Annotated in this window: 52 protein-coding genes, 1 tRNA gene and 2 rRNA genes (1 of these 55 running past the window's edge); 14 read left to right on the top strand and 41 right to left on the bottom strand. The window is 72.6% G+C overall.

The window, feature by feature from the left end:
- A protein-coding gene (locus AOM07_RS13865; protein WP_062314837.1) for a site-specific integrase crosses the window boundary here: on the top strand, window positions 1–749 show its 3' portion. The gene continues 454 nt to the left of window position 1, outside the view; only the last 749 of its 1,203 coding nucleotides appear in the window; its start codon lies off the left edge, out of view; its stop codon occupies window positions 747–749.
- Entirely contained in the window at window positions 746–2,737 is a 1,992-nt protein-coding gene (locus tag AOM07_RS13860; protein ID WP_156171951.1) for a hypothetical protein, read from the top strand. Before AOM07_RS13865 ends, AOM07_RS13860 begins: the two co-directional genes overlap by 4 nt.
- A 246-nt stretch (window positions 2,738–2,983) precedes the next feature.
- On the opposite strand, the gene AOM07_RS13855 is transcribed toward AOM07_RS13860, so the two are convergent.
- Together AOM07_RS13855 and AOM07_RS15005 are read right to left on the bottom strand one after the other, a co-directional pair.
- Window positions 2,984–3,072 (bottom strand) — tRNA-Leu (locus tag AOM07_RS13855).
- Window positions 3,073–3,186: 114 nt separating this feature from the next.
- The gene (locus tag AOM07_RS15005; RefSeq protein WP_169746579.1) at window positions 3,187–3,333 is read right to left on the bottom strand and encodes a GPGG-motif small membrane protein; all 147 of its coding nucleotides are present in this window, start codon (window positions 3,331–3,333) and stop codon (window positions 3,187–3,189) included.
- Between the two features lie 201 nt (window positions 3,334–3,534).
- Between AOM07_RS15005 and AOM07_RS13850 the strand changes: the two genes are divergently transcribed.
- Complete coding sequence (locus AOM07_RS13850; RefSeq protein ID WP_062314833.1) at window positions 3,535–3,915, top strand: hypothetical protein; 381 nt, start codon at window positions 3,535–3,537, stop codon at window positions 3,913–3,915.
- 69 nt (window positions 3,916–3,984) lie between these two features.
- Here AOM07_RS13850 and AOM07_RS13845 read toward each other — a convergent pair whose 3' ends face one another.
- From AOM07_RS13845 to imuA', 3 genes are read right to left on the bottom strand one after another with little or no spacing between them, the layout of a single operon-like run.
- A complete protein-coding gene (locus AOM07_RS13845) occupies window positions 3,985–7,395 on the bottom strand; it encodes an error-prone DNA polymerase (protein WP_062314831.1) in 3,411 nt (1,136 codons plus the stop codon).
- Window positions 7,388–9,115 carry a Y-family DNA polymerase gene (locus AOM07_RS13840; RefSeq protein WP_062314829.1) on the bottom strand — a complete coding sequence of 576 codons (1,728 nt, stop codon included), beginning with the start codon at window positions 9,113–9,115 and terminating at the stop codon, window positions 7,388–7,390. The genes AOM07_RS13845 and AOM07_RS13840 overlap by 8 nt, the downstream gene beginning before the upstream one ends.
- Window positions 9,112–9,867, bottom strand: coding sequence for a DnaE2-dependent mutagenesis accessory factor ImuA' (gene imuA', locus AOM07_RS13835; protein WP_156171950.1), 756 nt, complete (start codon window positions 9,865–9,867; stop codon window positions 9,112–9,114). Before imuA' ends, AOM07_RS13840 begins: the two co-directional genes overlap by 4 nt.
- Before the next feature lie 210 nt (window positions 9,868–10,077).
- Here imuA' and AOM07_RS13830 point away from each other — a divergent pair, with 210 nt between their 5' ends.
- Window positions 10,078–12,807, top strand: a complete 2,730-nt coding sequence (locus AOM07_RS13830) for an alpha-amylase family glycosyl hydrolase (RefSeq protein ID WP_084830324.1) — start codon at window positions 10,078–10,080, stop codon at window positions 12,805–12,807.
- On the opposite strand, the gene AOM07_RS13825 is transcribed toward AOM07_RS13830, so the two are convergent.
- The gene (locus AOM07_RS13825; RefSeq protein WP_062314822.1) at window positions 12,804–13,604 is read right to left on the bottom strand and encodes a TrmH family RNA methyltransferase; all 801 of its coding nucleotides are present in this window, start codon (window positions 13,602–13,604) and stop codon (window positions 12,804–12,806) included. The genes AOM07_RS13830 and AOM07_RS13825 overlap by 4 nt on opposite strands.
- A gap of 97 nt (window positions 13,605–13,701) precedes the next feature.
- Here AOM07_RS13825 and AOM07_RS13820 point away from each other — a divergent pair, with 97 nt between their 5' ends.
- Window positions 13,702–14,724 (top strand): DUF2157 domain-containing protein, encoded by a 1,023-nt coding sequence (locus AOM07_RS13820; RefSeq protein WP_062314819.1) that lies wholly within the window; start codon window positions 13,702–13,704, stop codon window positions 14,722–14,724.
- An 85-nt stretch (window positions 14,725–14,809) separates the two neighbouring features.
- Here AOM07_RS13820 and AOM07_RS13815 read toward each other — a convergent pair whose 3' ends face one another.
- From AOM07_RS13815 to glgA, 6 genes are all read right to left on the bottom strand, one after another.
- Complete coding sequence (locus tag AOM07_RS13815) at window positions 14,810–15,886, bottom strand: SPFH domain-containing protein (RefSeq protein WP_062314817.1); 1,077 nt, start codon at window positions 15,884–15,886, stop codon at window positions 14,810–14,812.
- A gap of 1 nt (window position 15,887) precedes the next feature.
- The gene (locus tag AOM07_RS13810) at window positions 15,888–16,331 is read right to left on the bottom strand and encodes an NfeD family protein (RefSeq protein ID WP_228374465.1); all 444 of its coding nucleotides are present in this window, start codon (window positions 16,329–16,331) and stop codon (window positions 15,888–15,890) included.
- A gap of 106 nt (window positions 16,332–16,437) precedes the next feature.
- The gene (locus AOM07_RS13805) at window positions 16,438–17,343 is read right to left on the bottom strand and encodes a sulfite exporter TauE/SafE family protein (protein WP_062314814.1); all 906 of its coding nucleotides are present in this window, start codon (window positions 17,341–17,343) and stop codon (window positions 16,438–16,440) included.
- A gap of 88 nt (window positions 17,344–17,431) precedes the next feature.
- Entirely contained in the window at window positions 17,432–17,905 is a 474-nt protein-coding gene (locus AOM07_RS13800; RefSeq protein WP_062314812.1) for an RrF2 family transcriptional regulator, read from the bottom strand.
- Window positions 17,906–17,913: 8 nt separating this feature from the next.
- A complete protein-coding gene (locus AOM07_RS13795) occupies window positions 17,914–18,696 on the bottom strand; it encodes an ABC transporter ATP-binding protein (RefSeq protein WP_062314810.1) in 783 nt (260 codons plus the stop codon).
- A gap of 11 nt (window positions 18,697–18,707) precedes the next feature.
- Window positions 18,708–19,910: a glycogen synthase gene (gene glgA / locus AOM07_RS13790; RefSeq protein WP_062314807.1), complete on the bottom strand. Its 1,203-nt coding sequence runs from the start codon at window positions 19,908–19,910 to the stop codon at window positions 18,708–18,710.
- A gap of 69 nt (window positions 19,911–19,979) precedes the next feature.
- Here glgA and glgC point away from each other — a divergent pair, with 69 nt between their 5' ends.
- On the top strand, window positions 19,980–21,221 hold the full coding sequence (glgC, locus tag AOM07_RS13785) for a glucose-1-phosphate adenylyltransferase (protein ID WP_062314805.1): 1,242 nt from the start codon (window positions 19,980–19,982) through the stop codon (window positions 21,219–21,221).
- The gene (gene serB, locus AOM07_RS13780) at window positions 21,218–21,844 is read left to right on the top strand and encodes a phosphoserine phosphatase SerB (protein WP_062314802.1); all 627 of its coding nucleotides are present in this window, start codon (window positions 21,218–21,220) and stop codon (window positions 21,842–21,844) included. Before glgC ends, serB begins: the two co-directional genes overlap by 4 nt.
- Before the next feature lie 201 nt (window positions 21,845–22,045).
- Here the strand turns inward: serB and AOM07_RS13775 are convergent, their stop codons facing one another.
- The 4 genes from AOM07_RS13775 to fabG are packed head-to-tail and all read right to left on the bottom strand — an operon-like array spanning window position 22,046 to window position 25,017.
- Entirely contained in the window at window positions 22,046–22,978 is a 933-nt protein-coding gene (locus tag AOM07_RS13775) for a glycoside hydrolase family 88 protein (protein WP_156171949.1), read from the bottom strand.
- A 20-nt stretch (window positions 22,979–22,998) separates the two neighbouring features.
- Window positions 22,999–23,511: a SixA phosphatase family protein gene (locus AOM07_RS13770; RefSeq protein ID WP_062314798.1), complete on the bottom strand. Its 513-nt coding sequence runs from the start codon at window positions 23,509–23,511 to the stop codon at window positions 22,999–23,001.
- 4 nt (window positions 23,512–23,515) lie between these two features.
- On the bottom strand, window positions 23,516–24,283 hold the full coding sequence (gene fabI, locus AOM07_RS13765; protein ID WP_062314796.1) for an enoyl-ACP reductase FabI: 768 nt from the start codon (window positions 24,281–24,283) through the stop codon (window positions 23,516–23,518).
- A 29-nt stretch (window positions 24,284–24,312) separates the two neighbouring features.
- On the bottom strand, window positions 24,313–25,017 hold the full coding sequence (fabG, locus tag AOM07_RS13760; protein WP_062314793.1) for a 3-oxoacyl-ACP reductase FabG: 705 nt from the start codon (window positions 25,015–25,017) through the stop codon (window positions 24,313–24,315).
- Between the two features lie 61 nt (window positions 25,018–25,078).
- Here fabG and AOM07_RS13755 point away from each other — a divergent pair, with 61 nt between their 5' ends.
- Complete coding sequence (locus AOM07_RS13755) at window positions 25,079–25,903, top strand: SURF1 family protein (RefSeq protein WP_062314791.1); 825 nt, start codon at window positions 25,079–25,081, stop codon at window positions 25,901–25,903.
- Between the two features lie 11 nt (window positions 25,904–25,914).
- Here AOM07_RS13755 and AOM07_RS13750 read toward each other — a convergent pair whose 3' ends face one another.
- Window positions 25,915–27,513, bottom strand: a complete 1,599-nt coding sequence (locus AOM07_RS13750) for an ABC-F family ATP-binding cassette domain-containing protein (protein ID WP_062314789.1) — start codon at window positions 27,511–27,513, stop codon at window positions 25,915–25,917.
- A 131-nt stretch (window positions 27,514–27,644) separates the two neighbouring features.
- Here AOM07_RS13750 and AOM07_RS13745 point away from each other — a divergent pair, with 131 nt between their 5' ends.
- Window positions 27,645–28,316: a biotin transporter BioY gene (locus AOM07_RS13745; protein WP_062314787.1), complete on the top strand. Its 672-nt coding sequence runs from the start codon at window positions 27,645–27,647 to the stop codon at window positions 28,314–28,316.
- 6 nt (window positions 28,317–28,322) lie between these two features.
- Here AOM07_RS13745 and AOM07_RS13740 read toward each other — a convergent pair whose 3' ends face one another.
- Window positions 28,323–29,135: an alpha/beta fold hydrolase gene (locus AOM07_RS13740; protein ID WP_062314785.1), complete on the bottom strand. Its 813-nt coding sequence runs from the start codon at window positions 29,133–29,135 to the stop codon at window positions 28,323–28,325.
- Window positions 29,136–29,227: 92 nt separating this feature from the next.
- On the opposite strand from AOM07_RS13740, the gene AOM07_RS13735 reads away from it, so the two are divergent.
- Both AOM07_RS13735 and AOM07_RS13730 read left to right on the top strand, forming a co-directional pair.
- Window positions 29,228–29,935 (top strand): energy-coupling factor ABC transporter ATP-binding protein, encoded by a 708-nt coding sequence (locus AOM07_RS13735; RefSeq protein WP_062314783.1) that lies wholly within the window; start codon window positions 29,228–29,230, stop codon window positions 29,933–29,935.
- Window positions 29,932–30,681, top strand: a complete 750-nt coding sequence (locus AOM07_RS13730; protein ID WP_062314781.1) for an energy-coupling factor transporter transmembrane component T family protein — start codon at window positions 29,932–29,934, stop codon at window positions 30,679–30,681. The genes AOM07_RS13735 and AOM07_RS13730 overlap by 4 nt, the downstream gene beginning before the upstream one ends.
- On the opposite strand, the gene AOM07_RS13725 is transcribed toward AOM07_RS13730, so the two are convergent.
- From AOM07_RS13725 to AOM07_RS13685, 9 genes are read right to left on the bottom strand one after another with little or no spacing between them, the layout of a single operon-like run.
- Window positions 30,678–31,226 carry a DUF1697 domain-containing protein gene (locus tag AOM07_RS13725; RefSeq protein WP_062314778.1) on the bottom strand — a complete coding sequence of 183 codons (549 nt, stop codon included), beginning with the start codon at window positions 31,224–31,226 and terminating at the stop codon, window positions 30,678–30,680. The two genes, AOM07_RS13730 and AOM07_RS13725, sit on opposite strands and share 4 nt — an antisense overlap.
- A gap of 1 nt (window position 31,227) precedes the next feature.
- Complete coding sequence (locus tag AOM07_RS13720; protein WP_062314776.1) at window positions 31,228–31,557, bottom strand: metal-sulfur cluster assembly factor; 330 nt, start codon at window positions 31,555–31,557, stop codon at window positions 31,228–31,230.
- Complete coding sequence (gene sufU / locus AOM07_RS13715) at window positions 31,554–32,039, bottom strand: Fe-S cluster assembly sulfur transfer protein SufU (RefSeq protein ID WP_082101525.1); 486 nt, start codon at window positions 32,037–32,039, stop codon at window positions 31,554–31,556. Before sufU ends, AOM07_RS13720 begins: the two co-directional genes overlap by 4 nt.
- On the bottom strand, window positions 32,036–33,307 hold the full coding sequence (locus AOM07_RS13710; protein WP_062314772.1) for an aminotransferase class V-fold PLP-dependent enzyme: 1,272 nt from the start codon (window positions 33,305–33,307) through the stop codon (window positions 32,036–32,038). Before AOM07_RS13710 ends, sufU begins: the two co-directional genes overlap by 4 nt.
- A gap of 2 nt (window positions 33,308–33,309) precedes the next feature.
- Window positions 33,310–34,065 carry a Fe-S cluster assembly ATPase SufC gene (gene sufC / locus AOM07_RS13705; protein WP_062314770.1) on the bottom strand — a complete coding sequence of 252 codons (756 nt, stop codon included), beginning with the start codon at window positions 34,063–34,065 and terminating at the stop codon, window positions 33,310–33,312.
- Window positions 34,062–34,418: a non-heme iron oxygenase ferredoxin subunit gene (locus AOM07_RS13700; RefSeq protein ID WP_062314768.1), complete on the bottom strand. Its 357-nt coding sequence runs from the start codon at window positions 34,416–34,418 to the stop codon at window positions 34,062–34,064. The genes sufC and AOM07_RS13700 overlap by 4 nt, the downstream gene beginning before the upstream one ends.
- The gene (gene sufD, locus AOM07_RS13695) at window positions 34,411–35,598 is read right to left on the bottom strand and encodes a Fe-S cluster assembly protein SufD (protein WP_062314766.1); all 1,188 of its coding nucleotides are present in this window, start codon (window positions 35,596–35,598) and stop codon (window positions 34,411–34,413) included. Before sufD ends, AOM07_RS13700 begins: the two co-directional genes overlap by 8 nt.
- Complete coding sequence (sufB, locus tag AOM07_RS13690) at window positions 35,595–37,022, bottom strand: Fe-S cluster assembly protein SufB (RefSeq protein ID WP_062314764.1); 1,428 nt, start codon at window positions 37,020–37,022, stop codon at window positions 35,595–35,597. The genes sufD and sufB overlap by 4 nt, the downstream gene beginning before the upstream one ends.
- A 2-nt stretch (window positions 37,023–37,024) precedes the next feature.
- Window positions 37,025–37,675, bottom strand: coding sequence for a helix-turn-helix transcriptional regulator (locus AOM07_RS13685; protein ID WP_062314761.1), 651 nt, complete (start codon window positions 37,673–37,675; stop codon window positions 37,025–37,027).
- A gap of 242 nt (window positions 37,676–37,917) precedes the next feature.
- Here AOM07_RS13685 and AOM07_RS13680 point away from each other — a divergent pair, with 242 nt between their 5' ends.
- On the top strand, window positions 37,918–38,844 hold the full coding sequence (locus AOM07_RS13680; protein ID WP_062314759.1) for a COX15/CtaA family protein: 927 nt from the start codon (window positions 37,918–37,920) through the stop codon (window positions 38,842–38,844).
- Window position 38,845: 1 nt separating this feature from the next.
- Window positions 38,846–40,069: a threonine ammonia-lyase gene (ilvA, locus tag AOM07_RS13675; protein ID WP_062314757.1), complete on the top strand. Its 1,224-nt coding sequence runs from the start codon at window positions 38,846–38,848 to the stop codon at window positions 40,067–40,069.
- Between the two features lie 9 nt (window positions 40,070–40,078).
- Here ilvA and AOM07_RS13670 read toward each other — a convergent pair whose 3' ends face one another.
- Genes AOM07_RS13670 through AOM07_RS14815 form a run of 10 tightly spaced genes read right to left on the bottom strand, consistent with a single transcriptional unit; the run spans window position 40,079 to window position 51,210 of the window.
- Entirely contained in the window at window positions 40,079–40,705 is a 627-nt protein-coding gene (locus AOM07_RS13670; protein WP_062314754.1) for an NUDIX domain-containing protein, read from the bottom strand.
- Window positions 40,705–42,393, bottom strand: coding sequence for a CTP synthase (gene pyrG / locus AOM07_RS13665; RefSeq protein ID WP_062314752.1), 1,689 nt, complete (start codon window positions 42,391–42,393; stop codon window positions 40,705–40,707). The genes AOM07_RS13670 and pyrG overlap by 1 nt, the downstream gene beginning before the upstream one ends.
- A gap of 38 nt (window positions 42,394–42,431) precedes the next feature.
- A complete protein-coding gene (locus AOM07_RS13660; protein WP_062314750.1) occupies window positions 42,432–43,310 on the bottom strand; it encodes a copper transporter in 879 nt (292 codons plus the stop codon).
- Window positions 43,307–44,437: a putative cytokinetic ring protein SteA gene (steA, locus tag AOM07_RS13655; RefSeq protein ID WP_062314747.1), complete on the bottom strand. Its 1,131-nt coding sequence runs from the start codon at window positions 44,435–44,437 to the stop codon at window positions 43,307–43,309. Before steA ends, AOM07_RS13660 begins: the two co-directional genes overlap by 4 nt.
- A gap of 5 nt (window positions 44,438–44,442) precedes the next feature.
- Window positions 44,443–46,125 carry a DNA repair protein RecN gene (gene recN, locus AOM07_RS13650; RefSeq protein WP_062314745.1) on the bottom strand — a complete coding sequence of 561 codons (1,683 nt, stop codon included), beginning with the start codon at window positions 46,123–46,125 and terminating at the stop codon, window positions 44,443–44,445.
- A 1-nt stretch (window position 46,126) separates the two neighbouring features.
- Window positions 46,127–46,990, bottom strand: coding sequence for an NAD kinase (locus AOM07_RS13645; RefSeq protein WP_062314743.1), 864 nt, complete (start codon window positions 46,988–46,990; stop codon window positions 46,127–46,129).
- Window positions 46,987–47,796, bottom strand: coding sequence for a TlyA family RNA methyltransferase (locus AOM07_RS13640; RefSeq protein WP_062314741.1), 810 nt, complete (start codon window positions 47,794–47,796; stop codon window positions 46,987–46,989). Before AOM07_RS13640 ends, AOM07_RS13645 begins: the two co-directional genes overlap by 4 nt.
- A 2-nt stretch (window positions 47,797–47,798) precedes the next feature.
- Entirely contained in the window at window positions 47,799–47,972 is a 174-nt protein-coding gene (locus AOM07_RS14820) for a hypothetical protein (RefSeq protein ID WP_156155910.1), read from the bottom strand.
- Window positions 47,973–47,983: 11 nt separating this feature from the next.
- Window positions 47,984–48,985, bottom strand: a complete 1,002-nt coding sequence (locus tag AOM07_RS13635; RefSeq protein ID WP_062314739.1) for an HAD-IIA family hydrolase — start codon at window positions 48,983–48,985, stop codon at window positions 47,984–47,986.
- Complete coding sequence (locus AOM07_RS14815; RefSeq protein ID WP_062314736.1) at window positions 48,982–51,210, bottom strand: hypothetical protein; 2,229 nt, start codon at window positions 51,208–51,210, stop codon at window positions 48,982–48,984. Before AOM07_RS14815 ends, AOM07_RS13635 begins: the two co-directional genes overlap by 4 nt.
- A 143-nt stretch (window positions 51,211–51,353) precedes the next feature.
- On the opposite strand from AOM07_RS14815, the gene AOM07_RS13625 reads away from it, so the two are divergent.
- The gene (locus AOM07_RS13625) at window positions 51,354–54,041 is read left to right on the top strand and encodes a DEAD/DEAH box helicase (RefSeq protein WP_062314842.1); all 2,688 of its coding nucleotides are present in this window, start codon (window positions 51,354–51,356) and stop codon (window positions 54,039–54,041) included.
- Here AOM07_RS13625 and AOM07_RS13620 read toward each other — a convergent pair.
- The 4 genes from AOM07_RS13620 to AOM07_RS13605 all read right to left on the bottom strand — a co-directional run.
- A complete protein-coding gene (locus AOM07_RS13620; RefSeq protein ID WP_062314734.1) occupies window positions 54,038–54,409 on the bottom strand; it encodes a YccF domain-containing protein in 372 nt (123 codons plus the stop codon). The genes AOM07_RS13625 and AOM07_RS13620 overlap by 4 nt on opposite strands.
- Window positions 54,410–54,440: 31 nt before the next feature.
- Window positions 54,441–55,328, bottom strand: coding sequence for an NHL repeat-containing protein (locus AOM07_RS13615; protein WP_062314732.1), 888 nt, complete (start codon window positions 55,326–55,328; stop codon window positions 54,441–54,443).
- Between the two features lie 336 nt (window positions 55,329–55,664).
- Window positions 55,665–55,781: ribosomal RNA gene (gene rrf / locus AOM07_RS13610) — 5S ribosomal RNA — on the bottom strand.
- An 81-nt stretch (window positions 55,782–55,862) separates the two neighbouring features.
- Window positions 55,863–56,375: ribosomal RNA gene (locus tag AOM07_RS13605) — 23S ribosomal RNA — on the bottom strand; the annotation flags it as partial.

Below are 56,375 nucleotides of genomic sequence, written 5' to 3'. Positions count from 1 at the left end.
GGGTCTGCGGTGAGGACCTAGATCGGGAGGTGATCTTCCAGCCGTCGCTCATCGCAGAGTGGGCCGACCTTGGCATCGAGGGCGTCACGAAGTCGACCGCCGGCAACTACCGCTCGCGGCTGCTGCGCGTCATGGAGGTCCTCAACCCGGGCGCGGCCCGCCCCCGGATGGTCGCCCTGCCGCCGTCGGCCGGCGTCGCTCCCTACAGCGACGACGAGCTCCACCAGATCTGGGTCTGGGCCTACGGGATGGCCAATGCCCGCAACTCCCGCGACGCCGTGATTCTCGTCGGTGGATGCGTCGGCGCTGGCCTCACCGCCCGGGAGGTCGCCGACCTGCGCGTGCGCGACGTCGAGATCGGCGACAAGGGTGTCGTGCTCCACGTCAGCGGCGCCCGACCCCGCCTCACGACTTTGCTCCGCAGCGTCGAGGAGATCTTTGTCGACGCCGCCACCGGGCTCGACCCTGACGCGTTCGTGTTCCGCACCGGCCGCACGCGAACCACCAAGAACACCACCTCGTTGTTCATCCACAAGTACGTCCCAAACGGGCTGACCGTGTCCACCCAGCGCCTCAGGGCGACCTGGATCGTCAACAGGGCGAGCGCCGACTTGCCTATCAAGGGCCTCATGGAAGCGATGGGCGTGCAGGACTTCTCCGCCATCGCCCGCTTCCTCAAGCATGTCCCGGACCTTGACCCCGCGGATCTCCGGGCCCGCCTGCGCGCCGAAAGCAAGCCGATCAAGTGAGCGCCAGTCAGGCACGTGAGGCCCGCAAGGACGCCGAGCGGGCGAAGGATCGCGAGCGGGTGTCGCGCAAGTTCAAGCGGGTTCAGCCCGACGATCGGGGCGACCTCAAGATCACCCATGTCCAGCGCATCCGCCAGGGGCTCGAACACGAGGGCGTCTTCGATCAGGTGCGCGCCTGGCAGCGCGGCCACGACCGAACTTCTGTCAAGCGCGGCGCACCCGAGAAGGTCAGCCTCGAGTCGTTCCTGATCCTGCTGAGCGCCGTCGTCGAGGACGGTTCAGCCTCGCTGATCATGGACGTCGCGCAGACGGCGCGCTTCCGCTTGACCAGGGATGCCGCCGACCTGCTCGGCATCCGCGACGACGTCTACGCCCTCAAAGACGACCCCGCGGGTCGGACCTTCTGGGACGTGAAGCACACCGAGGAGGAGGGCACCGTCACCTTCGCCCTCTCACCGGCGGCCCTGTACGACCGAATGCAGTCCGCGATGGACCGCCTCAGCGACCTCGTCGAACCCTTCCCTGGCATCGCGACGCGCGCGCCGCGTCCCATCAACGAGGTCGAAGCCGCCATCGCAGCGCTCGACCCGGACGAGATCGCCGCGAAGCGCGAGCGCCTGCTGTGGTTGATGAACGCCATCGTGCACGGCTCGCTGTACCGCTACAACCGTGAGGTTCGTCGCGCGATCAAAAGGACCTGGCGCGGATCGCTCGCGATCGACGGCACGAAGCTCGCCATCTCCTCCACGAAGTTCGGCGGCGGCGTGCGCAAGGAATACCGCAACTGCAACTCCACCCGCCTGCACCACTCAGAGGCGATGGGCGGCTGGTACGTCCGCCTCGGTGACCACGGCGGCTTCCACGAAGATGGCGTCACCCCCCTGAGCCGCAAGGAAGTCCGGGACGCGACGTGGGCCCTCGAGGTCCACTTCGGCGTCATGATCGACGACGAGCATGCAACCAAGTCGAACCGTACGCTGAACCTCGCCGTCGCGGTCTCGATCGACACACCGGGTGCGCGGATCGGTGAGAACTCCCTCACCGTCCTCGAGGCCGCCCACAAGTTCGCGACAGAGAACGGCATCGGCCCCGGAACCGTAGTGGGCGACCGCGCCGTGATGCCCAACGCGCAGTACAAGAAGTTCAAGAAGCCGGCCCGCGAACTCGGCTACAAGACGTGCCACGACTACACCAGCACCCAGTTAGGCAAGATCGACGGCCCGATCGGCTCTGTGCAAGTCGAGGGCCAGTTCTGCTGCCCGGCGATCTCTGCCGCGATGACGAACGCAACCAAGAACGCCCGCAAGCGCCTGGACACGGTCGATGACGACGCCGACACTGCCGAGCCCGACCGCACCTATGCACAGCAGCTCGAGCGCCGAACGCTACTCAACCTGCCCATCAAGGAGATACCCAACGCCGACGGTGAGCTCCGCATCTCATGCCCTGCATCGGACCCGCGCGGTGGGGTCTCGTGCCCGCTGCGAGAGCGGGTCGTCGCACAGATCGAGGACGCCGAGCTACGCAACAAGCTCACCGATCGCATGAACGACGGCAAGACCCGCCTCCGCATCACCAACCCTCCCGTCATGCCCGGTCCGATCTGCACCAGCACGCAGCTGACGCACAAGGTCAAGCTCGACGACAAGACCGGCAAGTACTACCAGGACTACGCCTACAAGTCGCCCAGCTGGTACAAGATGTACGGCCAGCGCCAGCAGGTCGAGACGTTCAACAAGGACGTCAAGGCCAACGGCATGAGCGACACCAAGCGCCGCCGCGTACGCGGCTTCGCCAAGCAGGGCATCCTCGCCGCCATGTTCGCCGCCGCGACTAACGTCAAGCGCATCAACGCGTTCAACGCAGTTCGCAACGCCAACGAGCAGAACAGCCCCACGGACCCCGGCCCCTCCGGCCACCCCGACCCCGGCCACAGCATCGCCGTCCGCGACGAGGACCTCTCGCCACCCGATGAGATCGCCGCGTAAGCGGCGGCCACCGGAACAGAACAGCTCAGATCGCCTCCGGACCCGCAAGGGCCGGAGGCGCAAGCATGCCCGGAAACAGCCGAAACAGGCCCTAGACACCTATACATAGCCGCACAAAGCAGAAGGCCGCCCCCGACATCAGTCGGAGGCGGCCTTCTCGCCTTGCTGGGGGCCCCAGGCGACCCTTGCGGGTCCACCCTGAGGGACTTTCCCCAACAGAACTGGCCCGATTACCGAACCAGCCCTTGGTGTCCGAGGGGGGACTTGAACCCCCACGCCCTAATACGGGCACTAGCACCTCAAGCTAGCGCGTCTGCCAATTCCGCCACCCGGACAGGTGGTCCGAGGAGCTCTTCCGAGCGCCTCAGCGCGAGAAGAACTTTAGCACGGTCTGGAGGCCGCAAAATCCACTCGAGGCTCGAACCACCGAAAAACAAAGTGATGGCGCGTCAGGTGAGCAGGCTCACGCCTCCCGGCCCGACGAGCAGCCCGATGACGATGAGCACCACTCCCCACAGGATCTGCTTCTGGAAGATGCGGATCACGCCGAACACGACGAGGATCACCGCGGCGATCCAGAGGATGAAGTCCCACATGGTTGTTCCTTCCTTCGGTTGAGTGCGCTTTCCCGGGTTGCGCCTCTGACAACCTCGCGCGATGCCCCAGGTATTCCCGCCCCTGTCGCGAGCCGTTCGCCGGACCCCGTGCCGGAGGGACCTTGGACCCTCGCGCCCGGACGCCCGCTGCGTAGCGTGGAAGGTGGTTCCCGGGGCACGCATCTGGCAAGGGGGTCGGCCGTGATCGCATCGGGCAGGGACATCGTCGGGACCGCGCTGGCGGGCGGCGCCGTGACGCTCGCATGGGCGCACGCCGCGGGCCTCGACTGGCCGCTGATCGAGTCCGCGCGCACGACCGCCGGGCTCGTCTACGTGCTGGGCGTCGCGGCCTGCGCGGGCGGGTCCGCGGACTCCTTCGAGTCGGACCCGCAGGCCAAGCACTGGTACCACCGCGTGGGCGGGCTGCTCAGCATCGTCGCGACGGTCGCGCTCGTGTGGGCGCTCGTCACCGGCACGACCGGCCCGGTGATCGTGCTGGCGTCCGTCGTGGCCGTGAAGTGGCTCTTCGCGACGCTGCGGCACCTGGTCACCCCCGCCCCGGCCGCGGCGGCGGCCGCCTGACGCCGCGCGCCGGTCGACGAAGCCCGGCGCCGCGGTGCTGAGGGTCGTGCCCGCGTGGGCGCGGCCGCCTCAGCGGAAGTCGCGGCTGCGCGACGGCACCTTGAGGGACATCGGCGAGAGGTGCTCGGCGACGAGGTTCGTCGCGCCGTCCGCCCGCTCGATGCGGCCGCGGATGATGAGCGCCGGGGAGCGCCGCGCCACCGCCTGGAACCTCTTCCACACCCCCACCGAGCAGATGACGTTGAGGAAGCCCGTCTCGTCCTCGAGCGAGATGAACGTGACGCCGCGGGCCGTGCCGGGCCGCTGCCGGTGCGTGACGACGCCCGCGACCGTGACGCGCCGCTCCGCCTCGTGCGCGAGCACCTCGGCGACCCGCAGCACGCCGGCCCTGTCGAGCCCCTCACGGACGAAGGCGGTCGGGTACCCCTCGACGGACACGCCGGACGCCCACACGTCCGCGACCGCCTCCTCGACGACGCTCATGCCCGGCAGCATGGGCGCCTGCGCGCCCGGCACCGTGCCGGGCAGCGTGTCGGGCCCCTCGCGGGACAGCACGCCGGAGGCCCACAGCCCCTCGCGCCGCGTCACGCCGAGGCTCTCGAGCGCCCCCGCCGTCGCGAGCGCCTCCCACTGCGCGGTGGTGAGCCCCTTCTCCGGCGCCAGCCCGGACTCCCCCGACACGCCCTTGGGACGGATGCGGACGCGGCGGGCCATGTCGTGGAGGTCCGCGAAGGGCCGCTCGGCACGCGCCGCGACGATGGCGGCCGCGGCCTCGTCCCCGAGCCCGCGCACGGCACCGAGCCCCATCCGCACCGCGAGCGTGGGGTCGACGCGCACGAGCCGCGCCATCTCCTCGCGCCGCTCCCCCGGCGCCTCGAACGGCGCGTCGAGCTCCTCGACCCGGGCGAGCACCGCGGAGCGGACGACGCACGGGCGCAGCAGCACCTGGCCGTGGCGGCGCGCGTCCGCGGCCAGCGACTGCGGCGAGTAGAAGCCCATGGGCTGCGCGGCGAGCAGCCCCGCGTAGAACGCGGCGGGCCGGTGCACCTTGAGCCAGCTCGACGCGTAGACGAGGTAGGCGAACGAGAACGAGTGCGACTCCGGGAAGCCGAAGTCGGCGAAGGCCTTGAGCTTGTCGAAGATCTGGTGCGCGACCTCCGCGGTGATGCCCCGCTCGTTCGCGCCCACCATGAAGCGGGCGCGCAGCGCCTCCATCCGCTCGGGGCTGCGCTTCGAGCCCATCGCGCGGCGCAGCTGGTCCGCGAGGGCGCCGTCGAAGCCGGCGGCGTCCATCGCCATCTGCATGAGCTGCTCCTGGAACAGCGGCACCCCTAGGGTCTTGCCCAGCGACCTCTCGAGCAGCGGGTGGAGGTAGGTGACCTCCTCGCGGCCGCGCGCCCGGTTGATGTACGGGTGCACGGAGCCGCCCTGGATGGGGCCGGGCCGGATGAGCGCGACCTCGATGACGATGTCGTAGAAGCGGCGGGGCCTGAGCCGCGGCAGGGTCGCCATCTGCGCGCGCGACTCGACCTGGAAGACGCCCACGGTGTCCGCGGCGCACAGCAGGTCGTACACCGCCGGGTCCTCCTGCGGCAGCGAGTGCAGGCCGAGGTCCTCGCCCCGCACCTCCTGGAGGAACCGGAACGCGTACTTGAGGGCGGACAGCATGCCGAGGCCGAGCAGGTCGAACTTCACGAGGCCCGCGTCGGCGCAGTCGTCCTTGTCCCACTGGAGGACGGTGCGGCCGGGCATGCGCGCCCATTCGACGGGGCACACGTCGATGACGGGCCGGTCGCACAGCACCATGCCGCCGGGGTGGATGCCCAGGTGGCGCGGCAGCCGCAGGAAGCGGTCGGCGAGCTCGAGCACGTTGTCGGGGATGTGGTCGAGCTCCTGCGCGGGCGGCGGCTCGGGCCTCATCGCGTCGCGCTGCTTCGCGGCCCACTCCTCCTCCTGCTGCGGGGACATCCGCAGCGTGCTCCACCGGTCGATCGACTTCGACCACGCGTCCTGCTGGCCCACGTCGAAGCCGAGCGCCCGCGCGGCGTCCCGGACCGCGGAGCGCGGCCGGTACTGGATGACGTTCGCGACCATCGCGGCGTTGATGCGCCCGAAGCGCGAGAACACGTACTGGATGACCTCCTCGCGGCGGTCCGACTCGATGTCGACGTCGATGTCCGGCGGCCCGTCGCGCTCGGGCGCGAGGAAGCGCTCGAACAGCAGCCCGTGGGTGACGGCGTCCACCGCGGTGACGCCGAGCGCGAAGCACACCGCGCTGTTGGCCGCCGACCCGCGCCCCTGGCACAGGATGTCCGCGCGACGGCAGAACGCCACGATGTCGTGGACGATGAGGAAGTAGCCCGGGAAGTCGAGCGCCTCGATGACGGCGAGCTCGTGCTCGATCTGCCGCCAGGCGCCCTCGACCCGCTCCGCGTCCGGCGGCCCGTAGCGCTCGCGCGCGCCCCGGTACGTGAGCTCGCGCAGCCATGTCGCCTCCGTGTGGCCGGGCGGCACGGGGTACGGCGGCAGGTTCGGGGCGACGAGGTCGAGGTCGAAGGCGCACTCGGCGGCGAGGCGCGCCGCGGTGGCGACGGCCTGCGGGTGGCGGCGGTGGCGGAACAGCATCTCCCCCGCGCTGCGCAGGTGCTGGCCGGGCGAGCCGGGCAGCCAGCCGTCCATGTCGTCGAGCGAGGACCGCGCGCGCACCGCGGCGAGCGCGCCCGCGAGATCCGCGTCGCGCGGGGTCGCGTAGTGGGCGTTGGTGGTGGCGACGAGCGGCAGCCCCGCGTCGAACGCGAGATCCGCCAGCGCGGCGTTGACCTCGGAGTCGAAGGGCGAGCCCGTGTCCGTGATCTCCACGGCCACGCCCTCGCGGCCGAACAGCGCGACGAGCCGGTCGAGCTCGGCCCGCGCGGCCACGTGGCCCTCCCGGGAGACGCCGCCTGCCAGCGCATCGTGCCCCGCCCGGCGGGACGTGCCGCCCAACCCGGGGCCGCCGAGGCCCGTGAGGGCGGCGCGCACCGGGCCCTTGCGGCAACCGGTGAGGACGAGCAGGTCCCCGCCGCCCGCGTCCGCGAGCGTCTCGAGCGTGTAGCGGGCGAGGCCCTTCTCCCCGGTCGCGAGGTGCGCCATGCCGATCGCGTGGCTGAGCCGCGAGTAGCCGCTCGCGCCGCGCGCGAGCACGACGAGGTGGGACGCGCGCGGGTCCGGCACACCGGTGGGCGGGTCGAGCACGGGACGCCCGCCCGGGCCGTCCGCGGCGAGGCTGAGCTCCGCCCCGAACACCGTGGGCAGGCCGACCTCCCGCGCGGCGCCCGCGAAGCGCACCGCGCCGTAGAGGCCGTCGTGGTCGGTGATCGCGAGCGCGCTGAGGCCCAGGCGCCCCGCCTCGGCCGCCATCTCCTCCGGCTGGCTCGCGCCGTCGAGGAAGCTGAAGGCGCTGTGGGAGTGGAGCTCGGCGTACTCGGGGACGTCAGTCATAGACGGCCTCCAGCTCCCACTCCCCGCCGCCGTACGCGAGCAGCACCGCGGTCACCGTGTCCTCGCCGTCGCGCAGCGCGACCTGGACGTAGGCGCGCCGCGACGCGTCCTCGGACCACCAGCGCTCGGACACGGGCCAGGGCCCGGCCCACGACTCGACCGGGCGCGCGCGGTCCCACACCGGCCCCGCGACGCGGCCGACGTGGCCCGAGGAGGGGTGGCGGTTGGCGGCCTGCGCCCGCTCGTCGGCCGGGTCCGCCTCGAGCCGCACCCACGTGGGCGGGGCGCTCACCGCGAGCCGCCGGCTGATGGTGACGGGGGCGCCGCCCGCGTCGAGCACGAGCGCGGGCCGCGCGACGGGCGGCACGGTGGCCGGCGGCGGGTCGGGGATGCGCCCCGGCCACGGGTGCGCGATCGCGCGGGCGGGGGGCGCCTCCTGGCCCCAGGGCGCAAGGTGCGCCCTGTCGCGGGGAGAGCGTCCGCCCTGCTCGGCGACCGCAAGCACGCCCTCGAGACCGAGCAGCCCCTGGACGCGCTCGAGGGCACGATGCGCGCGCGAGTCCGCGCCCGACACCCCGCCCCACAGGTAGGCCTGCTCGGAGCCGAGCGGCACCACGTCCTCGGCGACCAGGCCGAGCGACACGAGCGGCGACGGCTCCGGCACCTGGCCGGCGGCTCCGGCACCCGGCCCGCGTGCCGCCCCGGACGCGCCCACGGTGCCCGACAGCCAGCCCTCGAGCTGCCAGCGCACGCGGTCCGTCATGTGCCGCGCGAACGCGCCGGCGCGGGTGCCGACGTCCGTGCGCCACACGCGCTCGAGCTCCTGGCCCTTCTCCGTGCGGGCGGTGATGCGCACGCGCCCGCAGCGCACGCCGGCGTCGAGCAGCGCCCGGTCGAGGGCCGCGGCCGCCTCCTTGGCGACGTGGACGAGCTGCTCGATCCGCTCGGCCGGGTCCTCGAACACGTGCTCGACGGCGATGTCCTCCTCGGTGCGGCGCAGCACCGGCGGGGCGAGGTCCTCCCCCGACGCGAGCCGGTGCGCCCACACCCCCACGGGCCCGAAGCGGGCGAGCACGTCCGCGAACGGCAGCGCCGCGAGGTCCCCCAGCGTGACGATCCCCAAGCGCGTGAGCACGCTCGCGAGCCGCTCGGCCTCCTGACGCTGCGCGCGCTCCATGGCCGCGAGCGCGAGCGAGTCGACGGGCGCGGGCGCGAGGTAGCCCCGCGACGCCCCGGCGGGCACCACCTCGGAGGAGCGGGCCGCGAGCACGGCCGCGAGCAGCCCGTCCGCGGCGCCGACCGCGCACTCGATCCCGGCGTGCTCGGCGACCGCGGTGACGAGCGCCTCCGCGAGCGCCTCCTCCGAGCCATGGAAGCGGGCCGCGCCGTCCGCGGGGATGATCATGAGCCCGGGGCGGGAGATCTCGACGCCGGAGACGGCCTGCTCGGCGGCGGCCGCGACGGCCTCGAACAGGCGCGAGTCGCGGCCCTCGTCGTGGGGCAGGATCGCGAGCTCGGGGCACGCGCGCTGCGCGAGGCGGCGGGTGCTGCCGCGCCGCACCCCGGCCGCGCGCGCGGCGGCGGAGACCGCGATGAGCCCGCGCCCGTGCAGGACGGCCGCGGGCACGTGCGCGCCGAGCCCCGCCTCCGTCATCGCGGCGACCACGGGCCAGTCCGGCACCCACAGGACGGCGCGGCGGACCACGGTGACGACGCTCATGCCGCGCCCCCGAGCGCGCGCAGCGACACCGACGGGGCGGTGGCGCCGCCGCGCGCCGGGACACCGGCGCCGGCGGTCGTGGCGCCGAGGGCCGACCCCTCGATCGGCAGCGTGACGAGCCGCGCGGTGCCGCCGCGACGCTCCTCGACCCGCACCGTGAGCTCGCGGCCCCGCAGGCGGCCGTCGCCCGCGCCGAGCCCGTGCCAGCGCGACCCCACCGCGGTGAGCGTGGTGTGGGCGCCCGCCCAGGCCCCCTCGGCGACGATGACCGTGCCGCGCTCCCGGGCGCGGGAGGCGAGCCGGCGCCGGTCCGCGTCGGACAGCGCGAGGCGCGGCCCCAGCAGCACCACGTCCATCCCGTCGACGCACGCGCCGGCCGTCGCGGCCGCCTGCGCGCCCGGGTGGGGCACGAGCGCGAGCCGCGCGAGGTCGAGGCCGCGCCGGGCCGCCGCGACCACGCCGAGCGCGGGCATCCCCACGGCCGCGGTCCACGAGCCGGCCTCCGAGGCGGCGGCCGCGAGCGCGAGCATGAGGGACGTCGAGCCGGCCACCGCGACCACCTGGCCGCGCCGCAGCCCCTGCGGCAGCACCTGGTCGAGCAGCGGCGTCAGCGGCAGGGCGGGCGCCTCCCAGCGGTCGCGCGTGGTGCCCACCCGCCGCTGGACCCCCGCGAGCGCCTCGCGCGCCCGGGCGATCCTCGCCTCGGCCGTCTCCATCGCGTCACCCGCCTCCCGCATCGTCCGTTCGAACACCTGTTCGAACGTATGTTCGATTATGACCCCGCCCTCCGACAGTCGGCAAGACGCCTGCGTGACGAGGCGCGACACATGCGCGGACGCGCCCGGAAAGGCCCTACGATGGCTGTCCATGGCGACGATGCAAGCGTTTGCACCCGTGCACCGCGACGGCGTCGTCACGCTCATCACGGAGGGCCCGCAGGCCCAGGCACGGAGGCTGCATCGATGACGATGCTCGGCTCGACCCGCTCCCGCATCGTCGCGGGCGCCGCGGGCGCGGTCCTGATCGGGGGCGGCATCGCCGCCGCGCTGCTGCTCGGCGGGGAGGAGGGTCCGCACGCGGTCCCGCCCGCCAGGGAGGCGCCCGCCGACGAGGTGCTCTACTTCCTCATGGCGGACCGGTTCGCGAACGGCGATCCGACCAACGACGACGGCGGGCTGGGCGCCGATCCCCTCGTGTCGGGCCTCGACCCCACCGATGCTGGCTTCTACCAGGGCGGCGACCTCGCGGGCGTCGAGGAGCGGCTCGACTACCTCGAGGGGCTCGGCGTCACGGGCATCTGGGTGTCGCCGCCGTTCACGAACAAGCCGGTGCAGCTCGAGGACTCCTCGGCCGGCTACCACGGTTACTGGATCACGGACTTCACGAGCATCGACCCGCACCTGGGCGGCACCGAGGCGCTCGAGAGCCTGGTCGAGGCGGCGCACGCGCGCGGCATCAAGGTCTTCCTCGACATCATCACCAACCACACCGCGGACGTCATCGGCTACGCCGAGGGCGACCGCATGCCGTACATCGGCACGGACGCGGTCCCCTACGTCGACGCGGACGGGAACGCGTTCGACGACCGCGCCGCCGCGGCGGACGGCACCTTCCCGGCCGTCGGCGCCTCGTCCTTCCCCTACGACCCCGTGCTCGCCGCGGGCGAGGAGGACGCCAAGAGCCCGGGCTGGCTGAACGACGTGACGATGTACCACAACCGGGGCAACACCACCTTCACGGGCGAGGACTCGCAGTACGGCGACTTCTTCGGCCTCGACGACCTGTGGACCGAGAACCCGGCCGTGGTCGAGGGCATGACCGCGCTCTACTCCGACTGGATCGACGCCGGCATCGACGGCTACCGGGTCGACACGGTCCGCCACGTCGACGACGGCTTCTGGGAGGAGTTCCTGCCGGGCGTGCTCGGCGCCGCGGCGGACAAGGGCGCCGAGGACTTCTTCGTGTTCGGCGAGGTCTACGACGGCTCGCGCGCCGCCACCTCCCGCTACACCACCGAGGTGGGCTTCCAGGCGGTGCTCGACTTCCCGTTCCAGGGCGCGGCGCGGGCCTTCGCCTCGGGCAAGGGCAACGCGTCCGACCTCGCCGCCTTCTACGCGGCCGACGACTGGTTCACCGACGCGGACTCGAGCGCCGCCCAGCTGCCCACGTTCCTCGGCAACCACGACATGGGCCGCTTCGGCGGGATGCTGCTCGAGGACAACCCCGGCGCGGACGACGACGAGCTGCTCGCCCGCGACCTCCTCGCGCACTCGCTGCTGCTGCTCGGGCGCGGCAACCCCATCGTCTACTACGGCGACGAGCAGGGCCTCACCGGCGACGGCGGCGACAAGGCCGCGCGCCAGCCCATGTTCGGCACGTCGATCCCCGAGTACGTGGACGATGAGCTGATCGGGTCCGACGCGACGCTCGCCGACCCCGTCTACGACACCGCGCAGCCCCTCTACGCGTGGATCGCGGAGCTCGCCGCCGTCACCGAGGCGACGCCGGCGCTGCGGTCGGGCGCGCAGGTGACGCGCCTCGCTGAGGACGGCCGCGGCGTGTACGCGTTCTCGCGCCTCGACCGCGACGAGCGGGTCGAGACGGTCGTCGCGCTCAACAGCGACGACGAGCCGCGCACCGTCGCCGTCCCCACGTGGTCGCGGGGCACGCTCACGCTGCTGGCGGGCGACGGCGACGCGACCGTCGAGACGGACGATGCGGGGGTGGCCACCGTGACCGTGCCGGCCTACGGGACGGTCGTCTACCAGGCCGGCTCCGGCATCGTCGAGCGGGACGAGGCTCCCGCCGTGACGCTCGAGGCCGGGTGGGACGGCGACGCCGGCGACGAGGTCGACCCCGGCCGCCTGCCCGTGCGCGCGAGCGTCGAGGGCGACGGCTACGCCGAGGTGTCGTTCTGGGCGCGCGCCGAGGGCGGCGCGTGGGAGCACCTGGGCACCGACGACGCCGCGCCGTTCCAGGTCTACGACGTCGTCACGGGCCTCGCGCCCGGCGCCGCGGTCGAGTACCAGGCGGTGGTCTCCGACGGCGTCGGCCACGAGTCGACCAGCGAGCCGGTCACGGCGGCCGTGCCCGAGCCGACCGTCGCGATCGCCGATCCGCTCGCGGGCGGCACGGTGGGCGTCGAGGCGACCGTCGTGGCGGCCGTGGCGCCGGCACGCGCGGACACGTCGGTGACGATCTCGCGGCGCGTGGCGGGCGGCGACTGGACGGAGGTCGGGACGGACACCACCGCGCCCGCGTACGTGGCGACCGACGACCTGGCGGACGTCGAGGTCGGCGCCGAGGTCCAGTACAAGGCCACGGTCACGCAGGGCGGGGTCTCGGTCGAGTCCGTCATCGTGGCCGCGCGCGCCGGCGGCGCGAAGGGCGCCGGCCAGCCGTCCGTGCCGGGCAGCTTCAACGAGCTGGTCGGCTGCGCCGAGTGGTGGCAGCCCGACTGCGAGGAGGTCGCGATGACGTTCGACGACGCCGCGGCGGCGTGGACGCTCACGGTCGACCTGCCCGCGGGCAGCCACGAGTACAAGATCGCGATCGACGGCTCGTGGGACGAGAACTACGGCGCCGGCGGCGTGGGCGACGGCCCCAACATGGTGCTCGAGCTCGATGCGCCCGCCACCGTGACGTTCCTCTACGACCCGCTCACGCACGAGGCGACGGCGGAGGCGTCCTAGCGGGCGCGGAGCTCCCACATCGCGACCGCCGAGGCCGCGGCCACGTTGAGCGAGTCGACCCCGCCGTGCATGGGGATCACCACGGCCGCGTCGACGTGCGCGAGCGCCTGGCGGGTGAGCCCGTCGCCCTCGGTCCCCATGACGAGGGCGACCCGCTCCCCCGCCCCGGCCGCGAAGTCGTCCAGGGTCACCGCATCGTCCGTGAGCGCGAGGCCCGCGACGGTGAAGCCGAGCGCGCGCAGCTCGCCGAGCGCGCCGGGCCATGACTCCGCGCGCGTCCACGGCACCTGGAAGACCGTGCCCATCGAGACCTTGACCGAGCGCCGGTAGAGCGGGTCCGCGCACGTGGGCGACACCACCACGGCGTCGGCGCCGATGCCCGCTGCCGAGCGGAAGATCGCGCCCACGTTGGTGTGGTCCACGATGCCCTCGAGCACCACGATGCGGCGCGCGTCGCGCGCGAGGTCCGCGAGCGCGGGCAGCGCCGGCCGCTCCATCGACGCGAGCGCGCCGCGATGGACCTGGTAGCCGGTGACGTCCTCGAGCAGCGCGGCGGGCGCGAGGTACACGGGCGTCGCGTCGTCCACGAGCGGCGCGACCGACTCGAGCCAGCGCTCGCTCACGAGGACGGAGCGGGGACGATGCGCGGCCCGGATCGCGCGCGCGATCACCTTGGCGCCCTCGGCCATGTAGAGGCCCCGCTCGGGCTCGAGGACGCGCCGCAGCGCGACGTCGGTGAGGCCGCGGTAGTCGGCCAGGCGGGGGTCGCTGGGATCGTCGATCGGGATGACGGGCATGGGTGCCATCATCCCAGGATCCGGTGGCCGCGCGCCCGGCCCGGGCGTAGCCTGGAGGTGTCGACGACGACGTCGGTGTCGCTGGAGGGAAGCGGCCATGAACGGGCTCGAGGCACGTATCGACCGATGGGTCGAGGCGGGGCTCATCACCCCCGCCGTGGGGGACGACCTGCGCCGGTACGAGCACGAGCACCAGGACATCGCGCCACCTGCATCCGCACCCGACGCCGTCGCCACAGGCCCCGAGGCCGTCGCACCACCCCCACCGCCATCGCAGCCGCGCACGCTCGCGCTCGTGGGCGAGGTGGTCGGCTACCTCGGGGCGGCGCTCGTCATCTCCGCCGTGTCGTTCCTCCTGGGACGGACGTGGGCCGACCTGCCGACGGCCGGTCGGGTCGCGATCGTCGCGGGCCTGCTCGCCGTCGTGGCGGTGGGCGGCACGCTCGCGGCCCGGGTCGCGACGGACCCCGCGCAGCGCCTCGCGTCGGTGCTGCTCCTCGCGACGGTGGGCCTGACCGCATGGCTCGCGTGGGTGATCACGGACGCCGCGGGCGTCACGGACGAGGCCATGGGGGTCGCGGTGACGGCGCCGACGCTCGTGGTCGCGGCGGTGATCTACGCGGCGCGCCGGCGAGGTCTCGCGCAGCTGGCGACGCTCGCGGCGCTGGCGGGGCTCGCGTCCTCGACGGTGTCGCTGGTCGCCGCCGACGACCGCGACATGGCGCTCGCGCTCGGCCTCACGCTCGCGGCCGTGGGGGCCGCGTGGGTGGCCGGCGCGGCGATGGGGTGGCTGAGGCCGGCCACCGCGGGGCTCGTCGCGGGCGGCATGCTGACGGTGCTCGCCCTGCAGACGACGGCGTACGACGTCACGCGCACGCCGATGCTCATCGCGGCGGTGGCCGTCTCGGTCGCCCTCCTGGCGGTCGCGATCACCGTGTCGCGGCTCGCCGTGCTCATCGTGCCCGGCGGGATCGGCCTGCTGATCTCCACCCCGCAGCTCATCGACCACCTCGTGGGCGACGCGGTCGCGACCTGGGTGGGCGTGCTGCTCACCGGCGTGGCCCTCGTGGTGGTGGCGGTGTGGATGGTCCGCGAGCGCCGGCAGGCGCCGGGCGGATGAGCGCGTCCCCGGGGCAGCCCGTCACGCGCCCCGAGGACGGCGAGGGCCCCGAGGGATCGCTCCCCCGGGGCCCGTCGCATCGTCCCTACTGACCCTTCTCGGCATCCGGGTCGAACGGCTTGCCGGAGCCGCTGCCCGCCTGCTCCGCCTCGGCGGAGAAGCCCTCGGCCTGACGGCGGGCCTCCTCGAGCGCGGCGCGCGGGTCGGCGAGCGCGGAGGTGATCCGCGAGCCGGCGCGCCTCGCGCGCTCGGGGTCGCGCTCGAGCGGCTCGGGCTCCTCGGTGCCGCCGAAGCCCGCGGCGATCGCGTTGAGCGCGCCCGTGAACTCGGTGGGCACGAACCACATCTGGTTGTTGGTGCCCTTCGCGATCTCGGGGAGCATCTGGAGGTACTGGTACGACAGCAGCTTGGAGTCCGCGTCGCCCTCGTGGATCGCGTCGAACACCTGGAGGATCGCGCGGGCCTCGCCCTCCGCCTCGAGGATGCGGGACTGCGCCGAGCCCTCGGCCCGCAGGATCGCGGACTGCTTCTCGCCCTCCGCGGTGAGGATCGCCGACTGCTTGACGCCCTCCGCGGTGAGGATCGCGGCGCGGCGGTCACGCTCGGCGCGCATCTGCTTCTCCATCGAGTCCTTGATGGACAGCGGCGGCTCGATCGACTTGAGCTCCACGCGGTTGACGCGGATGCCCCACTTGCCCGTCGCCTCGTCGAGGACGCCGCGCAGCTGGCCGTTGATCTGGTCGCGGCTGGTGAGCGTCTGCTCGAGGTCCATCGTGCCGACGATGTTACGGAGCGTCGTGGTCGTCAACTGCTCGACACCGGTGATGTAGTTGGCGATCTCGTAGACGGCCGCCTTGGGGTTGGTCACCTGGAAGTAGATGACCGTGTCGATGTCCACCACGAGGTTGTCCGACGTGATGACGGACTGCGGCGGGAACGAGTAGACCATCTCGCGCAGGTCGACCTTGGCCCGCACCTTGTCGATGAACGGCACGAGCAGGTGCAGGCCCGCGTCCATGGTGCTGTGGTAGCGGCCGAGCCGCTCCACCAGGTACGCCTGCGTCTGCTGCACGACGATGATCGCGCGAGCGATCGCGGTGATGACGAAGATCGCGAGGACCGCGATCGCGACCCACACGATGATCGTTCCGACGTTGTCCATCTCAGCTCTCCTTCTCGGGCGCGACCACGGCGGTCGCCCCATCGATCCTCAGGACGCGTACCTCGGAACCCTCCGGGATGGCCGGCGCATCGTCCTCGGTGCGCGCGGACCACACCTCCCCGTTGAGCTTGACGCGGCCCCGGGTCTCGGTCACCTCGTCGAGCGTGCGCGCCTCGCGGCCCACGAGGGCCGCGGTGTTGGTCTCCGCCGCCCCCTCGCCCTTCGCCCGCAGCGAGCGCAGCAGGAACGGCCTCAGCAGACCGATGAGCGCCGACGACACCGCGAGCGCGATGATCATGCTCAACCACCACGGCGCGCCCAGCAGGGCCGCCAGGCCTCCGGCGAGCGCACCGCCCGCGAGCATCGCGAACAGCAGGTCGAGCGTGAAGATCTCCACCGCCCCCAGCACCATCGCCGCGATGAACCACCACAGGAACTGTTCCACAGCATCCTCCTTCTCCCTGGGACGCTAGCAGGGGTGACGGGACGCGCGCATCGTCCCCGGGGACGATGCGCGCGTCCGGCAGGATGAGCCGGCGGCGGGGCCTCGATCAGGCGACCGCGGCCTCGGTCTCGTCGGCGGCGCGGACGGCCCGGTCCGCGCGGTGGCCGCGCCACGCGCGGGCGATCGCCCAGGCCCAGACCGCGACGATCGCGGCGTAGACCGCCCACGCGTACGGGGCGACCGAGGCGAGCGCGTCGGTGTGCAGGAGCGTGCGCGCGTTGGTGAGCAGGATCATGCCGCCGACCGCCGCGCCGAGCATGCGCGGCGGCACGTGGCGGACCAGGTAGGCGGCGAGCGGGGCGGCGACGAGGCCGCCCGCGAGCAGCGCGAGGACCCAGCCGAAGTCGATGCCGGACGTGCCGAGCCCCACGAGGAAGCCGACGGATGCGGCGGCGGCCACGAGGAACTCGGAGGTGTCGATCGAGCCGATGACCTTGCGCGGCTCGAGGCGGCCCGAGGCGAGCAGCGTCGGGGTGCCGATCGGCCCCCATCCGCCGCCGCCGGTCGCGTCGACGAAGCCGGCGACGAGGCCGAGCGGGCTGAGGAAGCGTGCGCGGAGGGGTCGGGCGGCCTTGTCCGCGCTCACCTTGGTGCCGGTGAAGCGCGTGAGGACGTAGATGCCGAGGCCGAAGAGCACCATCGCCATGATGGGGCCGGCCGCCTCGGTGGACATGCTCGACAGGAACGTGGCGCCGGCGAACGCGCCGATCGCGCCCGGGACGCCGACCCGCCACACGACGCGCCAGTCGACGTTGCCGAACCGCGCGTGCGCGATGCCGGAGGCGAACGTGGTGCCCACCTCCGCGAGGTGGACGGTGGCCGACGCGAGCGCCGGCGACAGGCCCACGGCCAGCATGAGCGTGGACGACGTGACGCCGTACGCCATGCCGAGGCTGCCGTCGACGAGCTGGGCGCCGAAGCCGACGATCGCCACCAGGACGAGAGTGCGCATGAGGGTTCTCCGCCCCGAGCCGGCCGCGGGCGCGGCCATGGGTCGAGGTGAGCCAAACCATACCCACCTAGTAGGTAGGAATCAATACCTACTCGCCAAGTAGGTTGGTCTGCGCGTCCTCCCACGCCGCCTGGTCCTCGACGAGCTCGCGGATCTCCCCGGGCAGCTCGCCGGAGGCGAGGTCCGCGACGGTGACGCGCTCGAGCACCGCGCGGATGCTCGCGCGCACCGCGACCCAGATGGTGAGGAGCTCCGATGCGGCGCCGTCGTACTCGAGGCCCGAGGGGCGCTCGCCGCGCACGAAGACGAGCGGGCCGTCGACCGCGCGCACGACGTCCGCGAGCGTGATGTCCGCGGCCTCGCGCGCGAGGCGGTAGCCGCCGCCGATGCCGCGCTGGCCGATGACGAGGCCGTCGTCGCGCAGGGACGTGAGGATGCCCTCGAGGAACTTCCGCGGGATGCCCTGGCTCGAGGCGATCTCCCCCGCGGTGCGCGGCGCATCGGCGCGCGCGAGCTCGGCCGTCGCCCTCAGGGCGTAGTCGGCGCGGGCCGAGACCTTCACGACGGCCCCTAGGCGCGACGCGCCGCGTAGCGGCCGCCGGATCCGCTCAGCTCGACGGGCATGCCGTACGTCTCGGACAGCGCCTCGGAGGTGAGCGTCTCCGCGAGCGGTCCGGCGGCGACGACGCGGCCCTCGCGGAGGAGCATGACGTGGGTGAAGCCCACGGGGATCTCCTCGACGTGGTGCGTCACCATGACGATCGCCGGCGACCGGTGGTCGCCCGCGAGCTCGCGCAGCGCCTCGAGCAGCTCCTCGCGTCCGCCGAGGTCGAGGCCCGCGGCGGGCTCGTCGAGCAGCAGCAGCTCGGGGTCGGGCATGAGCGCCCTCGCGACCTGGACGCGCTTGCGCTCGCCCTCGCTCAGCGTGCCGAACTCGCGGTCCGCGAAGTCCGCCATGCCGAAGGCCCACAGCAGGGCGTCGGCGCGGTCCTCGTCGAAGTCGTCGTACTGCTCCTGCCAGCGCCCGGTCACGCCGTAGGCCGCCGTCATGACGACGTTGCGCACGGTCTCGTGCGGCGGGATGCGCTCGGCGAGCGCGGCGCTCGACAGCCCGACGCGCACCCGCAGCTCGCGCGTGTCGGTGTCGCCGAGGTGCTCGCCGAGGATCGTGGCCGAGCCGTCGGTCGGGAACATCCGCGCCGAGGCGATCTGCATGAGCGTGGTCTTGCCGGCGCCGTTGGGACCGAGGATCACCCACCGGTCGCTGTCCTCGACGGTCCAGGACACGCCCTGGAGGATCTCGTTGTCGCCACGGCGCACCCGCACGCCCTCGAAGCCCAGCACCTCAGTCATGGCACGTGAGCCTATCCAAGAATCGTGCGGTAGACGCCCAGCGTCCTCTCCCCGATCGCGTCCCACGAGAAGCGCTCCGCGGCCCGCAGCCGGCCGGCCTCGCCCATCGCCTTCGCGCGCGCCTCGTCGGACACCATCGCGGTGAGCGCGTCGGCGAGGTCCGCGGCGAAGCCCTCGGGGTCGAGCGGGGTGCCGGTGCCGTCCTGCTCCTGAGCGATCGACACGAGCGTGCCGGTCTCGCCGGGCACGACGACCTCGGGGATGCCGCCGGTCGCGGTCGCGACGACGGGCAGGCCCACGGCCATCGCCTCGAGGTTGACGATGCCGAGCGGCTCGTAGACGGACGGGCACACGAACGCGGTGCACGCGTCGAGCACGGCGACGAGCTCGTCGCGCGGCAGCATCTTCTCGATCCACACGACGCCGTCGCGCTCCTCCTGGAGCTTCGCGACCGCGCCGGAGACCTCCGCGGCGATCTCCTTGGTGTCGGGCGCGCCGGCGCACAGCACCACCTGGATCTCCTTCGGGAGGCGCTCGACCGCCTTGAGGAAGTACGGCAGGCCCTTCTGGCGGGTGATGCGGCCCACGAACACGATGGCCGGGCGGGACGGGTCGATGCCGTGCTCGGCGACCACCGCATCGGCCTTGGCGCGCGCCTCGTCCGTCGTGGGCGCCGCCCAGGCGGCGACGTCGATGCCGTTGTGGACGACGTGCACCTTGCCCGGATCGACGTCCGGGTAGCAGCGCAGCACGTCCTTCCGCATGCCGTCGGACACCGCGATGATGCCGTCGGCCGCCTCGTACGCGGTCTTCTCGATCCAGCTCGAGACGCGGTAGCCGCCGCCGAGCTGCTCCGCCTTCCACGGGCGCAGCGGCTCGAGCGAGTGCGCGGACAGCACGTGCGGGATGCCGTGCAGCTTCGCTGCGAGGTGGCCCGCCATGTTCGCGTACCAGGTGTGCGAGTGCACGAGGTCCGCGCCGCCGCAGTCCTTCGCCATCGGCAGGTTGTGGGCGAGCACGTCGAGCGACGCGTCGCCGACGCCTCCGCCGAGCGCGTCGTAGCCGGTCACGCCCGGCTCGTCGCGGGGTCCGTCGAACGCGCGGACGCGCACGTCGAGGTGCTGGCGCAGCACGGCGGCCAGCTCGGTGACGTGGACTCCGGCGCCTCCGTAGATGTGGGGCGGGTACTCACGGGTGAGGATGTCGACGCGCATGACCCCACGCTAGCGGCTCGCCCGGCGCACAGCCTGACTCCGCCCCGCTTTGCCCCCTATGCTGGCTGTATGCCAGCGCAGAAGGTTCTCGCCATCGTCCTTGCAGGAGGTGAGGGCAAGCGTCTGATGCCCCTCACCGCAGCCCGCGCGAAGCCGGCGGTCCCGTTCGGAGGGACGTACCGCCTCATCGACTTCGCCCTGAGCAACCTCGTGAACTCGCGATATCTCCACGTCGTGGTGCTCACGCAGTACAAGTCGCACTCCCTCGACCGCCACATCGCCCGCACCTGGCGCATGTCGCCGCTGCTCGGCAACTACGTGGCGCCGGTGCCGGCGCAGCAGCGTCGCGGCCCGCACTGGTACCTCGGCAGCGCCGACGCGATCTACCAGACCGTCAACATCATCGAGGACGAGCAGCCGGACATCGTCGTCATCGTCGGTGCCGACCACGTCTACCGCATGGACTTCTCGCAGATGGTCGACGCGCACATCGCGTCGGGCGCGGACTTCACGGTCGCGGGCATCCGCCAGCCGATCTCGCTCGCGGACCAGTTCGGCGTCATCGACATCGATCCCGACAACCCGGACCGCATCCGGGCCTTCCTCGAGAAGCCCAAGGACCCGGACGGCCTGCCCGACAGCCCCGGCGAGATCCTCGCCTCGATGGGCAACTACGTCGCCAACGCCGACGCGCTGCTCGAGGCGCTCACCGCGGACGCGGACAACCCGACGTCGAAGCACGACATGGGCGGCGACATCGTCCCCCACTTCGTCGACAAGGGCACGTGCGGCTTCTACGACTTCATCCGCAACGACGTGCCGGGCTCGACCGACCGCGACCGCGACTACTGGCGCGACGTCGGGACGCTCGACATGTACTACGACGCGCACATGGACCTCATCGCGGTCCAGCCGGTCTTCAACGTCTACAACGACGAGTGGCCGCTGCACCAGGGCCTCATCACGAACCCGCCGGCGAAGTTCATCCACTCCGAGGAGGGCCGCCTGGGCCACGCCGCGGACTCGATCGTCTCCCCCGGCGTCATCGTGTCGGGCGCGACCGTGACCGGCTCGGTGCTGTCGCCGGGCGTGCGCCTGCACTCGTGGTCGACCGTGTCGGACTCCGTGCTGCTCGACGGCGTGCAGATCAACCGGCACGCGCAGGTCCACCGCGCGATCCTCGACAAGAACGTCGTGGTTCAGGAGGGCGCGCGCGTGGGCATCGACCGCGAGTCCGACATCGCGCGCGGCTACACGGTCACGGACTCGGGCATCACCGTCGTGTCGAAGGGGACGGTCGTCACGGCATGAGGCTGTGCGTCCTCGACGTCGACTCCACCCTGATCACCGCCGAGGTCATCGAGCTCATCGCCGCCCGTGCGGGCACGCGCGAGCTCGTGGCCGAGATTACCGAGCGTGCGATGCGCGGCGAGCTCGACTTCTCCGCGTCCCTCCAGGAGCGCGTCGCGACCCTCGCGGGCGTGCCCGACACCGTGTTCGCCGACGTGCTGGCTGAGGTCGAGCTCACGCCCGGCGCACCCGAGCTCATCGCCGGCCTGCAGGCGGCCGGCTGGGAGGTCGCGCTCGTGTCGGGCGGCTTCACCGAGGTGGTGGGCCCGCTCGCCTCGCGCCTCGGGATCACCCGCTACCGCGCCAACCGACTCGAGGTCGTCGACGGCGCCCTCACCGGCCGCACCGTCGGGACCGTCGTCAACCGCGAGGTCAAGGCCGAGACGCTGCGCGAGTTCGCGGCCGAGGTCGGCTGCCCGCTCGAGGACGCGGTCGCGATCGGTGACGGCGCCAACGACCTCGACATGATGGCGACCGCCGGGCTCGGGATCGCGTGGCACGCCAAGCCGATCGTCCAGGAGAAGGCGGACGTCGCCCTCAACGGGCCGCGCCTCGACGCGGCGCTCGACATCATCCTGGGCTGAACCCCGGCGATCGTCGCGCGCACGGGAACATATGTGCGCCTTCCTCCCGCTATTCATGCACGATGCGACGACGGGCACGGCGCGCTCCCGCACCAAAGTGCGTAAGTAACGGGAGCATCGCGGCACCTATGCCGGACATGCGCTCGAGGGCTCGGGCCGGCCATGGGGACGGCGGTAGAGGCCAGACGCGCGGCCGCCGGATCAGGACAGGCGGCGGCGCGCCGCGATCGCCATGATCGCGAAGGCCTGCGCCTCGGCGCTGGTGCCCTGGCGGTCGAAGCCGGGAGCGCCACAGACCTCGCGCACGAGGCCGTGCTCGTCCACGCGGGACAGCGCGGCGTCGGCCCAGCGGGCCGCCGCATCCGCGTAGGACGCGGGCAGCCAGCCGTCGGCGACGCCGGTGAACGCGGCGTACGCGAGCATCAGACCCGCGCAGCCATCGACGAACGACGTCGGGTCGTCGAGCACATCGTGGAAGCGGCCGTCCTCGCGCTCGTGGCGCGCGCACGCGTCGATGAGCGCGCGGGCGTCGTGCTCCCAACGGGTGCGCACGGACTCGGCCTCGACGCCGAGGTGGAGAGCGCGGGCCAGCCCCGCCGCCACCCAGCCGTTGCCGCTCGCCCAGAAGGCGTCACGCGCGAACGTGCGGGACGCCATGTCGAAGCGGTGGCGGTAGAGCCCGGTGGCCTCGTCCCACAGCTGCTCGCGGTGCATGCGGTGCTGCATGTCCGCGGGCGCGAGATCGCCCGCGGCGACGAGCGCCGGCACCACCATGTAGACGGAGTCCGCCCACACCTCGGCCGAGCCCGTGAGGTGGTGGAGCACGCCCCAGTCGTCGCGCGGCGAGAAGCGCAGCAGCCACCAGCGCTGACGCTGCGCGGCCTCGGCGGCCGCCGCATCGTCCTCGCCCAGGGCGAGCGTCGCCTCGAGGAGCGCTCCGGAGTTCACGGCCGCCGCATCGTCCATCCCGCCGAGCTGGCCGTCCGCGTCCTGACGCGCGACCGCGTCGCGCGCGAGCAGGAGCGCGAGCCCGCGGTCCCCGTCGTCGAGCGCGGCGTGGCTGGCGACACCCTGCTCCCAGCCGAACCGCTGCATCGCGAGGAGGGCGCGCCACAGGGGCGCGGTGTCGCTCACGGCGGCGGTGGAGGCGCCGCTCACTCCTCGACGTCGCGGCCCGACAGGACCGTGGTGAGGCGTCCGCAGCGCGAGGTGATCTCGGCCCACGGGCAGTCGAACTCGAGCACCGCGGCGGTCGCGGTCGGCAGACCGTGCGCGACGCGCTGGAGCGCGGACTTGTCCGAGCCCTGGCCGGCGAGGTGCGCGGCCGCGGCGGAGGACGTGGGCTCGTGGCCGACGACCACGACCGTGTCCGCCTCGCCCGCGCCCCGCAGGACGTCGAGCAGGCCGGAGACGTTGGTCTCGTAGAGCTCCGCGTCGACCACCGTCTCGCACTCGCCGAACGCGGGCGCCATGAGCTTCCACGTCTGCTGCGTGCGGTTGGCCGGCGACACCAGCGCTAGGTCCGGGGCGATGCCCGCGCGGGCGATGACCTGGCCCAGGCGGGTGGAGGCCTTGCGGCCGATGAGCTCGAGAGCGCGGTCGGAGTCGCTCAGGCCGGCCGCGGGGGCCTCGGCCTTGGCGTGGCGGGCGAGGATCAGCGTAGGCACGGTGTCACTGTCCCATGGCGTGCACGCCGCCGTCTACGTGGATCATCTCGCCGGTGGTGGCCGGGAACCAGTCCGAGAGCAGGGCCGTCACCGCGCGGGCGGTCGGCTCGGTGTCGGACGAGTCCCACCCGAGGGGCGCCCGCTCGCTCCAGTTGCCCTCCATCTGCTCGAAGCCCGGGATGTGCTTCGCGGCGGTGGTCTTGATGGGGCCCGCGGAGACGACGTTGCAGCGGATGCCCTGCGGGCCGAGGTCGCGCGCGACGTAGCGGTTGACGGCCTCGAAGGCGGCCTTGGCGACGCCCATCCAGTCGTAGACCGGCCACGCGAAGCGGCCATCGAAGGTGAGGCCGACGATCGAGCCGCCGTTCGGCATGAGCGGCGCGGTGGCCTGCGCGAGCGCCTTGAGCGAGTACGCGGAGATGTGCATCGCGGTCGCGACGTCGTCCCACTCGCCCGACATGAAGTTGCCGCCCATGACAGACTGCGGCGCGAAGCCGATCGAGTGGACCACGCCGTCGAGGTGCGGGACGTGCTCGCGGACCTTGTCGGCGAGCGACTCGAGGTGCGCGGGGTCGGTGACGTCGAGCTCGACGACCTTCGCCTCGACGGGGAGGCGGCGGCCCATCGCCTGGGTGATCTTGAGCGAGCGGCCCACGCCGGTGAGGACGACGGTGGCGCCCTGCTCCTGGCTGAGGCGCGCGACCTCGAACGCGATCGAGCCCTCGGTGAGGACGCCGGTGACGAGGATGTTCTTGCCTTCGAGAATGCCCATGCTTGCTTGCTCCTTGGGGGACGGGGAGGTCAGTGGCCCATGCCGAGGCCGCCGTCGACGGGCAGCACGGCGCCCGAGACGTAGCCCGCGGCGTCGGACGCGAGGTAGATGGCGGCGGCGGCGACCTCGGCGGTCGAGCCGAAGCGCTTGGCGGGGATGGTGTCCGCGTACTGCTTGACGGTGTCGTCGCCCAGCTCGGCCGTCATGTCCGTGGTGATGAAGCCCGGCGCGATGACGTTGGCGGTGATGCCGCGCGCACCCACCTCGCGGGTGACGGAGCGCGCCATGCCCACGAGCGCGGACTTCGACGACGAGTAGTTGACCTGGCCCGGGTTGCCCATGAGGCCCACGACGGAGCCGATGAGGACGATGCGGCCGAAGCGCTCGCGGATCATCGAGTTGACCGCGCGGCGCACGCAGCGGAACGTGCCCGTGAGGTTGACGTCGACCACCTGCTCGAAGTCCTCGTCGCTCATGCGCATGAGGAGGCCGTCGCGCGTGATGCCGGCGTTGGCGATGAGGACGCGGACGCGGCCGTGCTGCGCCTCGAGCTCGTCGAAGGCGGCGTTGACCGCGGCGGTGTCGGTGACGTCTGCGACGGCGCCGGTCACCCCCTCGGGGAGGTCCCCTCCGCGGTAGATGGTGGACACGGTGTCGCCGTTGGCCACGAAGGCCTCGGCGATGCTCCGGCCGATGCCGCGGTTGGCACCGGTGACGAGGACATGGCGGGTCATGGGGGCCACGCTAGCGGAGGGCGGGACCGTTGCGCGAAAGCGCGGCACTAGCATCGTGCGGGTGACCACGCCCTCCCTCGCCTCGCGCATCCTGCGCGTCGTCGGCATCGTGGCGCTCGCGCTCGCGGTGTCTGCCGTGGCGGTGCGCGCGGGGTTCTGGCAGCTCGGCAGGCACGAGGCGCGGTCCGCAGCGATCACGCTGTACGAGGCGAACGCCGCCACGGATCCGGTGCCTCTGGCCGAGGCGGTGCCCGCGGGATCCGCCGTCGGCGACGCCGAATGGACGCGCGTGACCGTGGACGGCGAGTTCGAGCAGGGCTCGACGACGCTGCTGCGCAACCGCCCCGTCGACCGCGAGCGCACGTGGCACGTGCTCGCGTGGTTCGACACGGACGACGGGCGGTCCTTGCTCGTCGACGCGGGCTGGGTGCCCATCCCCGACTCGGGCGAGCCCGACGGCGCGGTCCCCAACCTGCCCACGGGCGACGTGACCCTCGAGGTGGTGCTGCGCGCCGCCGAGGAGGACGACGGGCGCCGCGACGACGGCGCCACCCGCATCACCCCCGCGCAGATGCCCGCGCCCGACGTCGAGCCGATCGACGGCTACGGCATGGTCCAACAGGTGTGCACCGCGTCCGGGTGCGAGGACGCGCTCGGCTCTCAGGTGCCGCTGCCGACGCTCAGCCTGGGCCCGCACCTCGCGTACACGTGGCAGTGGTTCGCGTTCGCCGTCATCGCGCCCGTGGCCGGCGTGCTGCTCGCGCGACGCGAGTGGCAGGCGACCTCCGGGGACGATGCGCCGGCCGGGGCTCCGCGCGAGCCCCGCGAGCCGCGCCGCAGGCGCCGCGCCGAGCCGACCGACGAGGAGATCGAGGACGCGCTCTAGGGTCGACGGGGCTACGCGAGGGAGATGAGCTCCCGGTAGGACTCGTTGTAGAGGTCCTCGACCGCGTCGGGCAGCAGCAGCACCCGCTCGGGCTCGAGCGCCTCGACGGCCCCCTCGTCGTGCGTCACCAGCACGACGGCGCCCTCGTACGTGCGCAGCGCGCGCAGGATCTCGGCGCGCGAGGCGGGGTCGAGGTTGTTGGTCGGCTCGTCGAGCAGCAGCACGTTGGCCTGCGACACGACCAGGGTCGCGAGCGCGAGGCGGGTCTTCTCGCCGCCCGAAAGGACCTTGGCGGGCTTGTACGCGTCGTCCCCGATGAAGAGGAACGAGCCGAGCACGTTGCGCACCGCGGTGTCGTCGAGGTCCGGCGCCGCGTGGCGCAGGTTCTCGAGGACGGTCGCGTCCATGTCGAGGGTGTCGTGCTCCTGCGCGTAGTAGCCGAGCTTGAGCCCGTGGCCGGGCTGCACCTCGCCGGTGTCGGGGTCCTCGACGCCGCCGAGCAGGCGCAGCAGCGTGGTCTTGCCCGCGCCGTTGAGGCCGAGCACGACCACGCGCGAACCGCGGTCGATCGCGAGCTCGACATCCGTGAACACCTCGAGCGAGCCGTACGACTTCGACAGCTCCGCGGCGCGCAGCGGCGTCTTGCCGCACGGCGAGGGGGTCGGGAAGCGCAGCGCGGCCACGCGGTCCTGGACCCGCTCCCCCTCGACGCCGGCGAGCATCTTCTCGGCGCGCTTGGCCATGTTCTGCGCGGCGACGGCCTTGGTGGCCTTCGCCTTCATCTTGTCGGCCTGGGCGATGAGGGCCGCGGCCTTCTTCTCGGCGTTGTCGCGCTCGCGGCGGCGACGCTTCTCGTCCGTCTCGCGCTGCCTGAGGTAGAGGTCCCAGCCGAGCGCGTACTGGTCGAGCTCGCCGCGGTTGGCGTCGAGGTGGAACACGCGGGTGACCGAGGCGCGCAGCAGCTCGACGTCGTGCGAGATCACCACCAGGCCGCCCGGGAAGGACGAGAGGAAGCCGCGCAGCCACACGATGGAGTCAGCGTCGAGGTGGTTGGTGGGCTCGTCGAGCAGCAGGGTCTCGGCGTCGGAGAAGAGGATGCGCGCGAGCTCGACGCGACGGCGCTGGCCGCCCGATAGGGTGCCGAGCGGCTGGCCCAGGATGCGCTCGTCCAGACCGAGGTTCGCGGCGATGCGCTGCGCGTCGGACTCGGCGGCGTACCCGCCGGCGGCGCGGAAGCGCTCCTCGAGGCGCGGGTAGGCGTTCATCGCCTTCTCCATCACCTTCGGGTCGGGGCTCGCCATGCCCTCCTCGGCGTCGCGCATCTTCTTCAGCAGCCCCGCGAGGTCGCGCACCGACAGGATGCGGTCGAGGGCGCGCTGCGTGGGCTCGCCCTCGCGCGGGTCCTGCGGCAGGTAGCCGATGCTGCCCTTGTGCGTGACCTGGCCGCCGGTGGGCTGACCCTCGCCCGCGAGCAGGCGGGTCATGGTGGTCTTCCCGGCACCGTTGCGGCCCACGAGGCCGACCCGGTCGCCGGGTCCGATCTGGAAGCTGGCAGGGTGCAGCAGCACCCGGGCGCCGATGCGGATCTCCAGATCCTTGGCGATGATCACACGTTCTCCCTGCGGCAGATGACTGGTCCTTGTGGCGTCCCCACAACGTTTGCGCACCCCCGACAGAACCCGGACCAGGGGACTTGGCGCGCGGGTAGGGTGACCGGCGTCCATTATCCCAGGGGGTCCCCATGGCTCAGCACCGCGGCCTCACCGGCCAGTCCATCGCGCTCGTCGCCGTCTTCGCCGGCCTCATCGCCGCGTCGACGCTCGTCCCCGAGGTCACGCTGCTCGGCGGCGTGCCGCTGACGCTGCAGACGTTCGCGATCGTGCTCGCCGGGCTGCTGCTCGGCCCGTGGCGCGCCCTCGCCGCCGTCAGCCTCTACCTCATGCTCGGGCTCGTGGGCGCCCCCATCTTCGCCAACGGCGCGGCCGGGCTCGTGGTGCTCACCGGCCCCACCGGCGGCTACCTCATCGGCTTCGTGCTGGCCGCGACCGTCATCGGCACGCTCGCGCAGATCCTCGCCCGCCGCGGCGTCCTCGCGCGCCGCGGCCCAGCGACGGCCTCCCTCATCGCCGTCGGCCTGGTGTCGATCCCGATCGTGTACGCGGTCGGCGTGCCGTGGCTCGTGTGGCGCACGGGGATGCCGATGCTGCCGACGGGCTGCTCGGAGGCGCTGCTCGACTGCGTCTCCGGCGTCACCGTGGGCGTGCTGCCCTTCCTCCCGGGCGACATCCTCAAGGTGGTCGCCGCAGGCATCGTCGCCGCGGCGATCCACCGCGCGTACCCGGGCCTGCTGGGCTCGGCGCGCCGCGCATCGTCCCGCGTCGCGGACCCGGAGTCCGCGACAGCCACCGCGTAGCCCGGTTCACCCCGTCAGGAAGCCGGACGTCACCGCCACGTAGTCCTCGGGATGGCTGACATGCGGCACGTGGCCGGCCCCGTCGAACGCGTGCAACCGCGCGTCGGGCAACGCCTCGGCGAGCACGGCACAGATCGCGACGTACATGGACGGGGTCTCGCCTCCAAAGGTCAGCAGCAGCGGCCGGCCCAGCGATACGAAGGGCTCGACGCCCATCTTGAGGACGGTGTCCGGGTCGCGGAGGTCGGCGAGGAAGGCCGGGGCATGCTGCACGAACCGCGCCCGCACCTCGGGCGGGAGCGACGCCCAGGTGCCGGGCCCGATCGCCCGGTCGACGAACAGCTCGGCCCCGCGCTCGTGCTCGCCGTCCTCGAGGAGCGCACGCACGGCCGCGTAGGCCTCCATCACGCTCGCGAGGACCTCGGCGTGCTCGTCACGGCCGGCGAGCGCGCCGAGCAGCGCAGGCTCGTGAGCGGCGACCCGCCGCACCAGGTCGGGACGCTCGACGGCGATCGCCATGGCGACGACCGCACCGTACGAGAAGCTCGCCACGTGCACAGGCCCGAGGTCGAGCCTCTCGACGAGCTCGGCGAGGTCCGCGACGTCGGCGCGCACGGACCGCTCCCCCGTTCCCGCCCCGCTGAGGCCGTGACCGCGCCGGTCGTAGGTGACTGCCCGGAAGCGCTCGGCCAGACCGGGCAGCGACTGCTCCCACGTCAAGGACTCGGTGAACCCTCCGTGGATGAGCACGAGCGGCTCGCCGGCGCCCGTCACCTCGTAGTGCAGATCGGTCCCGTCCGCCATCGTCATCGTGGCCATGAACGCCCCCCGGTGCTCTCCACAATGGTCGCACGCCGTGCGACCACAGGGGCGGTTACGGGTTGTCCAGGTCCACCGCTTACCCTTGACGCATGATCGAGTTCAAGGACGCGGCCGTCGTCGCGCCCGATTCCGGGGTGCCGATCCTCGAGCCGACCACGCTCACGCTCACCGAGGACCGCATCAGCATCATCGGCGCCAACGGCTCCGGGAAGTCGACCCTCGCGCGCCTCATCAACGGGCTCGTGCTGCCCGTCGAGGGCTCGGTCGAGGTCGACGGCCTCGACACGCAGAAGCACGGCGCCCAGGTGCGGCGCAAGGTCGGCTACCTCTTCACCGACCCGTCCGCGCAGCTCATCATGCCGACTGCGGTCGAGGACGTCGCGCTCTCGCTGCGCCGCCTCATCAAGAACCGCGCCGAGCGCGAGGAGGCCGCGATGTCGGCGCTCCGCGAGATCGGGCTCGCCGCGAAGGCGGACGTCTCGGTCAACGCGCTCTCGGGCGGCCAGCGTCAGCTGCTCGCGCTCGCGGGCGTGCTCGCGTGCACGCCGTCGATCGTCGTCGCGGACGAGCCGACCACCCTGCTCGACCTGCGCTGGCGCGCCCACGTGGGCGCGCTGCTGCGCTCGCTCCCCCTCCAGGTCATCGAGGTGACCCACGACCTCGACTCCGCCTCGCGCGCCGAGCGCACGCTCGTGGTCGACCTCGGCCGCGTGGTCTTCGACGGCGACCCCAAGGAGGCCGTCGCGGTGTACCGCGACCTCATGTTCGGACGCGCGAGCCAGGGCGCCACCGCGTGATCTCCCTGCTGGGCATCTACCGGCCGAAGCGCACGGCGCTCCACCTGGCGCCGGTGTGGTTCAAGATGCTCCTGCTCGTGGGCGTCTCGATCACCTCGGTGCTGGTGTCGGACCCCGTCACCAGCATCGGCATCACCGCGGCGTGCCTGCTGCTGCTCGCGTCGACGCTGCCGCCGCTCAAGGCGACCCTCAAGGGCATGGGCGCGATCATCCTCATCGCCGCCTTCACCACCGTCTTCCAGGTGCTGCGCGGCGAGTACATCCGCGCGCTGGACCTCGCCGGCGACATCGTCTCGGTCGCCGCCCTAGCGCTCGCCGTGTCGAGCTCAACGTCGATGGGCGCGATGCTTGACTTCGTCACCACCCTCGCGCGGCCGTTGCGGTGGCTGCTGCCGCCCGAGAGCATAGGCGTGATGGTGTCGCTCACGCTGCGTGCGATCCCCGAGGCCGCCCAGATCCTCACTGAGTCCCGCGTCGCGGCCCGGGCGCGCGGCATGGACCGCTCCCCGCGCGCGATCCTCATCCCGTCGGCGTCGCGGACGGTCGGCTTCGCGCTCCAGCTGGGCCAGGCGCTCCACGCGCGCGGCATCGCGGAGCATGGCCGCGCCGCCCGCATCGAGCCGCGCCAGGTGACGGAGGACGATGCGCCGCCGCCGGTGCTCGCCGAGCCCCCGGTGCGCGAGGCGCCCCGCGACGAGGAGCCGGCGCCCGTGCGCCCGGCGTCGCGCCGCGAGCGCCGCCGCTAGGACTCGTCGAGCATCGCGACCAGCCTCGTGGTGGTCGCCCAGTTCCGGATGGTCATGTCGCGGTAGACGGGCTTGCTCATCACGCGCGACATCCGGCTCTTCGTGCGCTGCGCGCTGAGGCGGCGGAAGTACACGACGCCCTCCCCCGCCCAGCCCGCATCGACGCCCTCGCGCATGCTGAAGGCCGCCAGCGCCTCCACCGCGTCCACCCCCGGCCGCAGGAAGGCCACGTCGGAGTGGTAGGTGCCGGGCTCCGTGCCGAAGCCGTCCGGCGCATCGTCCACCGCCGCACGCATCGTCGCCGCCGACACCGCGACCACGATCGTCTCGACGTCGAACTCCTCGGCGAGGACGGCGACCACGAGGTCCGCGACGGCCGCCTCGTCGAGGTCCGGCGAGTCGAGCAGGACGTTGCCCGACTGGATGTAGGTACGCGAAGGCGCGCCCCGCTCGGCCAGGGCCGAGCGCAGGCGCGCCATCGGTACCGCGTTGCGCCCGCCCACGTTGATGCCGCGGATGAGCGCGACGTGCGTGGCGGGCGGCATGTCAGACGTTGAAGCCGAGCGCCCTCAGCTGCTCGCGGCCGTCGTCCGTGATCTTGTCCGGGCCCCACGGCGGCATCCACACCCAGTTGATGCGGAAGCCGTCGACGAGGCCCGAGAGTGCCTGGCCGGCCTGGTCCTCGATCACGTCCGTGAGCGGGCAGGCCGCCGACGTCAGCGTCATGTCGATGACCGCGTGGCGGTTCTCATCGAGCTGGACGCCGTAGACGAGGCCGAGGTCGACGACGTTGATGCCGAGCTCGGGGTCGATGACGTCGCGGAGCGCCTCCTCGACGTCAGCGGCGTTGGCAGGAGCCTTGGTCTCCTCGGTCATGCCTCTCCTCCTTCGACGGCGGCACCGGACGATGCGGTGCGCGCCTGGATGAGCGCGTCCCTGAAGGCCATCCAGCCGAGCAGGGCGCACTTGATGCGTGCAGGATACTTGCCGACCCCGACGAAGGCGGTCGCATCGCCGAGCAGGTCCTCGCGCTCCTCGTCCAGGGGCTCGCCCTTGGCCTGCATGAGCGCGCGGAACGCGTCGTAGGTCTCGTCGGCGGTGTCGAGGGACTCGCCCTCGAGCAGCTCGGACAGGACCGAGATCGACGCCTGCGAGATCGAGCAGCCGTGGCCCTCCCACGCGATGGTCGCGACGGTGTCGCCGTCGACGCCCACGCGCATCGTGACCTCGTCGCCGCACGTGGGGTTGACCTGGTGCGACTCGCCGCGGCCGGCGCTCGTCAGGTCGACGAGGCCGCGGCCGTGGCCCTCGCGGGCATGGTCCATGATGACCTGCTGGTACATCGCCTCAAGGCTCATACGGTGACTCCGAAGAACTCGCGGACTCCGGCCAGCGCCTCGACGAAGGCGTGGGCGTCGTCCTCGGTGGTGTAGACGTGCGCCGAGGCACGGGTCGAGCCCGTGAGCCCCAGGCGCCGGTGCAGCGGCTGCGCGCAGTGGTGGCCCACGCGCGCCGCGATGCCGCGATCGTCGAGCACCTGCCCGACGTCGTGCGTGTGCACGCCCTCGACCGCGACCGCGGCCAGGCCGAGCACGTCGAAGCGCTCGGGGTCGCCCACCGGGCCGATGAGCCGCACGCCGGGCAGCGCCGCCGCCCCCTCGCGCAAGATCTGCGCGATGCGGGCCTCGTGGCGGGCGACGTTCTCCATGCCGAGGTCCATGAGGTACCGCGCCGCGGCGCCCATGCCCACCGCCTGCGCGACGGGCTGGGTGCCGGGCTCGAAGCGCGTGGGCGCCTCGAGCCACGTGGTGGTCTCCATGGTGACGATCGCGATGGCGCCGCCGCCGAAGATCGACGGCGGGAGCGCGTCGAGCAGCTCCTTGCGGCCCCACAGCGCGCCCACCCCGGTGGGCCCGAGCATCTTGTGCCCGGAGAACGCCATGAGGTCGGCGCCCAGCTGGGCGACGTCCACGGGGATGTGCGGCACCGACTGGCAGCCGTCGAGCACGGTGAGCGCGCCGACCTCGCGGGCGCGGCGCACGATCGGCTCGACGTCCGTGATCACGCCCGTGACGTTGCTCGCATGCGTGAACGCGACGACCCGGGTGTTGCCGGTGATGACCTCGGACAGGCCGTCGAGGATCAGCTCCCCCGCATCGTCCACCGGGATCCACGCGAGCTCGGCACCCGTGCGGGCGGCGAGCTGCTGCCACGGGATGAGGTTCGCGTGGTGCTCGAGCTCGGTGACGACGATGCGGTCGCCGGGGCCGACGCGGAAGCGGTCCGCCCCCGCGCCGCCGGCGCCGAGCGACGCCTGCAGCATCCCGTTCGCGACGAGGTTGAGCGCCGCGGTCGCCCCCGACGTCCACACGACCTCGTCGGCCGATGCGCCGATCAGCTCGGCGACGGACGCCCGCGCGGTCTCGAAGGCGTCGGTGGCCTCCTCCGCGAGCAGGTGCGCGCCGCGCGCGACGGCACCGTTGTGCTCACGGGAGAAGCCGGCCTCGGCCTCGAGCACGGCGAGCGGCCGCTGCGCGGTCGCACCGGAGTCGAGGTACACGAGCGGCCTCCCGTTCCTCACCGTGCGGGTGAGGATCGGGAAGTCGTCGCGCAGGTCGCGGAGCATCGTCAGGCGTTCGCCAGGTAGCGGTCGTAGCCCTCGGCCTCGAGGCGCTCGGCGAGCTCGGGGCCGCCCTGCTCGGCCACGCGGCCGTTGACGAACACGTGCACGTGGTCCGGCTTGATGTAGCGGAGGATGCGCGTGTAGTGCGTGATGAGCATGATGCCGAGGCCGGTGTTCTCCTTGGCGCGGTTGACGCCCTCGGAGACGATGCGGAGCGCGTCGACGTCGAGGCCCGAGTCGGTCTCGTCGAGGACCGCGATCTTGGGCTGGAGGAGCTCCATCTGGAGGATCTCGTGGCGCTTCTTCTCGCCGCCCGAGAAGCCCTCGTTGACGCCGCGCTCGCCGAACGACGGGTCCATGCGGAGGTTCTCCATGGCGCCCTTGACGTCCTTGACCCACGTGCGGAGCTTGGGGGCCTCGCCGTCGATCGCGGTCTTCGCGGTGCGGAGGAAGTTCGACACGGACACGCCGGGGACCTCGACCGGGTACTGCATCGCGAGGAACAGGCCCGCCTTGGCGCGCTCGTCGACGCTCATCTCGAGGACGTCCTCGCCGTCGAGCGTGACCGAGCCCTCGGTGATCTCGTACTTGGGGTGGCCGGCGACCGAGTAGGCGAGCGTCGACTTGCCCGAGCCGTTCGGGCCCATGATGGCGTGGGTCTCACCCGAGTTGATGGTGAGGTCGACGCCCTTGAGGATCTCCTTCGTCCCCTCGGGGGTCTCGACGGTGACGTGGAGGTTGCGGATCTCCAGGGTGCTCATGCGTTCTCCTTCAGGGAATTCTTGGGGGCGTCGACGTCGACGAGCACACGCTCGCCCTCGACGCGGGTCGGGTAGGTCTTCACGGGGGTGATGGCGGGCAGCTCGTCGGGCTCGCCGGTACGGACGTCGAAGCGCGAGCCGTGGGCCCAGCACTCGACGTGGCAGCCGTCGACGTCGCCCTCGGAGAGGGACACCTCTCCGTGGGTGCAGAGGTCGTCGATCGCGTAGAAGTCGCCGTCATCCGCGCGCACGATCGCGACGGGGATGTCGGAGCCGTCCGCGAGGGTGAGCTCGGCGAGCATCGCCGAGCCCGGCTCCAGGTCGGCGACCATGCACGCGAGCTGCTCACTCATGCTCGAGCTCCTCCTCGACGTGCGCGATCTCGAGGTCGATCTGGCGCATGAGGCTCTCCTCGACCGCGGGCACGCCGATCTCGTGGATGAGGTCGGCGAAGAAGCCGCGGACCACGAGCTTGCGGGCCTGCTCCTCCGAGATGCCGCGCGAGCGCAGGTAGAACATCTGCTCCTCGTCGAAGCGGCCGGTCGCGGACGCGTGACCCGCGCCCTCGATCTCGCCGGTCTCGATCTCGAGGTTCGGCACCGAGTCCGCGCGTGCGCCGTCCGTGAGGACGAGGTTGCGGTTGAGCTCGTACGTGTCGGTGCCCTCGGCCGCGGCGCGGATGAGGACGTCGCCGATCCACACGGAGCGGGCCGTCTTGCCGGCGAGCGCACCCTTGTAGGTGACGCGCGACGTGCACTTCGGGACGGCGTGGTCGACGAAGAGCTGGTGCTCCTGGTGCTGACCCGAGTCCGCGAAGTAGAGGCCGAACAGGTCGACGCTCGCGCCCTCGCCCGCGAACGCGGCCGAGGTGTTGAGGCGCACGACCTTGCCGCCGAGCGTGACGACCGTGCCGCGCAGGCGCGAGTCGCGGCCGAGGCGGGCGAGGACCTCGCCGGCGTGGACCGCGTCCTCGTCCCACTGCTGCAGCAGCACGAGGTTGAGGCCCGCGTTGTCCTTGAGGTCGATCGAGACGAGCTCGGAGTAGCGCGCGGTGCCGGTGCGGTTCACCACGACCGTCGCCTCGGCGCTCTGGCCGAGCTCGACGAGCAGGTGGCCGCGCACGTCGCCGCCGGTGCCGTGGAGGTCGATCGTGATGGGCTCGTCGACCACGGTGTTGGCCGCGATCGTGAGCGCCATCGCGCCGCCGGCGTGCTTGACGGCGACGGCCGAGGCACGGTCGCCGGGCTCGCGCACGGTGCGCTCGCGCGCCTCGTCCGCGGGCACCTGGGTGAGCGTGACGCCCTCGGGCAGGTCGCTGGTGGTCCACTCGAGGTGGCCGTCCGCGGCCTCGTCGGCGAACAGCGAGCGCAGGTCGCGCACCGCCGAGAAACGCCAGTTCTCCTCGCGGCCGGTCGGCACGGGGAAGGCGTCGACGTCGAAGGAGACGACGCGGTCCGCGCGCGACTTGTCGGGGATGACGCCGTGCGAGTGCGCGGCGTCAGCGGTGGCCTGGGTGTGATCGGTGACGGTCAACCGACGGATCCTTCCATCTGGAGCTCGATGAGGCGGTTGAGCTCGAGCGCGTACTCCATGGGCAGCTCGCGCGCGATGGGCTCGACGAACCCGCGCACGATCATGGCCATGGCCTCCGACTCCTCGAGGCCTCGGGACATGAGGTAGAACAGCTGGTCCTCGGACACCTTCGAGACGGACGCCTCGTGTCCCATGTGGACGTCGTCCTCGCGGACGTCGACGTACGGGTAGGTGTCGGACCGCGAGATCTGGTCGACGAGCAAGGCGTCGCACAGCACGTTCGACTTCGAGTTCTTGGCGCCCTCGAGGACCTGGACCAGGCCGCGGTACGAGGTGCGGCCGCCGCCACGGGCGACGGACTTCGAGATGATCGACGACGAGGTGTTGGGGGCGGCGTGCACCATCTTGGCGCCGGCGTCCTGGTGCTGGCCCTCGCCGGCGAACGCGATCGACAGGGTCTCGCCGCGGGCGTGCTCGCCGAGCATGAAGATCGCCGGGTACTTCATGGTGACCTTCGAGCCGATGTTGCCGTCGACCCACTCCATGGTGGCGCCCTCGGCCGCGGTCGCGCGCTTGGTGACGAGGTTGTACACGTTGTTCGACCAGTTCTGGATGGTCGTGTAGCGCACGCGGGCGTTCTTCTTCACGACGATCTCGACGACGGCGGAGTGCAGCGAGTCGCTCGAGTAGATCGGCGCGGTGCAGCCCTCGACGTAGTGCACGTACGAGCCCTCGTCCGCGATGATCAGAGTGCGCTCGAACTGGCCCATGTTCTCCGTGTTGATGCGGAAGTAGGCCTGGAGCGGGATCTCCACGTGGACGCCCGGCGGGACGTAGACGAACGAGCCGCCCGACCACACGGCCGTGTTGAGCGCCGCGAACTTGTTGTCGCCGGTGGGGATGACGGTGCCGAAGTACTCCTCGAACAGCTCCGGGTGCTCACGCAGCGCGGTGTCCGTGTCGAGGAAGATGACGCCCTGCTCCTCCAGGTCCTCGCGGATCTGGTGGTAGACGACCTCGGACTCGTACTGCGCGGCGACGCCCGCGACGAGGCGCTGCTTCTCCGCCTCCGGGATGCCGAGCTTGTCGTACGTCTCCTTGATGTCCTCGGGCAGGTCCTCCCATGAGGTCGCCTGCTTCTCGGTGGAGCGCACGAAGTACTTGATGTTGTCGAAGTCGATGCCGGTGAGGTCGGAGCCCCAGTTCGGCAGCGGCTTCTTGCCGAAGAGCTTCAGGCCCTTGAGACGCGTCTCCAGCATCCACTCGGGCTCGTTCTTCAGCGCCGAGATCTCACGGACGACGTCCTCGTTGAGGCCGCGCTTGGCAAGCGCGCCGGCCTCATCCGAGTCGTGCCATCCGAACTGGTAGTTGCCGATCGAGGCGATGGCCTCGTCCTGCGTCATGGGCTCGGTCGGAGCACTCATGCTCATCCTTCCTTACGGGTGGGGGTGGCGAGCGGGATCGTGGTGGTGCAGACATGCGCGCCGCCCGCGAGGGTCGACAGCCGCTGCACGTGCACGTCGAGGATCCTCGAGAAGGCGCGGGCCTCGGCCTCGCACCACTCGGGGGTCCTCTCCGCGATGGACTGGACGGGGCAATGCCCCTGGCACAGCTGGACGGTGATGCCGCCGGGGCCCGGGCGGACCGAGGCGGCGAAGCCGCGCTCGCCGAGCGCGGCGGCGAGCTCGTCGACCTTGCGCGCCATGGGCGCGTCGGGGTCGATCGACGAGGACACGGCGTCCTCGAGCTCCTTGGCCTTGGCCTCCACGAAGGCCTCGAGGCCGCCGGAGTCGCGCAGCGCGGACATCGCGTCGACGGCGACGTCGCGGTACGCGGACGCGAGGGCGCGCTGGCCCTCGTTGGTGGCCACGAAGGAGCGCGCGGGGCGGCCGCGGCCGCGCACGTGCTGGCCCGGAGGCTCGTGGTCGACGATGTAGCCCGAGTCCTCGAGCGAGGACAGGTGGCGTCGCACGCCGGCCGGCGTGACGCCGAGCTCGGTCGCTAGCGCGGCCGCCGTGATGGGGCCCGCGGTGGCGATGAGGCTGAGGACTCGATCGCGCGTGGTGTCGGCGTGCATCCGGGCTCCTCTCGTGCTGTCGTGCCGCGGGCAGCATCGGCCGCGGATCAATTAAGAAACATTTTGATTCATTAAATTCTAGCCCGCAAGCAAGGGGTGCCTAACCACCTTCGGGGCGCGCGGGGACGATGCGGGGCACCCCTTCCACAACGCGCGCGCCGCGATTTCTGTGCCCGCCGCACCGGCGCATCGTCCCCGCCCGCCGGGCCGGGGCATCGTGCCCGCGCGCCTAGGATTGTCGCGTGTCGAGCACCACCCAGCAATCGTCCCACCCGTCCTCCCCCGCGCCCACCGGCCGCGGCTACCGGATCGCGCGCGGCCTCACCCTGGCCAACATCGCGACCCAGGCGGGCATCATCGTCACGGGCGGCGCGGTCCGCCTCACCGGCTCGGGCCTCGGCTGCTCGACGTGGCCGCAGTGCGAGCCCGGCGAGTTCACGCCGACGCTGCACGAGGCGACCTCGATCCACCCGTACATCGAGTTCGGCAACCGCACGCTGACGTTCGTGCTGCTCGTCGTCGCCGTCGCCATGGCGGTCGCCGTGTGGCGGACGCGGCCCGAGCTCAAGTGGTGGGGCCTCGTGCCCGCGCTGGGCGTCATCGGCCAGGCGGTGCTCGGCGGGATCACGGTGCTGGTCGAGCTCCACCCGCTCGTGGTGGCGCCGCACATGCTGCTGAGCCTCGCGCTCGTCTGGTACTCCGTGCGCTTCGCGCTGCGCTACCGCGGCGCGCGCGGACGCATCGGCGGTCCGCTGAAGGTCGAGCGGTGGGCGTCGGCGGGCCTGCTCGTCGTGCTCCTCGTGATCGGCGCGCTCACCACCGGCGCGGGCCCGCACTCGGGCGACGCGCAGGCCACCGAGCGCCTCGCGCTCGACCCCGTCCTCGTGGCCAAGGCGCACGCGATGTCCGTATGGGCGTTCGTCGCCCTGCTCGCGTGGATCGGCTGGCGCATCCGCCGCGACCACAGCGCCGGCGACCGCGACGAGGCGCGCCTGTCGTACTGGGTGCTCCTCGGCGTGACGCTCGCGCAGGGTCTCATCGGCTACGTCCAGTACTTCACCGGGCTGCCGGCGCTCATCGTCGGCTTCCACCTGTTCGGCGCGGCCGTGCTGACGGCCGCGCACTCGGCCTTCTTCCGGCTCACCGCGCGCGAGACCGTGGAGGCCTGACATGGCCGAGGTGACGCTCGCGCACGTCGAGGACGCCGCGCGCGTCCTGGCCAGCGTCGCCCAGCACACGCCGGTCGACCAGGCGACGCACCTGAGCGAGCTGCTGGGCGTGCCCACGCACATGAAGCTCGAGAACCTCCAGCGCACGGGCTCGTTCAAGCTGCGCGGCGCGACCTACCGGCTGTCGCGGCTCACCGACGAGGAGCGCGCCCGCGGCGTGGTCGCGGCCTCCGCGGGCAACCACGCGCAGGGCGTCGCGTTCGCGGCCCAGCAGCTGGGCGTCGACGCGACGATCTTCATGCCCCTCGGCGCGCCCGTGCCGAAGCTGCTCGCGACCAAGGGCTACGGCGCGACGGTCGTCACCGACGGCGCGACCGTCGAGGAGTGCCTCGCGCTCGCAGCCGAGCACGCCGAGCGCACCGGCGCCGTGATGATCCACCCGTTCGACCACCCCGACGTCATCGCGGGCCAGGGCACCATCGGCCTCGAGATCCTCGCGGACGTGCCCGATGCGCAGACCATCGTCGTGCCCATCGGCGGCGGCGGGCTCATCGCGGGCGTCGCGGTGGCCGCGAAGGCCGTGGCCGCGCTCCAGGGCCGCGAGATCCGCATCGTGGGCGTGCAGGCCGCGGCGACCGCCGCCTTCCCGCCCTCGCTCGAGGCCGGCCACCCCGTGACGATCGAGCGCGGCGGCACCATCGCGGACGGCATCGCCGTGGTGCGGCCGGGCGAGCACACCTTCCCCATCGTGCAGGAGCTGGTCGACGAGGTCGTCACGGTCGACGAGGACCTCCTCGCGCGCGCCGTGCTCACTCTGCTCGAGCGGACCAAGCTCGTGGTCGAGCCCGCGGGCGCGGCGTCCGTGGCCGCGATCCTCGGCGGGCTCATCGCTCCGACCGGACCCACCGTGGCGCTCCTGTCGGGCGGCAACATCGACCCGCTGCTGCTCCAGCGCATCGTCGCCCACGGCCTCGTGGCCTCGGGCCGCTACATGACGCTGCGGATCCCGCTGCCCGACCGGCCGGGTCAGCTCGCGCGGGTCGCGGACCTGCTCGCGGGCGTGGGCGCGAACGTCATCGAGGTGCTGCACACGCGCCACGACCTGGGCCTCACGCTCAACGACGTGGTGCTCCAGGTGAGCGTCGAGACGCGCGGACCCAACCACCAGGGCGAGGTGCTCGAGACGCTGCGCGCCGCGGGCTTCTCCCCCACGGTCGCCAGCTAGGCGGAAGCCTCAGTCGAGCAGCGAGGGCGGGCGGCGCCAGTCCGCGTCGGCGGGGCGCAGCGTCTGCCAGCCCGACCGTCGCGCGGCGTCGAGCGCGAGCGCGCCGACGACCAGCGACGGGCTCTGCGCGGTGCCGGCCCAGATCGACGCGAGGATCTCGTCGAGCGGCACCCACCGCCCCTCCATGTCCCGCTCCTCCTCGTGGCGCTGGAAGCGCTCGGCGTGCGGCACCTCGGTGACGTCGCGGGCGAGGAACATGCGGATGCCCTCGGACGAGCCGCCGGGCGAGGTCATGAAGTCGACGAGCGTGTCCCAGCGGCCGGCCCGCAGGTCGGCCTCCTCGAACAGCTCGCGCGCGGCCGCCTCGACGGGCGGCTCGTCGCGCAGGTCGAGGAGGCCGGCGGGCGGCTCCCAGGTCTCGGCGCGCACCGCGTGGCGGTACTGCCGGACGAGGAAGACCCGCTCCGCCTCGTCCATCGCCATGATGCCGACGGCGCCGGTGTGGTGGATGTAGTCCCGCTGGACCTGACCGGACTCCCCCAGGTCGACGCGGTCGGTGCGCACGTTCCACACCTTGCCCTGATAGGCGAGGCGCGACTCGACAACCGGCCGCGCGCCGGGGACGTCCTCGATCATCAGACGGTCGCGGCGTCCGCGGGGGCCGAGGCCTCCTCCTGGCGGGCGATCGCCGCGCCGATGAGGCCCGCGAACAGCGGGTGCGCCTTGGTCGGGCGCGACAGGAACTCGGGGTGCGCCTGCGTCGACACGTAGTACGGGTGCGTGTCGCGCGGGAGCTCGACGAACTCGACGAGCGAGCGGTCGGGGCTCTCGCCCGAGACGACCAGGCCGGCCTCCTCGAGCTGCGCGCGGTACGCGTTGTTGACCTCGTAGCGGTGGCGGTGACGCTCGCCCACGGTCGAGGCGCCGTAGGTCTCGGCGACCACGGAGCCCTCCTTGAGCAGGGCCGGGTACTCGCCCAGGCGCATCGTGCCGCCCAGGTCGCCCTTGCCCTCGACGATCTCGAGCTGCTCCTCCATGGTGGCGACCACGGGGTGGTGGGTCTCGGGATCGAACTCGGAGCTCGAGGCGCCCTCGAGGCCGACCACGTTGCGGGCGTACTCCATCACCATGGTCTGGAGGCCGAGGCAGATGCCGAGCGTGGGCACCTTGTTCTCGCGGGCCCAGCGCAGCGCGCCGATCTTGCCGTCGACGCCGCGCACGCCGAAGCCGCCCGGCACGAGCACGCCGTCGACGCCGCCGAGGGCCTCCTGGGCGCCCTGCGGGGTCTGGCAGCGGTCGGAGGCGACCCAGCGGATGCGGACGCGGGTGTTGTGGTGGAAGCCGCCGGCGCGCAGCGCCTCGGTCACCGACAGGTACGCGTCGGGCAGGTCGATGTACTTGCCGACCAGCGCGATCTCCGCCTCCTTGGCGGGCTTGTGCACGCGCTTGAGGACGTCGTTCCAGGCGCCCCACTCGACGTCGTGGAACGGCAGGTCGAGGCGGCGCACGACGTACGCGTCGAGGCCCTCGGCGTGCAGCACCTTGGGGATGTCGTAGATGCTCGGCGCGTCGACCGCGTTGACCACGGCGGCGGGCTCGACGTCGCACATGAGCGCGACCTTGTTCTTGACCGAGGTGGGCACCTCGCGGTCGGAGCGCAGCACGAGCGCGTCGGGTTGGATGCCGATCGAGCGCAGCGCGGCCACCGAGTGCTGCGTGGGCTTGGTCTTCTGCTCGCCCGACGGGCCGATGTACGGCACGAGCGAGACGTGGAGGAAGAACACGTTGTCGCGGCCCACGTCGTGGCGCACCTGGCGGGCGGCCTCGAGGAAGGGCTGCGACTCGATGTCGCCGACGGTGCCGCCGATCTCGGTGATGATCACGTCGACGTTGGGGCCGGCCTGCTGGCGCATGCGGCGCTTGATCTCGTCGGTGATGTGCGGGATCACCTGGACGGTGTCGCCGAGGTACTCGCCGCGGCGCTCCTTGGCGATGACCTGCGAGTACACCTGGCCGGTGGTGACGTTCGACGCCGCGGAGAGCTCCACGTCGAGGAACCGCTCGTAGTGGCCGATGTCCAGGTCGGTCTCGGCGCCGTCGTCGGTGACGAAGACCTCGCCGTGCTGGAAGGGGTTCATGGTGCCCGGATCCACGTTGAGGTAGGGATCGAGCTTCTGCATCGTCACGCGCAGGCCGCGCGAGCGGAGAAGCCGACCGAGGCTCGAGGCCGTCAGTCCCTTCCCGAGGGAGGACACGACGCCTCCGGTGACGAAGATCTGACGGGTGACATGGTCCGTGCCGGACGAGAATCGCGTTCGCTCCACGGGCTTCAACTCTAACAGCCGTGAGTCCCGGGTGCCTCTCAGGAAACGCCGAGAACGGCCGGGACCTCGCCGTCGCGGTAGTGCGGGCGGTCTCCCGCGAGGGTCTCCGAGACGGCCGCGACGGCGGTCACCGAGCCCATCGTCCAGTCGGACGATGCGACGGTCGCGACATCGTCGCGCCTGCTCTGCGCGGAGATCGCGGCGGGCGCGCCCACCACGGTGACGGGCGCGTCGTAGGCGGCGAAGGCGTCGGCCAGGGCGGCGGTCGCGTCCTTGCCGCCGGCGATCAGAAGAATCGCATCCGCGCGCGTCGCGGCCTCGCCCTCGGCGAGATCGGCCTGCGCGAGAAGGTCCCACAGCACCGCGCCGCGGTCCGTGCCGGCGTCGCCGACGTCCGCGCGGTCCGCGCCGGTGGGGGCCGCGCCGGTCGCGCCCTGGACGAACGCGTGGGCAAGCACGGCGGACGGTTCGACGGCGTCGACGCCCACGAGCGAGGGTGCGACCTGCTCCGCGAGCGCGGTCCGGAACTGGGAGGTGGCGTCGTCGTTCCACGCGTCGCCGAGCGCGACCGCGCCGGTCTCCTCGGCACCCGCGAGCGGGAGGCGGGCCTCGACGGCCTCGATCACCGCGTCGGGGGCCCCGGGCGCGGCGACCACGACGACCGCGGTGCCGGGCAGGAGGTCGATGAGGAGGGTCGGCGCGGTGGCGTCGACATAGGCGGCGGCGGTGTCGGCGCGCGCCTCGGCGTCGTCGGCGCGCTCCTCCTGGGCGGCGACATCCGCCTCGAGCGCGTCGAGCCGGTCGCCGGTCTCGCCCAGCAGCGCCGCGCGCAGCGGCCCCGACCCGAGCACGACGCCGGTGGCGAGCACCGCGATGCCCGCGGCGGCCGACACGAGCCGGGTGCGCGCGTCGCTCATCGCCCGCCGCCGAACGTGTCGGCGAGCCACTGCCCCGCGGCGGCGAGCGCATCGTGCCCCTCGGGCGTGCCCCAGGCGGCGAGCAGCAGGGCGCCGGCGGCGAGCCCGACCGCGCCCCACGCGGTCACGGCGCTGTAGCGATGCCGGTAGAGCGCGGGCAGCACGGCGGAGTCGACGACGGCGCCGCTCGCGACCAGGCGCGACAGCAGCGCGCCGGCGCCGGCGGTCGAGCGGTCCTCGACGTAGTCGAGCAGGCCCTCGCGGGCGCCGGCCACCACGACGACGGACGCGCCGGCGGCGTGCGCGGCGAGCAGCGCCACGTCCTCGCTCGCGAGGCGCGCGTCGCACGCGTCGTGGCTGAGGCCGATGGCCTGGGCGCGCGCGTTGCCCGCGTCGCGGCCCACGGGGTCGTGGACGATCACCTGGGCGGCGCGGCGCAGCACGTCCTCGCCGACGGCGTCGATGTCGCCGACGACGATGCGCGGCATGAGCCCCGCGGCGCGCGCCGCATCGGCCCCCTCTCCCACGCCGATCACGACGGGCCGGCGCTCGCGCGCGAAGCGGGCGAGCACCTCGTCGCCGCCGGTGAAGCGGGGGGTGACGACGACGACGGGGCGGCCGTCGACGGGCAGGCGCAGCTCGGGCAGCCCGATGCCGTCGAGCAGCAGGTCCGCGTCGCGGTTGAGCAGGTCGAGCGCGGTCGCGGTGAACGAGGCGACGTGCACGTGGAGGTCCTCGTCGGCGACGCGGATGCGGTGCTCGACGTCCTCGAGGCTGAGCCGCGTGCCGTCCTCGACGACGCGGGCGCCGGCGGCGACGCGGGCACCGTCGACCGTGACCGCGGCGCCGTCGCGGATCGCGAGCACCTCGGTGCCGGCGGACTCGACGACGGGGATGCCGGCCTCGAGCAGGACGAGCGCGCCGGTGGTGGGCAGGCGCCCGGACAGGCAAGGCTGGGCGTTGACCACCGCGGCCGGGCGGCGGGCCGCGAGGGCCGCGGCCGCGCGCTTGTCGAGGTCGAGCGCGTCCACGATCGCCACGTCTCCCGGCTGGAGCCGTCGCGCCAGCACGAGGGGCGACGAGTCGACCCGGGCGGGGCCCGAGATGGCGGTGATGGCGGCGGTCATGGCGGCTATGGTGCCACGCGCGAGGCCTCCAGCAGCTCACGTGCGTGGGCGAGTGCGGTCTTCGATCCCTCGTGGCCCGACAGGAGGCGCGCGAGCTCCTCGACGCGGTCCTCCCCCGCCACCTCGTGCACCTGCGAACGGGTCACGGTGCCGTCGGTCGCCTTGGCCACGACGACGTGCCGGTCCGCGTGCGCGGCGACCTGCGCGAGGTGGGTGACGACGAGCACCTGGTGGGTGCGCGCGAGCTCGGCGAGGCGGCGGCCGACGGCGATCGCGGCCTTGCCGCCGACGCCCGCGTCGACCTCGTCGAAGACGAACGTGTGGCCCGGCGTGACGGCGTGCCGGGCGAGCGAGACCTCGATCGCGAGCATGATGCGGGACAGCTCGCCGCCGGAGGCCGCCTGGGCGACGGGACGATGCGGGGCGCCGGGGTGGGAGGCGAGCGTCATCTCGACCTCGTCGGCCCCCGTCGCGCGCGGTTCGACGGCGCGCACGCCGACGCGGAACTCCGCGTCGGGCATCGCGAGCCCGTCGAGCTCGGCGTCGACGTCGCCGGACAGCCGCCCGGCGGCGGCGCGGCGGCTCTCGGTGAGCGCGGCGGCGGCCCGCTCGACCCCGTCGCGCGCATCCGCCTCGGCGGCGCGGCGGGCCGCGAGCGTCTCGTCCCACGTGTCGTCCTGGAGCACGGCCTCGGCCGCGCGGTCGCGGTACGCGAGCACGCCGTCGAGGTCCGCGCCGATGCGCCGCATGAGCCCGTTGAGGTCGGCGCGGCGGGCCTGGAGCTGCTCGAGGCGGGCCGGGTCGGCGTCCATGCGGTCGAGGTAGGAGGCGAGCTCGTGGGCGATGTCCGCCGCCGAGTAGGCGACGTCGGCGAGCCGCGTCTCGAGCTCCTCGAGCGCGGGGTCGTGGCGGGCGGCGTCGCCGAGCGCGCGGCGCGCGGCGTCCGCGGCGACGACGAGCGTGACCTCGGCCTCGCCGTCGATGGCCTCGCGTGCGCCCGCGACCCCGGCGCGCACGGCCTCGGAGTGCTGGAGCACCTCGAGCTGCGCGCCGATCTCGGCGTCCTCGCCCGGCTGCGGGTCGACGGCGTCGATCGCGTCGAGGTCGTCGCGCATGCGGGCCGCCTCGAGGCGCGCGGCCTCGGCGCCGGACTCCATCTCCTCGAGCCGTGCCCGGGCCTCCCGCCATCCGTCCCACGCCGCCGCGTACGCGGCGAGCAGCGCATCGTGCCCCGCGAAGCCGTCGAGGATCGCGCGCTGCTCGGCCGACGACCGCAGGCGTGCCTGGTCGCTCTGGCCGTGCACGGTGACCCAGTGCTCGGCGACGTCGGCGAGCACGGCCTGCGGGACGGTGCGGCCGCCGACGACGGTGCGCGAGCGGGTGGTGGCCCCGACGGTGCGGGACACGATGACGGTGCCGTCGTCGTCGAGCGTCGCGCCGGCCTCCTCGAGGCGCCCGGCGGGCCACGAGCCGGGGACGACGTCGAGGACGGCCTCGGCGAGCGCCGCATCGGCGCCCGTGCGCACGGTGGCGGGGACGCTCCTCGAGCCGGTGATGAGGCCCAGGCCGGTGAGCACCATGGTCTTGCCGGCGCCGGTCTCGCCGGTCACGCAGGTGAGGCCGGGTCCGAGGTCGACGCGGGCGGACTCGATCACGCCCAGGTTCTCGATGGCGAGCTCGTGGAGCACGTCAGATCCCCGCTCCCCACCCCGCGACCGGCCGCGTGCCGCGGAAGCCGTCGACGGGCAGGGAGAACTTCTGGACGAGGCGCTCGGAGAACGGCGCGTCGGACATGCGGGCGAGGCGCACCGCGTGCGCGCCGCGGGTCACCTCGACGCGTCCGCCGCGCACGAGGTCGATCGCGCGGGCGCCGTCGAGCACCACCTGGCCGTCGCTGGACGAGCGGTCGAGGATCTCGACGGCGACGCGCGACGACGGGCTCACGACGAGCGGGCGCGAGAACAGCGCGTGCGCGGCGAGCGGCACGACGAGCAGGGCGTCGACGTCGGGCCACAGCACGGGCCCGCCGGCGCTGAAGGCGTGCGCCGTCGAGCCGGTCGCGGTCGCCACCACCACGCCATCGCAGCCGAAGGTCGACAGGGGCCGGCCGTCGATGTCGAGCGCGACCTCGATGGTGGTGCGCAGGTTGGCGCGCTCGACCGTGACGTCGTTGAGGCCCCAGCCGGTGGTCTGGACGCCCTCGGGCGAGGTCACCACGACGTCGATGGTGCCGCGCTCCTCGATCGTGTAGTCGCCCGCGGCGAGGCGGCGCGCGGCGTGCGCGACGTCGTCGCGCTCGAACTCCGCGAGGAAGCCCACGTGGCCGAGGTTGACGCCGAGCAGCGGGATGCCGGTGCCGCGCGTGAGGTCCGCGGCGTGGAGGATCGTTCCGTCGCCGCCGAGCACGAGCGCGGCCTCGATGGGCTTGTCGCCGGTGTGGAAGTCGGTGCAGGTGGCGACGCCGTCGGCCCGGAGGGCCGCGGCGGCGAGGTCGGCGGCCTCGAGCGCCTCGGGACGATGCGGGTGGGCCACGATGAGGATGCGGCGGGTCATGGCGTGCCTCCCGTCTCCGACTCGATCGCGGCCCTAACCTGGGCCTCCGTGAGCGGCGGCCCTGACTCGCCCCTAGCCTGCCACGACCGCGAGGCCCACACGAAGAACTCGACGTTGCCGTGCGGACCCGGGAGCGTCGAGCGCGCGATCCGGCGGATCGCGAGGCCCGCGCCGGTCATCGCGGCGACCACGGCCGCGACCGCCCGGGCGCGGTCGTCGAGGTTCGTCACGACCCCGCCGCGGCCCAGGCGCTCGCGACCCACCTCGAACTGCGGCTTGACCATGAGCAGGAGGTCGGCGTCGTCGGCGCACGCGGACACGAGCGGGCCGATGAGCAGGGTGAGCGAGATGAAGGAGACGTCCGCGACCACGAGGCCGGGCCGCTCCCCCAGGTCGTCCACCGTGAGCTCGCGCGCGTTGAGGCCCTCGCGGGCGACGACGCGGGGATCCGCGGCGATGGTCGGCGCGAGCTGGCCGTGGCCCACGTCGATCGCGTGGACGCGCGCGGCGCCCCGCTCGAGCAGGACCTGGGTGAAGCCGCCGGTGGAGGCGCCGACGTCGAGGCACACCCGTCCCGCGACGTCGAGCTCGGGGCACGCGTCGAGCGCGCCGAGGAGCTTGTGGGCCGCGCGGGAGACGTACTGGTCGGGCGCGGCGACCTCGACCGCCGCATCGTCCCCCACCTCGAGGGCGGGCTTGGACGCGACGGCGCCGTCGACGGTCACGGCGCCGGCCGCGATGAGCTCCTGCGCGCGGGTGCGCGACGGGACCAGGCCGCGCGCCACGAGCGCGCGGTCCAGCCGCATGCTCAGCGCGACTCGTCGCGGAGGCGCGTCGACAGCGCCTCCTGCACCTTGTCGAAGAACTCGGCCTGCTGGTCGAGGTCGTCGGGGAGCTCGGTGACGGCCTTGAGCGCCTCGCGGACCTCCGCGGGGTACTCGACCTGGCCCAGGGAATCGCGCGCGTCGTTGAGGTCAGCCATGGGACTGGAGGCTAGCCGAAGTGCGGGAGGGTCTCAACGTCCACCTTGGCGCCGGCGTCCGCGGCGGCCCACGCGGCGGCGCAGGCGGCGCGCAGCCGGTCCATCGGGGTGCCGCCGTCGGCGACCAGGCGGCCCTCGGTGACGCGGGCGCGGGCCTCGCGCACGTGCCACCAGTTCTCGACGAGGAACGGGGCCGGGTGGGTCTCCGCGAGCGTCGAGAGGTCCGCGCCGATGAAGGACGGGCGCTCGTCCGGCGCCGCCAGGATCGCGTCGCGCGCGGTCGACACGCCGGTGAGCACGAGGAGCCCGGGGACGTCCGCGGCGCGGGCGCCCTTGAGGTCGGTGTCGAGGCGGTCGCCGATCATGACCGGGCGGGTCCCGCCGGCCTTGGCCGCGGCGAGGCGCAGCATCGCGGGCTCGGGCTTGCCGGCCGCGAGCGGCGTGACGCCGGTCGCGGTGCGGACCACGCCCACGAGCGAGCCGTTGCCGGGGGCCATGCCGCGCTCGTTCGGGATCGTGAGGTCGAGGTTGGTGGCGAAGAAGCGGGCACCGGCGTTGATCGCGTACGTCGCCTCCGCGAACTGCTTCCAGCCGAGGTCGGGCGAGAAGCCCTGGATCACGGCGGAGGGACGCTCGTCCGCGCTCTCGACGATGGCGAAGCCCTTGGCCGTGACGGCGGTGCGCAGGCCCGCGCCGCCGACGACGAGGACCTTCTCCCCCGCCGGCACGTGCTCGGCGAGGAGCTCGGCGCCCGCCTGGGCGGCGGTCATCACCTCGGTGGGCGCGCACGGCATGCCCAGCTCGGTGAGGTGGTCGGCGACGGTCTCGGGCTCGCGGTTGGCGTTGTTCGTCACGAACATGATCGCCATCCCGGCGCCGCGCGCCTCCTCGAGGGCGGGCGGGGCGGTCGGGATCGCGTGCGGGCCCTTGTAGGCGACGCCGTCGAGGTCGACGAGCGCGACGTCGAAGGTGTCCTGCAGCGCGACCTCGGTGCCGATCAGGCCAGCGCTCATGCGCGGCCCTCGTCCTCGTCGTCCTCGTTCTCGTGCTCGTCCTCGGAGGTGTCGTCGTCCTCGTCCTCGGGGGTGTCGTCGTCCTCGTCGTGGTCGAGGTCCTCGTCGTCCTCGTCGTGGTCGAGGTCCTCGTCGTCCTCGTCGTCCTCGACGACCTCGTGGAGGTCGTCCTCGTCCTCGAGCTCGTCCTCGTCGTGCTCGTCGGGATCGGGCAGCTCGGCGGTGTCGTAGAGGACGATGTCCTCCTCGATCTCCTCCTCGACGGGCTCGGGGATGGATGCCTCGAGCTCGTCCGCCTCGGCGTCGAGGCCGAGCGCACGGAGGACCGCGACCTTGGCCTCGTCGACGCGGACCTGGAGGTCGGCGTTCGGGGTGCTGATGCGGTTGAGGATGAGCTGCGCGGCCTCCGCGTCGCCCATGTCGAGGCGGGCGCCGGCGACCACGATGCGCATCTCGACGGCCGAGTCGGCCGGCAGCGCCTTGGCGTCGGGCTCCTCGGCGATCGCGAGCGCGCGCTCCGGACGGCCGAGGCCGCGCTCGCAGTCCGCCATGAGCGGGAGGTGCTCGATCGAGCCGCCGAGGCGGCGGACCGTGCGGAACTCGCGCAGCGCCTCGGCGTAGCGGCCGGTGGCGTAGGCGGTGAGGGCCGCGGCCTCGCGGACGACGTCGACGCGGCCGCCGCGCTGGAGCGCGACCTGCGCGTGGCGGTACGCGAGCTCGGGGTCGATGTCGAGGAGGTTGCCCGCCATGATGAGGTGACGGCCGACGTCCTCGGCGTTGTCCTTGCTCAGGGTGCGCAGGCGCGCACGGACGGCGCGGTCGAGCTGGCCGTACGTGATCTCCTCGGGGACCTCGGGGGCCTCGATGACCTGCGACTTGGTGAGCGGAACTCCGGCGACGCGGGCCGTGCGCTCGTCCGACTCCGGACGGGCGCGGCCACCGCGGTCGGGGCGGGCGCCGGGGCGGCCGGAGCCGCGCGGGGCGCGGTCGCGGTCGAAGTCGCGGCGGGGGCCGCGGTCGTCGTAGCGGCGGGGGCCGCGGTCGCCATCGCGACGCGGGCCGCGGTCGCCGTCGAAGTCGCGACGGGGACGGTCGTCGTAGTTCCGGCGCGGGCGGTCGTCGTACGACCGCTGCGGACGGTCACCATCACGACGCGGGCCACGGTCGCCATCGAACTGACGACGGGGACGGTCACCATCGAAGTCGCGACGCGGGCGGTCCTCGTAGTTCCGGCGCGGACGGTCGTCGTACGAACGCTGCGGACGGTCACCATCACGACGCGGGCCACGGTCGCCATCGAACTGACGACGGGGACGGTCGTCGTAGTTGCGACGGGGACGGTCGTCGTACGAACGCTGCGGACGGTCACCATCACGACGCGGGCCACGGTCGCCATCGAACTGACGACGGGGACGGTCACCATCGAAGTCGCGACGCGGGCGGTCCTCGTAGTTGCGACGGGGACGGTCGTCGTACGAACGCTGCGGACGGTCACCATCACGACGCGGGCCACGGTCCCCATCGAACTGACGACGGGGACGGTCACCATCGAAGTCGCGACGCGGGCGGTCCTCGTAGGAGCGCTGCTGGCGCTCGGCGCCGTAGGAGCGGCGCGGGCGGTCCTCGTCGTATGAGCGGCGCGGGCTGCGGTCGCCGTCGTACTGGCGACGCGGGCGGTCGCCGTCGTTGTCGCGACGGGGGCCGCGGTCGTCGTTGAAGTTGCGGCGCGGGCGGTCCGAGTTCGCCGGACGCGACGGCCGATCCCCGTCGAAGCGACGCTGCGGACGGTCGCCGTCGCGGCGCGGACCGCGGTCACCGTCGAACGAGCGGCGGGGACGGTCGTCGTTGTACTGGCGACGCGGACGGTCGTCGCGACCGCCATCGCGGCGCTGGCCACGGTCACCATCGAAGTCCCGGCGCGGACGGTCGTTGTCGTACGAGCGGCGGGGGCGGTCGTCGCGACCACCGTCGCGGCGCTGGCCACGGTCGTTGTCGTACGAACGACGCGGACGGTCGTCACGGTCTCCCTCGCGGCGCGGACCACGATCGCCGTCGGACCGGCGCTGGGGCCGGTCGCCCTCGCGGCGCGGACGGTCACCATCGAACTGACGACGGGGGCGCTCACCGCCATCGCGGCGGTCGCCGTCGCGCGACTTGCGCGGGTTGATGCCGGGGCGCGAGTCGTAGCTCGCGCGGCGCTCGTCGCGCTCGTCCCTGTCGTTCATGATGCTCCTGTCCAATTGTGCGGACGCTCCCGCCATTCTTACGCGCCTGGGCGCGAAGAACCGGGTGAGTACGTCCCGATGCAAGTCCTTGTCCCACGCGGTCGCGGCATCCCGAGGGGACAAGACACGGGACAATGGCGGCGATGACTTCCACCGACTCGTCCCTGCTCGCCCGCCTTCCGGAGACGGCGCCCGGCGCGGTTCCCGATCCTGACTCGCTCTACGACGCCTTCGCGACGTGGGCGGCGGACCGCGACCTTCCATTGTACCCCCATCAGGAGGAGGCGCTGATCGAGCTCGTCTCGGGGGCGCACGTGATCCTCGCGACGCCCACCGGCTCGGGCAAGTCCCTCGTCGCCGCCGGCGCGCACTTCGCCGCCCTGGCCGCGCATCGTGCCGGCAAGGGCGGCCGCACGTTCTACACGGCGCCGCTCAAGGCGCTCGTGTCCGAGAAGTTCTTCGCCCTCATCGAGATGTTCGGCAGCGAGAACGTCGGCATGATGACCGGCGACTCCGCGGTGAACCCCGACGCCCCGATCATCTGTTGCACGGCCGAGATCCTCGCGAACCTCGCGCTGCGCGACGGCTCGGCGACGGACGCCTCCCTCGTGGTGATGGACGAGTTCCACTTCTACTCCGACCCGCAGCGCGGGTGGGCGTGGCAGGTGCCGCTGCTCGAGCTGCCGCGCACGCAGTTCCTGCTGATGTCCGCGACCCTGGGCGACACCGGCTGGCTCGTCGACGACCTCGAGCGCCGCACGGACCGCCCCGTCGCCGAGGTGGCGACGGCGGAGCGCCCGGTCCCCCTCACGTTCGAGTACATGCTGGACCCGCTCCCCGAGGTCGTGGAGCGCATCGTCCAGACCGGACGCTCCCCCGTCTACGTCGTCCACTTCACGCAGAAGGACGCGGTCGAGCGCGCGCAGGCGCTGCTGAGCATGGGCCTCGCGACGCGCTCCGAGCGGGACGCGATCGCCGACGCCCTCGACGGGGTGCGGTTCGGCACGGGCTTCGGCAGGACCCTCAGCCGCTTCCTGCGCGCCGGCGTCGGCGTGCACCACGCGGGGATGCTCCCCAAGTACCGGCGCATCGTCGAACGCCTCACCCAGCAGGGCCTGCTCAAGGTCGTGTGCGGCACTGACACGCTCGGCGTCGGCATCAACGTGCCCATCCGCACCGTGCTGCTCACCTCGCTCGTGAAGTACGACGGCGAGAGGATGCGCCACCTCAGCGCCCGCGAGTTCCACCAGATCGCGGGGCGCGCCGGGCGCGCGGGCTACGACACCGAGGGCGAGGTCATCGTGATGGCCCCCGAGCACGTGATCGAGAACCGCAAGCTGCTCCTCAAGGCCGCCGACGACCCGAAGAAAAAGAAGAAGATCGTCCGCAAGAAGGCGCCCGCCGGCCACGTCAACTGGACCGACGCGACCTTCGAGCGGCTGCGCGATGCCGAGCCGGAGGCGCTCACCTCCAGCTTCGCGGTCACGCACGCGATGGTCCTCAACATCCTGGCGCGCGGCAGGGACGATCACGGCCGGGACGCCGAGGATCCGGTGCTCGCGATGAAGGCTCTGCTCGAGGGCGTGCACGAGACCCCGACGCAGCGCGCGGCGCACGCGCGCCAGGCGCTGCGCATCTACTGGTCGCTGCGCCAGGCCGGGGTGGTCGAGCGCGTGCGGATCCCCGACCCGACGCACCCCCGGGGCGCGCGCCCGTCGGTGAGGCTCACGGTGGACGTGCCGCGCAACTTCGCGCTCAACCAGCCGCTCTCCCCCTTCGCCCTGGCGGCGATGGACCTGCTCAACGTCGAGGCGCCGACGCACGCGCTCGACGTGGTATCGGTCATCGAGTCGACCCTGTCGGACCCGCGGCAGCTGCTGCTCGCGCAGCAGCACCAGGCTCGCGGCGAGGCCGTCGCGGCGATGAAGGCCGAGGGCATGGAGTACGAGGAGCGGCTCGACGCGCTCGAGGACGTCACCTGGCCCAAGCCGCTCGAGGACCTGCTCGAGCCCGCGTTCGCGATGTACCGCCGCTCGAACCCGTGGATCCTCGGCGCGGAGCTCGCGCCCAAGTCCGTGGTCCGCGACATGCTCGAGAAGGCGATGACGTTCGGCGACCTCGTGTCCGCCTACGGGCTCGAGCGCACGGAGGGCATCGCCCTCCGCTACCTCGCCGAGGCCTACCGCGCGATGCGCCAGACCGTCCCCGAGGAGCACCGTACCGAGGAGGTCCAGGAGATCACGGAGTGGCTCGGCGAGGTGGTGCGGACCACCGACTCGTCGCTGCTCGACGAGTGGGAGCGGCTCTCCAACCCGGAGGCGCTCATCGCCGACGACGCCGACCCGTCAGCACCCGACGTCACGGGCACGATGCCGGGACCGGCCCGGCCGCTCAGCGGCAACCCGCGCGTCCTGCGACGACTCGTGCGCAACGCCATGTTCCGCCGCGTCGAGCTGGCCGCGCGACGGGCGTGGGACGCGCTCGGCGGCCTCGACAAGGAGGACGGTTGGGACGCGTCTGCCTGGGAGGACGCTCTGGCGCCGCTGTTCGACCTGCACGGGGACGATGCGGTGGGCATCGGCCCGGACGCACGCTCCTCCGCACTGCTCACCTTCGTCGAGGCCGGCTCCGCGGGCGACGACGGGCGCGGCCGCGCTGCGCTGGCCGCCGCGGGCCACGCCGAGGCGCCGGCGGGCACCTGGATCGTGCGCCAGGTGATCGACGACCCCGCGGGCGACCACGACTGGGCGATCGTCGCGGCGGTCGACCTCGACGCGAGCGACGAGGCGGGCGAGGTGGTGCTCGAGGTGCTGGCGGTCGGCGACCGCTAGTGGGTCTCGACGACGATCCGGCCCATCGGGGTGAGCGAGATCGGGATGAGCTTGAGGTTCGCCCACGCCATCGGGATGCCGATGATGGTGATGGCGAGGGTGAAGGCCGTCACCACGTGCGCGATCGCGAGGATGAGGCCCAGCGGGATCCACAGGATGTTGCCGAGCACCGTCCACCCGCCGGCGTTCGGGTCGCGGATCACCTCGCGCCCGAAGGGCCAGATCGAGTAGTTGGCAATGCGGAAGCACGCGATGCCCGCAGGGATGCCGATGATGGTGATGAAGGCGATGACGCCGACGATCGCATACGAGACCCACAGGCCGATGCCGGCGAAGAAGAACCAGATGATGTTGAGAAGGGTGCGCATACCTCAGGGTATGCCGCATACGCCGCCTCGGTCAGCCCGGTGGGATCCGGTACAGCTTGTCGGCGTCGTGCGCAGTGATCCAGACAGCGCCGTCATCGGTGATCGTCACGCTACCGCTGCCCTCAGCGGGGCCGACACGCTGCACGACGGAGTTGGTCGACGGGTCGATCTCCACCCCGAGGAAAGCCGCAGGCTGCACCCAGACGGCGTCGGCCGAAGCCGCGATATCACCGCCGTTGATGCCCTCCGGGCTCACAGACAAGGTGGCGACGATGGACTCCGTGCCGGGGTCGACCCTCGTGACGCTCCCGAGACTGTTCATGACCCACACCGAATCCGCTCCCACGGAGAGAAAGGTCGAGCCGAACGGAAGCCTGATCTCGGTCTTCTCTCCTGAGACCGCGTCGATACGAGCGAGCAGCCCGGTGGGCCGAGTGATCCAGAGCGAACCGAAGCCACCTCTCACGGCCGCGACCTCCTCCGTCCCTACCGGGAACCTCTCCACCCTCTCGCCCGACTGCGGATCGACGCCCACGACGGTCCACTCGCCGCCTTCCGACTTCGGCTGGATGATCGCCCACACCGCTTCGGCGGTCACTGCAAGCGACGACTCGCTGGGCACCCCCGGCGACGGGAGCTTGAACCGCTTGGTCTTGCCGGTCGCGGGATCGATGCGGAGCAAGGTTGTCGGACGAACGAAGTCGGGTGCCTCGGCCGCCCAGATGAAGCCATGCCCGAACTCCAGTGCCGAAGCGATCCTGCCGGCCTCAACCTCGAACACCGTTGACATGGCCTCGTCATACGCCACGATCCCCGGATCGACGCCAGAGACCCAGGCAAGATCACCCGACGACATCAGGAAGTCAGCAAAGGGCTCAACCGTGATCGAGTCGGCGCCGAGAGCGCTGATATCGACCACGCCGTCTGCCTCATCGTTGGCCGCGTCCGCTGACCCGGCGGGGCTGGGCGCATGCGCCGTGGCGAACGTCGACGGACTCGACTCAGATCCGCTTCCACCACACGCAGCGAGCACCAGCGCCGACGCGAGAAGGGTGGAAGCGATGCAAAGATGGCGCATCTCGCACCTCCCCCGTTTATCCACGGTAGCCCCTGCGTTGGTTGCCGTGAGGCCGGACAGCACGGCCCAGGAGGTGGATCGACGCACTTGGAGCGGGCGCTCCTGCTCGCACCGAGCGAACGTGCAGGTAGATGACGAAAGCCCCCCGACGGTGTCGGGGGGCTTTCGTGAATGATGTGGCCGCGGCGTCCTACTCTCCCACACCCTCGCGAGTGCAGTACCATCGGCGCTGGGAGGCTTAGCTTCCGGGTTCGGAATGGGACCGGGCGTTTCCCTCCCGCTATGGCTGCGGCAACTTTATGGAACTATGTTGGGCGGTGCCCGTAGTTCGGGAACCGCACAGTGGACGCGAGCTTCAGCAGGATATCTTTGTGTGAAGTCAAGTTGTCGGCCTATTAGTACCGGTCAGCTTCAAGAGTCGTTAGTCCTCTCTTCCACATCCGGCCTATCAACCCCATGGTCTATAGGGGGCCTTCCGGACCGTAGTCCGTGGAAACCTCATCTTGAAACGGGCTTCCCGCTTAGATGCTTTCAGCGGTTATCCCTTCCCAACGTAGCCAACCAGCCGTGCTCCTGGCGGAACAACTGGCACACCAGAGGTTGGTCCACCCCGGTCCTCTCGTACTAGGGGCAGCCTTTCTCAAGTTTCCTGCGCGCGCAGCGGATAGGGACCGAACTGTCTCACGACGTTCTAAACCCAGCTCGCGTACCGCTTTAATGGGCGAACAGCCCAACCCTTGGGACCAACTCCAGCCCCAGGATGCGACGAGCCGACATCGAGGTGCCAAACCATGCCGTCGATATGGACTCTTGGGCAGGATCAGCCTGTTATCCCCGGGGTACCTTTTATCCGTTGAGCGCCGGCGCTTCCACATGCCACCGGCGGGT

Source organism: Demequina rhizosphaerae, assembly GCF_000971255.1.
GTDB lineage: Bacteria > Actinomycetota > Actinomycetes > Actinomycetales > Demequinaceae > Demequina > Demequina rhizosphaerae.
This window is presented reverse-complemented; position numbering and strand designations above follow the sequence as displayed.

Bases quoted from the DNA above. Each gene is read 5' to 3' on its own strand.
- sufB (WP_062314764.1), bottom strand. From the start codon at position 37,022: ATGAGTGCTCCGACCGAGCCCATGACGCAGGACGAGGCCATCGCCTCG.
- AOM07_RS13720 (WP_062314776.1), bottom strand. From the start codon at position 31,557: ATGACCGAGGAGACCAAGGCTCCTGCCAACGCCGCTGACGTCGAGGAG.
- AOM07_RS13740 (WP_062314785.1), bottom strand. From the start codon at position 29,135: ATGGCCACGATGACGATGGCGGACGGGACCGATCTGCACTACGAGGTG.
- AOM07_RS13825 (WP_062314822.1), bottom strand. From the start codon at position 13,604: ATGCCCGTCATCCCGATCGACGATCCCAGCGACCCCCGCCTGGCCGAC.
- AOM07_RS13845 (WP_062314831.1), bottom strand. From the start codon at position 7,395: ATGACTGACGTCCCCGAGTACGCCGAGCTCCACTCCCACAGCGCCTTC.
- AOM07_RS13640 (WP_062314741.1), bottom strand. From the start codon at position 47,796: ATGCGGCTGGACCGCGCGCTCGTGGCGCGCGGCCTGGTCCCGTCGCGC.
- AOM07_RS13625 (WP_062314842.1), top strand. From the start codon at position 51,354: ATGACTTCCACCGACTCGTCCCTGCTCGCCCGCCTTCCGGAGACGGCG.
- AOM07_RS13745 (WP_062314787.1), top strand. From the start codon at position 27,645: ATGGCTCAGCACCGCGGCCTCACCGGCCAGTCCATCGCGCTCGTCGCC.
- glgC (WP_062314805.1), top strand. From the start codon at position 19,980: ATGCCAGCGCAGAAGGTTCTCGCCATCGTCCTTGCAGGAGGTGAGGGC.
- AOM07_RS13670 (WP_062314754.1), bottom strand. From the start codon at position 40,705: ATGATCGAGGACGTCCCCGGCGCGCGGCCGGTTGTCGAGTCGCGCCTC.
- AOM07_RS14820 (WP_156155910.1), bottom strand. From the start codon at position 47,972: ATGGCTGACCTCAACGACGCGCGCGATTCCCTGGGCCAGGTCGAGTAC.
- AOM07_RS13735 (WP_062314783.1), top strand. From the start codon at position 29,228: ATGATCGAGTTCAAGGACGCGGCCGTCGTCGCGCCCGATTCCGGGGTG.
- fabG (WP_062314793.1), bottom strand. From the start codon at position 25,017: ATGACCCGCCATGTCCTCGTCACCGGTGCCAACCGCGGCATCGGCCGG.
- AOM07_RS13685 (WP_062314761.1), bottom strand. From the start codon at position 37,675: ATGCACGCCGACACCACGCGCGATCGAGTCCTCAGCCTCATCGCCACC.
- AOM07_RS13725 (WP_062314778.1), bottom strand. From the start codon at position 31,226: ATGCCGCCCGCCACGCACGTCGCGCTCATCCGCGGCATCAACGTGGGC.
- AOM07_RS13620 (WP_062314734.1), bottom strand. From the start codon at position 54,409: ATGCGCACCCTTCTCAACATCATCTGGTTCTTCTTCGCCGGCATCGGC.
- sufU (WP_082101525.1), bottom strand. From the start codon at position 32,039: ATGAGCCTTGAGGCGATGTACCAGCAGGTCATCATGGACCATGCCCGC.
- AOM07_RS13645 (WP_062314743.1), bottom strand. From the start codon at position 46,990: ATGACCCGCCGCATCCTCATCGTGGCCCACCCGCATCGTCCCGAGGCG.
- AOM07_RS14815 (WP_062314736.1), bottom strand. From the start codon at position 51,210: ATGAACGACAGGGACGAGCGCGACGAGCGCCGCGCGAGCTACGACTCG.
- AOM07_RS13795 (WP_062314810.1), bottom strand. From the start codon at position 18,696: ATGACTGAGGTGCTGGGCTTCGAGGGCGTGCGGGTGCGCCGTGGCGAC.
- AOM07_RS13700 (WP_062314768.1), bottom strand. From the start codon at position 34,418: ATGAGTGAGCAGCTCGCGTGCATGGTCGCCGACCTGGAGCCGGGCTCG.
- AOM07_RS15005 (WP_169746579.1), bottom strand. From the start codon at position 3,333: ATGTGGGACTTCATCCTCTGGATCGCCGCGGTGATCCTCGTCGTGTTC.
- AOM07_RS13805 (WP_062314814.1), bottom strand. From the start codon at position 17,343: ATGCGCACTCTCGTCCTGGTGGCGATCGTCGGCTTCGGCGCCCAGCTC.
- fabI (WP_062314796.1), bottom strand. From the start codon at position 24,283: ATGGGCATTCTCGAAGGCAAGAACATCCTCGTCACCGGCGTCCTCACC.
- AOM07_RS13830 (WP_084830324.1), top strand. From the start codon at position 10,078: ATGACGATGCTCGGCTCGACCCGCTCCCGCATCGTCGCGGGCGCCGCG.
- AOM07_RS13660 (WP_062314750.1), bottom strand. From the start codon at position 43,310: ATGAGCGACGCGCGCACCCGGCTCGTGTCGGCCGCCGCGGGCATCGCG.
- AOM07_RS13840 (WP_062314829.1), bottom strand. From the start codon at position 9,115: ATGAGCGTCGTCACCGTGGTCCGCCGCGCCGTCCTGTGGGTGCCGGAC.
- AOM07_RS13635 (WP_062314739.1), bottom strand. From the start codon at position 48,985: ATGAGCGCTGGCCTGATCGGCACCGAGGTCGCGCTGCAGGACACCTTC.
- sufC (WP_062314770.1), bottom strand. From the start codon at position 34,065: ATGAGCACCCTGGAGATCCGCAACCTCCACGTCACCGTCGAGACCCCC.
- ilvA (WP_062314757.1), top strand. From the start codon at position 38,846: ATGGCCGAGGTGACGCTCGCGCACGTCGAGGACGCCGCGCGCGTCCTG.
- AOM07_RS13820 (WP_062314819.1), top strand. From the start codon at position 13,702: ATGAACGGGCTCGAGGCACGTATCGACCGATGGGTCGAGGCGGGGCTC.
- serB (WP_062314802.1), top strand. From the start codon at position 21,218: ATGAGGCTGTGCGTCCTCGACGTCGACTCCACCCTGATCACCGCCGAG.
- steA (WP_062314747.1), bottom strand. From the start codon at position 44,437: ATGACCGCCGCCATCACCGCCATCTCGGGCCCCGCCCGGGTCGACTCG.
- glgA (WP_062314807.1), bottom strand. From the start codon at position 19,910: ATGCGCGTCGACATCCTCACCCGTGAGTACCCGCCCCACATCTACGGA.
- AOM07_RS13710 (WP_062314772.1), bottom strand. From the start codon at position 33,307: ATGCTCCGCGACCTGCGCGACGACTTCCCGATCCTCACCCGCACGGTG.
- AOM07_RS13815 (WP_062314817.1), bottom strand. From the start codon at position 15,886: ATGGACAACGTCGGAACGATCATCGTGTGGGTCGCGATCGCGGTCCTC.